This window comes from Vogesella oryzae, assembly GCF_902829295.1.
GTDB lineage: Bacteria > Pseudomonadota > Gammaproteobacteria > Burkholderiales > Chromobacteriaceae > Vogesella > Vogesella oryzae.
Genome location: NZ_CADEPL010000010.1, coordinates 1 through 53370 on the forward strand (window position 1 = coordinate 1; position 53370 = coordinate 53370).

General features: G+C 57.1%; 66 protein-coding genes, 11 tRNA genes and 1 pseudogene (1 of these 78 only partly in view). 60 read left to right on the forward strand and 18 right to left on the reverse strand.

The window, feature by feature from the left end; genetic code table 11:
- Both HU218_RS16750 and HU218_RS03570 read right to left on the reverse strand, forming a co-directional pair.
- Positions 1–480, reverse strand: a 480-nt coding sequence (locus tag HU218_RS16750; RefSeq protein ID WP_217450705.1) for a hypothetical protein, incomplete at its 3' end; no start/stop codon positions are given.
- Between the two features lie 30 nt (positions 481–510).
- Positions 511–975: a Dps family protein gene (locus HU218_RS03570; protein WP_174873583.1), complete on the reverse strand. Its 465-nt coding sequence runs from the start codon at positions 973–975 to the stop codon at positions 511–513.
- A gap of 70 nt (positions 976–1045) precedes the next feature.
- Between HU218_RS03570 and HU218_RS03575 the strand changes: the two genes are divergently transcribed.
- Entirely contained in the window at positions 1046–1366 is a 321-nt protein-coding gene (locus tag HU218_RS03575) for a DUF167 domain-containing protein (RefSeq protein WP_174873584.1), read from the forward strand.
- On the opposite strand, the gene HU218_RS03580 is transcribed toward HU218_RS03575, so the two are convergent.
- The gene (locus tag HU218_RS03580; protein WP_174873585.1) at positions 1344–1793 is read right to left on the reverse strand and encodes an FxsA family protein; all 450 of its coding nucleotides are present in this window, start codon (positions 1791–1793) and stop codon (positions 1344–1346) included. The two genes, HU218_RS03575 and HU218_RS03580, sit on opposite strands and share 23 nt — an antisense overlap.
- Positions 1794–1808: 15 nt before the next feature.
- On the opposite strand from HU218_RS03580, the gene cutA reads away from it, so the two are divergent.
- The 5 genes from cutA to HU218_RS03605 all read left to right on the forward strand — a co-directional run bounded on the left by cutA (position 1809) and on the right by HU218_RS03605 (position 4457).
- On the forward strand, positions 1809–2141 hold the full coding sequence (gene cutA / locus HU218_RS03585; protein WP_174873586.1) for a divalent-cation tolerance protein CutA: 333 nt from the start codon (positions 1809–1811) through the stop codon (positions 2139–2141).
- 95 nt (positions 2142–2236) lie between these two features.
- Positions 2237–2312: transfer RNA gene (locus HU218_RS03590), tRNA-Lys, on the forward strand.
- Between the two features lie 16 nt (positions 2313–2328).
- Positions 2329–2404 (forward strand) — tRNA-Lys (locus tag HU218_RS03595).
- 16 nt (positions 2405–2420) lie between these two features.
- Positions 2421–2496 (forward strand) — tRNA-Lys (locus tag HU218_RS03600).
- 206 nt (positions 2497–2702) lie between these two features.
- On the forward strand, positions 2703–4457 hold the full coding sequence (locus HU218_RS03605) for a PglL family O-oligosaccharyltransferase (protein ID WP_246210714.1): 1755 nt from the start codon (positions 2703–2705) through the stop codon (positions 4455–4457).
- A gap of 73 nt (positions 4458–4530) precedes the next feature.
- Here the strand turns inward: HU218_RS03605 and rpoH are convergent, their stop codons facing one another.
- The 4 genes from rpoH to ftsY form a co-directional block, all read right to left on the reverse strand.
- Positions 4531–5391 (reverse strand): RNA polymerase sigma factor RpoH, encoded by an 861-nt coding sequence (gene rpoH, locus HU218_RS03610; protein WP_174873587.1) that lies wholly within the window; start codon positions 5389–5391, stop codon positions 4531–4533.
- A 110-nt stretch (positions 5392–5501) separates the two neighbouring features.
- A complete protein-coding gene (gene ftsX / locus HU218_RS03615; RefSeq protein ID WP_174873588.1) occupies positions 5502–6413 on the reverse strand; it encodes a permease-like cell division protein FtsX in 912 nt (303 codons plus the stop codon).
- Positions 6410–7063 carry a cell division ATP-binding protein FtsE gene (gene ftsE, locus HU218_RS03620; RefSeq protein ID WP_174873589.1) on the reverse strand — a complete coding sequence of 218 codons (654 nt, stop codon included), beginning with the start codon at positions 7061–7063 and terminating at the stop codon, positions 6410–6412. Before ftsE ends, ftsX begins: the two co-directional genes overlap by 4 nt.
- 34 nt (positions 7064–7097) lie before the next feature.
- Complete coding sequence (gene ftsY, locus HU218_RS03625) at positions 7098–8120, reverse strand: signal recognition particle-docking protein FtsY (RefSeq protein WP_174873590.1); 1023 nt, start codon at positions 8118–8120, stop codon at positions 7098–7100.
- Positions 8121–8297: 177 nt separating this feature from the next.
- On the opposite strand from ftsY, the gene rsmD reads away from it, so the two are divergent.
- The 52 genes and pseudogenes from rsmD (at position 8298) to HU218_RS03885 (ending at position 43500) form a co-directional block, all read left to right on the forward strand.
- Positions 8298–8849: a 16S rRNA (guanine(966)-N(2))-methyltransferase RsmD gene (gene rsmD / locus HU218_RS03630; protein WP_174873591.1), complete on the forward strand. Its 552-nt coding sequence runs from the start codon at positions 8298–8300 to the stop codon at positions 8847–8849.
- A 77-nt stretch (positions 8850–8926) separates the two neighbouring features.
- The gene (locus HU218_RS03635; protein ID WP_174873592.1) at positions 8927–9178 is read left to right on the forward strand and encodes a YfhL family 4Fe-4S dicluster ferredoxin; all 252 of its coding nucleotides are present in this window, start codon (positions 8927–8929) and stop codon (positions 9176–9178) included.
- A gap of 130 nt (positions 9179–9308) precedes the next feature.
- Positions 9309–9393, forward strand: a tRNA-Tyr gene (locus HU218_RS03640).
- 46 nt (positions 9394–9439) lie between these two features.
- Positions 9440–9513, forward strand: a tRNA-Gly gene (locus HU218_RS03645).
- 15 nt (positions 9514–9528) lie between these two features.
- Positions 9529–9603 (forward strand) — tRNA-Thr (locus HU218_RS03650).
- A gap of 42 nt (positions 9604–9645) precedes the next feature.
- A pseudogene (locus HU218_RS03655) lies at positions 9646–9789 on the forward strand (GTP-binding protein); the annotation flags it as partial.
- Positions 9790–9873: 84 nt separating this feature from the next.
- Positions 9874–11064 (forward strand): elongation factor Tu, encoded by a 1191-nt coding sequence (tuf, locus tag HU218_RS03660; RefSeq protein ID WP_174873593.1) that lies wholly within the window; start codon positions 9874–9876, stop codon positions 11062–11064.
- 10 nt (positions 11065–11074) lie between these two features.
- Positions 11075–11150, forward strand: a tRNA-Trp gene (locus HU218_RS03665).
- 64 nt (positions 11151–11214) lie between these two features.
- Positions 11215–11568, forward strand: a complete 354-nt coding sequence (gene secE, locus HU218_RS03670; RefSeq protein ID WP_174873594.1) for a preprotein translocase subunit SecE — start codon at positions 11215–11217, stop codon at positions 11566–11568.
- Positions 11569–11570: 2 nt separating this feature from the next.
- Positions 11571–12104, forward strand: a complete 534-nt coding sequence (gene nusG, locus HU218_RS03675) for a transcription termination/antitermination protein NusG (protein WP_174873595.1) — start codon at positions 11571–11573, stop codon at positions 12102–12104.
- 89 nt (positions 12105–12193) lie between these two features.
- Positions 12194–12625, forward strand: coding sequence for a 50S ribosomal protein L11 (gene rplK / locus HU218_RS03680; RefSeq protein WP_174873596.1), 432 nt, complete (start codon positions 12194–12196; stop codon positions 12623–12625).
- 1 nt (position 12626) lies between these two features.
- Positions 12627–13322 carry a 50S ribosomal protein L1 gene (gene rplA, locus HU218_RS03685; protein WP_174873597.1) on the forward strand — a complete coding sequence of 232 codons (696 nt, stop codon included), beginning with the start codon at positions 12627–12629 and terminating at the stop codon, positions 13320–13322.
- 17 nt (positions 13323–13339) lie between these two features.
- Positions 13340–13414, forward strand: a tRNA-Thr gene (locus HU218_RS03690).
- Positions 13415–13539: 125 nt separating this feature from the next.
- Positions 13540–13614: transfer RNA gene (locus HU218_RS03695), tRNA-Thr, on the forward strand.
- An 82-nt stretch (positions 13615–13696) separates the two neighbouring features.
- Positions 13697–14194 (forward strand): 50S ribosomal protein L10, encoded by a 498-nt coding sequence (gene rplJ, locus HU218_RS03700; RefSeq protein WP_174873598.1) that lies wholly within the window; start codon positions 13697–13699, stop codon positions 14192–14194.
- A gap of 36 nt (positions 14195–14230) precedes the next feature.
- Complete coding sequence (gene rplL / locus HU218_RS03705) at positions 14231–14602, forward strand: 50S ribosomal protein L7/L12 (protein ID WP_174873599.1); 372 nt, start codon at positions 14231–14233, stop codon at positions 14600–14602.
- Between the two features lie 150 nt (positions 14603–14752).
- Positions 14753–18928 (forward strand): DNA-directed RNA polymerase subunit beta, encoded by a 4176-nt coding sequence (gene rpoB / locus HU218_RS03710; protein WP_174873600.1) that lies wholly within the window; start codon positions 14753–14755, stop codon positions 18926–18928.
- A gap of 59 nt (positions 18929–18987) precedes the next feature.
- Positions 18988–23178: a DNA-directed RNA polymerase subunit beta' gene (gene rpoC, locus HU218_RS03715; RefSeq protein WP_174873601.1), complete on the forward strand. Its 4191-nt coding sequence runs from the start codon at positions 18988–18990 to the stop codon at positions 23176–23178.
- A gap of 151 nt (positions 23179–23329) precedes the next feature.
- Positions 23330–23701 (forward strand): 30S ribosomal protein S12, encoded by a 372-nt coding sequence (gene rpsL / locus HU218_RS03720; RefSeq protein WP_174873602.1) that lies wholly within the window; start codon positions 23330–23332, stop codon positions 23699–23701.
- Between the two features lie 101 nt (positions 23702–23802).
- Positions 23803–24273, forward strand: coding sequence for a 30S ribosomal protein S7 (gene rpsG, locus HU218_RS03725; RefSeq protein ID WP_174873603.1), 471 nt, complete (start codon positions 23803–23805; stop codon positions 24271–24273).
- Between the two features lie 27 nt (positions 24274–24300).
- On the forward strand, positions 24301–26400 hold the full coding sequence (gene fusA / locus HU218_RS03730) for an elongation factor G (RefSeq protein WP_174873604.1): 2100 nt from the start codon (positions 24301–24303) through the stop codon (positions 26398–26400).
- Positions 26401–26472: 72 nt separating this feature from the next.
- Complete coding sequence (gene tuf / locus HU218_RS03735; protein ID WP_174873593.1) at positions 26473–27663, forward strand: elongation factor Tu; 1191 nt, start codon at positions 26473–26475, stop codon at positions 27661–27663.
- A gap of 20 nt (positions 27664–27683) precedes the next feature.
- On the forward strand, positions 27684–27995 hold the full coding sequence (gene rpsJ / locus HU218_RS03740) for a 30S ribosomal protein S10 (RefSeq protein ID WP_017507377.1): 312 nt from the start codon (positions 27684–27686) through the stop codon (positions 27993–27995).
- Between the two features lie 143 nt (positions 27996–28138).
- Entirely contained in the window at positions 28139–28783 is a 645-nt protein-coding gene (gene rplC / locus HU218_RS03745; protein ID WP_174873605.1) for a 50S ribosomal protein L3, read from the forward strand.
- Positions 28783–29403 (forward strand): 50S ribosomal protein L4, encoded by a 621-nt coding sequence (rplD, locus tag HU218_RS03750; RefSeq protein WP_174873606.1) that lies wholly within the window; start codon positions 28783–28785, stop codon positions 29401–29403. Before rplC ends, rplD begins: the two co-directional genes overlap by 1 nt.
- Positions 29400–29708, forward strand: coding sequence for a 50S ribosomal protein L23 (gene rplW, locus HU218_RS03755; RefSeq protein WP_174873607.1), 309 nt, complete (start codon positions 29400–29402; stop codon positions 29706–29708). Before rplD ends, rplW begins: the two co-directional genes overlap by 4 nt.
- 11 nt (positions 29709–29719) lie before the next feature.
- Positions 29720–30547, forward strand: coding sequence for a 50S ribosomal protein L2 (gene rplB, locus HU218_RS03760; protein ID WP_174873608.1), 828 nt, complete (start codon positions 29720–29722; stop codon positions 30545–30547).
- A gap of 13 nt (positions 30548–30560) precedes the next feature.
- On the forward strand, positions 30561–30839 hold the full coding sequence (rpsS, locus tag HU218_RS03765; RefSeq protein ID WP_017507372.1) for a 30S ribosomal protein S19: 279 nt from the start codon (positions 30561–30563) through the stop codon (positions 30837–30839).
- A gap of 9 nt (positions 30840–30848) precedes the next feature.
- Entirely contained in the window at positions 30849–31178 is a 330-nt protein-coding gene (rplV, locus tag HU218_RS03770; RefSeq protein ID WP_017507371.1) for a 50S ribosomal protein L22, read from the forward strand.
- A 10-nt stretch (positions 31179–31188) separates the two neighbouring features.
- A complete protein-coding gene (gene rpsC / locus HU218_RS03775) occupies positions 31189–31893 on the forward strand; it encodes a 30S ribosomal protein S3 (RefSeq protein WP_174873609.1) in 705 nt (234 codons plus the stop codon).
- The gene (rplP, locus tag HU218_RS03780) at positions 31877–32293 is read left to right on the forward strand and encodes a 50S ribosomal protein L16 (RefSeq protein WP_088965559.1); all 417 of its coding nucleotides are present in this window, start codon (positions 31877–31879) and stop codon (positions 32291–32293) included. The genes rpsC and rplP overlap by 17 nt, the downstream gene beginning before the upstream one ends.
- A complete protein-coding gene (gene rpmC / locus HU218_RS03785; RefSeq protein WP_174873610.1) occupies positions 32293–32481 on the forward strand; it encodes a 50S ribosomal protein L29 in 189 nt (62 codons plus the stop codon). The genes rplP and rpmC overlap by 1 nt, the downstream gene beginning before the upstream one ends.
- Position 32482: 1 nt before the next feature.
- Positions 32483–32746 carry a 30S ribosomal protein S17 gene (rpsQ, locus tag HU218_RS03790; protein ID WP_174873611.1) on the forward strand — a complete coding sequence of 88 codons (264 nt, stop codon included), beginning with the start codon at positions 32483–32485 and terminating at the stop codon, positions 32744–32746.
- Positions 32747–32918: 172 nt separating this feature from the next.
- Positions 32919–33287, forward strand: coding sequence for a 50S ribosomal protein L14 (rplN, locus tag HU218_RS03795; RefSeq protein ID WP_174873612.1), 369 nt, complete (start codon positions 32919–32921; stop codon positions 33285–33287).
- 11 nt (positions 33288–33298) lie between these two features.
- Positions 33299–33613, forward strand: coding sequence for a 50S ribosomal protein L24 (rplX, locus tag HU218_RS03800; protein ID WP_174873613.1), 315 nt, complete (start codon positions 33299–33301; stop codon positions 33611–33613).
- A gap of 9 nt (positions 33614–33622) precedes the next feature.
- Entirely contained in the window at positions 33623–34162 is a 540-nt protein-coding gene (rplE, locus tag HU218_RS03805; RefSeq protein WP_174873614.1) for a 50S ribosomal protein L5, read from the forward strand.
- Positions 34163–34166: 4 nt separating this feature from the next.
- Positions 34167–34472, forward strand: coding sequence for a 30S ribosomal protein S14 (rpsN, locus tag HU218_RS03810; RefSeq protein ID WP_088965553.1), 306 nt, complete (start codon positions 34167–34169; stop codon positions 34470–34472).
- 13 nt (positions 34473–34485) lie between these two features.
- Positions 34486–34881 carry a 30S ribosomal protein S8 gene (rpsH, locus tag HU218_RS03815; protein ID WP_174873615.1) on the forward strand — a complete coding sequence of 132 codons (396 nt, stop codon included), beginning with the start codon at positions 34486–34488 and terminating at the stop codon, positions 34879–34881.
- A gap of 13 nt (positions 34882–34894) precedes the next feature.
- Positions 34895–35428, forward strand: a complete 534-nt coding sequence (rplF, locus tag HU218_RS03820; RefSeq protein WP_174873616.1) for a 50S ribosomal protein L6 — start codon at positions 34895–34897, stop codon at positions 35426–35428.
- A 13-nt stretch (positions 35429–35441) separates the two neighbouring features.
- Entirely contained in the window at positions 35442–35795 is a 354-nt protein-coding gene (gene rplR / locus HU218_RS03825; protein WP_174873617.1) for a 50S ribosomal protein L18, read from the forward strand.
- Positions 35796–35807: 12 nt separating this feature from the next.
- On the forward strand, positions 35808–36326 hold the full coding sequence (gene rpsE, locus HU218_RS03830; RefSeq protein ID WP_174873618.1) for a 30S ribosomal protein S5: 519 nt from the start codon (positions 35808–35810) through the stop codon (positions 36324–36326).
- Positions 36319–36504: a 50S ribosomal protein L30 gene (rpmD, locus tag HU218_RS03835; RefSeq protein ID WP_174873619.1), complete on the forward strand. Its 186-nt coding sequence runs from the start codon at positions 36319–36321 to the stop codon at positions 36502–36504. The genes rpsE and rpmD overlap by 8 nt, the downstream gene beginning before the upstream one ends.
- A 3-nt stretch (positions 36505–36507) precedes the next feature.
- Positions 36508–36942 carry a 50S ribosomal protein L15 gene (gene rplO, locus HU218_RS03840; RefSeq protein WP_174873620.1) on the forward strand — a complete coding sequence of 145 codons (435 nt, stop codon included), beginning with the start codon at positions 36508–36510 and terminating at the stop codon, positions 36940–36942.
- Between the two features lie 10 nt (positions 36943–36952).
- Positions 36953–38269: a preprotein translocase subunit SecY gene (gene secY / locus HU218_RS03845; RefSeq protein ID WP_174873621.1), complete on the forward strand. Its 1317-nt coding sequence runs from the start codon at positions 36953–36955 to the stop codon at positions 38267–38269.
- A gap of 20 nt (positions 38270–38289) precedes the next feature.
- Entirely contained in the window at positions 38290–38508 is a 219-nt protein-coding gene (infA, locus tag HU218_RS03850) for a translation initiation factor IF-1 (RefSeq protein ID WP_144372263.1), read from the forward strand.
- Between the two features lie 34 nt (positions 38509–38542).
- The gene (gene rpmJ / locus HU218_RS03855; protein WP_011137711.1) at positions 38543–38656 is read left to right on the forward strand and encodes a 50S ribosomal protein L36; all 114 of its coding nucleotides are present in this window, start codon (positions 38543–38545) and stop codon (positions 38654–38656) included.
- A 69-nt stretch (positions 38657–38725) separates the two neighbouring features.
- Complete coding sequence (gene rpsM, locus HU218_RS03860; RefSeq protein ID WP_088965544.1) at positions 38726–39088, forward strand: 30S ribosomal protein S13; 363 nt, start codon at positions 38726–38728, stop codon at positions 39086–39088.
- 17 nt (positions 39089–39105) lie between these two features.
- The gene (gene rpsK / locus HU218_RS03865; protein WP_174873622.1) at positions 39106–39501 is read left to right on the forward strand and encodes a 30S ribosomal protein S11; all 396 of its coding nucleotides are present in this window, start codon (positions 39106–39108) and stop codon (positions 39499–39501) included.
- A 17-nt stretch (positions 39502–39518) separates the two neighbouring features.
- Positions 39519–40139 (forward strand): 30S ribosomal protein S4, encoded by a 621-nt coding sequence (gene rpsD, locus HU218_RS03870; protein ID WP_174873623.1) that lies wholly within the window; start codon positions 39519–39521, stop codon positions 40137–40139.
- Between the two features lie 23 nt (positions 40140–40162).
- Entirely contained in the window at positions 40163–41146 is a 984-nt protein-coding gene (locus HU218_RS03875; RefSeq protein ID WP_174873624.1) for a DNA-directed RNA polymerase subunit alpha, read from the forward strand.
- Positions 41147–41168: 22 nt separating this feature from the next.
- Positions 41169–41561 carry a 50S ribosomal protein L17 gene (rplQ, locus tag HU218_RS03880; protein WP_174873625.1) on the forward strand — a complete coding sequence of 131 codons (393 nt, stop codon included), beginning with the start codon at positions 41169–41171 and terminating at the stop codon, positions 41559–41561.
- 298 nt (positions 41562–41859) lie between these two features.
- Positions 41860–43500 (forward strand): methyl-accepting chemotaxis protein, encoded by a 1641-nt coding sequence (locus tag HU218_RS03885; protein WP_174873626.1) that lies wholly within the window; start codon positions 41860–41862, stop codon positions 43498–43500.
- 56 nt (positions 43501–43556) lie between these two features.
- On the opposite strand, the gene lnt is transcribed toward HU218_RS03885, so the two are convergent.
- From lnt to HU218_RS03925, 8 genes are all read right to left on the reverse strand, one after another.
- Positions 43557–45068, reverse strand: a complete 1512-nt coding sequence (gene lnt / locus HU218_RS03890) for an apolipoprotein N-acyltransferase (RefSeq protein WP_174873627.1) — start codon at positions 45066–45068, stop codon at positions 43557–43559.
- Between the two features lie 2 nt (positions 45069–45070).
- Positions 45071–45910, reverse strand: coding sequence for a CorC family transporter (locus tag HU218_RS03895; RefSeq protein WP_174873628.1), 840 nt, complete (start codon positions 45908–45910; stop codon positions 45071–45073).
- Between the two features lie 12 nt (positions 45911–45922).
- Entirely contained in the window at positions 45923–46432 is a 510-nt protein-coding gene (ybeY, locus tag HU218_RS03900) for an rRNA maturation RNase YbeY (protein ID WP_174873629.1), read from the reverse strand.
- On the reverse strand, positions 46413–47381 hold the full coding sequence (locus HU218_RS03905; RefSeq protein WP_174873630.1) for a PhoH family protein: 969 nt from the start codon (positions 47379–47381) through the stop codon (positions 46413–46415). The genes ybeY and HU218_RS03905 overlap by 20 nt, the downstream gene beginning before the upstream one ends.
- The gene (locus tag HU218_RS03910; RefSeq protein ID WP_174873631.1) at positions 47378–47737 is read right to left on the reverse strand and encodes a hypothetical protein; all 360 of its coding nucleotides are present in this window, start codon (positions 47735–47737) and stop codon (positions 47378–47380) included. The genes HU218_RS03905 and HU218_RS03910 overlap by 4 nt, the downstream gene beginning before the upstream one ends.
- A complete protein-coding gene (locus HU218_RS03915) occupies positions 47737–48030 on the reverse strand; it encodes a YciI family protein (RefSeq protein WP_174873632.1) in 294 nt (97 codons plus the stop codon). The genes HU218_RS03910 and HU218_RS03915 overlap by 1 nt, the downstream gene beginning before the upstream one ends.
- Before the next feature lie 21 nt (positions 48031–48051).
- Positions 48052–49386 carry a tRNA (N6-isopentenyl adenosine(37)-C2)-methylthiotransferase MiaB gene (gene miaB / locus HU218_RS03920; RefSeq protein ID WP_174873633.1) on the reverse strand — a complete coding sequence of 445 codons (1335 nt, stop codon included), beginning with the start codon at positions 49384–49386 and terminating at the stop codon, positions 48052–48054.
- A 134-nt stretch (positions 49387–49520) separates the two neighbouring features.
- Complete coding sequence (locus HU218_RS03925) at positions 49521–50708, reverse strand: cation:proton antiporter domain-containing protein (protein ID WP_174873634.1); 1188 nt, start codon at positions 50706–50708, stop codon at positions 49521–49523.
- Positions 50709–50819: 111 nt separating this feature from the next.
- On the opposite strand from HU218_RS03925, the gene HU218_RS03930 reads away from it, so the two are divergent.
- Positions 50820–51140 (forward strand): hypothetical protein, encoded by a 321-nt coding sequence (locus HU218_RS03930; RefSeq protein WP_174873635.1) that lies wholly within the window; start codon positions 50820–50822, stop codon positions 51138–51140.
- A gap of 79 nt (positions 51141–51219) precedes the next feature.
- Here HU218_RS03930 and HU218_RS03935 read toward each other — a convergent pair.
- The 3 genes from HU218_RS03935 to HU218_RS03945 all read right to left on the reverse strand — a co-directional run bounded on the left by HU218_RS03935 (position 51220) and on the right by HU218_RS03945 (position 52663).
- Positions 51220–51296, reverse strand: a tRNA-Met gene (locus tag HU218_RS03935).
- A gap of 40 nt (positions 51297–51336) precedes the next feature.
- A tRNA-Met gene (locus HU218_RS03940) sits at positions 51337–51413 on the reverse strand.
- A gap of 95 nt (positions 51414–51508) precedes the next feature.
- Positions 51509–52663 (reverse strand): class I SAM-dependent methyltransferase, encoded by a 1155-nt coding sequence (locus HU218_RS03945; RefSeq protein WP_174873636.1) that lies wholly within the window; start codon positions 52661–52663, stop codon positions 51509–51511.
- A gap of 120 nt (positions 52664–52783) precedes the next feature.
- On the opposite strand from HU218_RS03945, the gene HU218_RS03950 reads away from it, so the two are divergent.
- Positions 52784–53370 carry the 5' portion of a pteridine reductase gene (locus tag HU218_RS03950; protein WP_174873637.1) on the forward strand. The gene runs 166 nt beyond the window's last position, so only the first 587 of its 753 coding nucleotides appear in the window; it begins with the start codon at positions 52784–52786; the stop codon falls past the right edge of the window.

Here is a 53370-nt window from a genome sequence, read left to right on the forward strand (position 1 = left end):
CGCGGACGGGGGGTTGGGTGTGGGGGGGGGGGCGCGGGGGATGGGTATGCGGGCGCGGTCCGCGGGGGGGGGGGGGGGGGGGGCGGGGGGGGGGGGGGGGGGGGTGGGGGGGGGGGGGGGGGGGGGGGGGGGGGGTGGGGGGGGGGGGGGGGGGGGGGGGGGGGGGGGGGGGGGGGGGGGGGGGGCTTGCAGGCGCTGGCGGTCTGGGACCGGCGGCTGCTCGCTGTGCAGGCTGCCCTGGCTGTCGTGTTGCGCCAATACCCTGGCGCGCTGCGGTGTCGTGCCGGCAGGCGTGGTCAGCAGGGTGACTTGCAGCGAGGAAATCGGCAGTTTGGTATCTGGCGAGCCGCCGCCCGGCAGCCAGCCACTGAGGGCCAGCAGTAATAACAGATGCAAGGCCAGCGATACCATGATCGCGACCTTGAACAGGGATGGGTCCACCGTGGCGGGCGGCGGGCCGAAACGGTTTGGAGCGGGCATGCCAGCAGTGTAGCACGCCCGCGAAGATGCTTAATTTTCCAGCAGGCTGCGCAGCATCCAGGCGGTCTTTTCATGGACTTGCAGGCGCTGGGTCAGCAGGTCTGCCGTGGGCTCGTCACTGGCGGCATCGGCCAGCGGAAAGAGCGAGCGTGCGGTACGGCAGACGGTTTCGTGGCCCTGTACCAGCTCGCGGATCATGTCCTGTGCCTTGGGGACGCCCTGGCTTTCGGCGATGGAGGTCAGGCGGGCGTAGTCGCCATAGCTGCCTGGCGCAATGTGATCCAGCGCCCGGATGCGCTCCGCAATCTGGTTCACCGCCAGTGCCAGTTCGTTGTACTGGGTTTCGAACATCAGATGCAGGGTCTGGAACATCGGGCCGGTGACGTTCCAGTGGAAGAAATGGGTCTTCAGGTACAGCGTGTAGCTATCGGCCAGCAGCCGGGATAAACCTTCAGCAATGCGGGCGCGGTCCTGGGCGGAAATGCCGATATCCATATTGATGCTCCTGTCTGGTCATTACTGCTTTACGTTTTACAATTACCCTTTTGCGGACAAAAAGGCACTGATGAAACCCTGGCTGACTGAAAACCCGGATGGTGTGCGTTTAACCTTGCACGTTCAGCCCGGTGCCCGTAAGAGCGAGATTGCGGGCGAGCACGGCGAGGCGCTCAAGATCAGGTTGGCCGCACCGCCGGTGGAGGGCAAGGCCAACGCGGCGTTGGTGCTGTGGCTTGCCGACTATCTGGGGGTGCCACGCCGCAGCGTCAGCCTGCTGTCGGGCGAACGCAACCGGCACAAGATCGTGGCAATTGCCGGCTTGGATGCCGCTGCGCTGCTGTCCCGGCTGTTACCGGCGGAAGGTTCTAACGCAGATGGCGATCGTTAGGGGTACGCGGATCAACCCGCTCGTATTCGCCTTCGATGATGTCATCAGCCTGCTCATTGCCTGGCCGTGCGCCATTATTGAAGCCGCCGCCCAGATTGATATCGGCGATTTTGGGGCTGGGCCACGGCAGTAGTAGCAGCAAAGCGAAAACGTCGCTGATCAGGCCGGGAATGGCCAACAGCAAGCCGGCAAACATCAACCGCACTGGCCAGAGCAGTGAAAACAATCCCACTTTGCCTTCGCGCAAGGTAGTAACAGCGGTCAACAGGCCGCCCAGCTTGCTGCTGCGCATCAACAGGGTGCCGAGGAAGAAGCTGGTGATAATCCACAGCAAAGTCCAGCTGCCGCCAATTTTGTCGGCCAGCAGAAAGAGCGAGTACATTTCGAGAAACGGGTACAGCAGCAATAAAATCAATAATCCACGCATGAAACGGATATCCGCATGAAAGTGTTACTGGTTGTGTGCAATGTGCCGGATGCCATGGTGGCAGACCGGTTGGCCGAAACGCTGGTTGCCGAGCGGCTGGCGGCCTGTGTCAACATTCTGCCAGAGTGCGACTCGGTTTACCGTTGGCAAGGGCAGCTGGAGCGGGCACGGGAAATCCCGTTGCTGATCAAAACTGCCGATACTGTATATGCTGCCCTGGAACAAAGAATCCAAGAGCTGCACCCGTATGATGTGCCGGAAATCATAGCCTTGCCACTGGCGGCAGGGTCGATGGCCTATCAGCAATGGGTTATGGCCGAGGTGACCACAGATTGTGGGGCAAGCTAAGCAGGCAAACGTTCCGGATCAGCGTTTTTCTGCATTGTTTTGTGAAAATGCTTGACGGAATAAAACAAGCTCCGTATAGTTGCGAACTCTCTCGGGGGTCGTTAGCTCAGCTGGTAGAGCAGCGGACTTTTAATCCGTTGGTCGCAGGTTCGAATCCCGCACGACCCACCACCCAGAGAAATGCGTAGGGTCGTTAGCTCAGCTGGTAGAGCAGCGGACTTTTAATCCGTTGGTCGCAGGTTCGAATCCCGCACGACCCACCACGCAGCCCTTCAGGTAGGGTCGTTAGCTCAGTTGGTAGAGCAGCGGACTTTTAATCCGTTTGTCGCAGGTTCGAGCCCCGCACGACCCACCACCGTATTATTCAGAAAGCCCGATCCCTGAGATCGGGCTTTCTGTTTTTAGTTATTCCCGATGCCGCTTTACGCTTGATGGAGCGCAGGACTCGTGCCGCGCCGGCAAATGCTGCGGCAGGTCCGTAATAGCGTTACAAACGCATTTTTACAGTGTCACGGCGCTAGGCTAGACTTGCCGTTTTCCTTGTCTGCGCGCATGTCATCCATGATGTTTGCCCTCCGTCGCCAGCCGCTGGCGGCCTTGCTGTTGGCCGCTGTCGCCTCGCTGCCTTTTTTGTCCCGCTTTCATTTTCTGCCGCTGCCGCAATGGTGGGGTGAGATCACGGTTGTTTTCCTGACGATTTTTGCGTGCTTTTGCATGCCACGACAGGCGGCTGCCGAATTGCCGCGCACCACGCTGTGGATGCTGCTGTTGGCCGCAGTCTGGGCGCTGCAACCGCTGCTGGTGTCTTTATTATTCCCGGGACTGAACGCCGCGACAGCGTTGGCATTTGTGGCACTGGCACTGCTTGGCTGGATGACCGCCCAGTGGCGTGCGGCAGAGGGTAACGATGCGGTGATTGCCTTGCTGTGCAAGTCATTGTTACTTGGCGCGCTGGCGCAATCGTTGATCGGACTGGCGCAGCTAACAGGTTTGGCGCAGCTAATGGGGGGTGTGTTTTTCTATGATAGCGCGCACCCGACAACCAATATTTTCGGTCATATCGGGCAGCGCAATCAGTACGCGCATTACCTGACCTGGGGGGTGATTGCGGCCTGTTGGCTCGGTGCCAGTGAACGTTGGCCGCGCCGCTGGTTGGCCGCTGCGGTGTTGTGGCTGGCATTGTCGATTGCGTTTGCCGGCTCGCGTACCGTGCTGTTGTATACCGTGGCACTGGCGCTGCTCGCCCCGTGGTGGCATTGGCGGGTGCGGAGTCAGGAATCCCGTTGTATGTGGTGGGCGCTATGGTTGGCTATTGGCGCCATTATTGCCATGCAGTTTGCCGTGCCGCTTGCCGAGCGCTTGCTGGCTCCGTTACTGCATGGGCAGGTAATTGCCAGTGGTGTCGAACGTCTTAGCAGCAATGCGGATAGTATGGGGGCGCGGCGGATTGCCGAGTGGGGCAAGGCCTGGCTGGTGTTCAAGGATGCGCCGGCTTACGGCGTGGGCTGGAATCAGTACGCGGCACAGAGTGTCCGCTTGCAGATGCTGCCGCAGTTTACCAATGCCGGGGTAAACAGCGGATTGTTTGCCAATGCGCATAATCTGGTGTTCCAGTTGCTGGCCGAGATGGGGCTGGTCGGTACCGTGGTGGCACTGGCGGGTTTTGTCTGGGCCGTGTGGCCGTTTCTGTCACGGCGGGTAGAGGCTGCGCAGCTGGTGCCGGTGGCGGTGATGAGCGTCACCCTGATTCACAGCATGCTGGAGTATCCGTTGTGGTACCTGTATTTCCCGGCGGTGTTGGTGATGATGGCGACGTTGGTGCCGGCTCCGGCGCGCCCGGCTCCGGCGAAGCTGGCAACGTTTGCACGCGTGCTGGCCGTGGTCATGCTTGCATTGGCGGCGTATGGCAGCTGGCGCTATGTGGAAATGCAGGGGCTGTACTACCCGAATAGCCAGAAGAAGCAACATCGGCTGGAGGAAATCATCAGAACCGAACCGATGTTTGCCGCGCACGCACTTGGCCTGCTGGATGACGTTATCGAGCCAACTGCGGATGCCACGCCCAATCAGCGTAAATGGCTGGATCTGATGGCGGCATACCGCCCATATCCGGACGTGTTGCTACGCAAGGCAAAAATGGAGGCGCTGGGCGGCGAAGAGGCCAAGGCCGTCGCAACCTTGCGTGCAGCGCTCGGTTCATTCCCTACTTATGCGCCGGACTTTCTGGATGACCTGGATGAGGATGAGCCTAAGTTTGCAGAATTAAGGCAAATTACCCAGCAGGCGATTGCGGCTTTGCCGGCAAAATATCGCTGATATTCATGCCTCCGACACTGTCGGAATAGTAAAAAAGCCACCGTGAGGTGGCTTTTTTAGTTAGGCAACAAGATCAGGCGTCGATGACATCACCGCTGCTCAGCGCGGTTTTCATCTTGCCAAGTGCCTTGGCTTCGATCTGGCGGATACGCTCGGCTGAGACGCCAAATTCTGCGGCCAACTCGTGCAGGGTGGCGCCGCTGTCGTCTGCCAGCCAGCGCGCTTCAATAATGCGACGGCTACGCGGGTCAAGTGTTGCCAGTGCCTGTTCCAGGCCCTCGCTTTGCAGCAGGTCGATGGAGCGACGCTCCAGAGCGCGGGTTGGCTCGTCATGCGAGTCGGCCAACCAGTCAATGGGGGCAAAGCCCTCGTCATCGCCATCATCCGCCAGCAGTGCGATATCCTGGCCGCCCATGCGGGTTTCCATCTCGCGCACTTCTTCCGGTTTGACACCCAGCTCTTGTGCGATGGCTTGCGCCTCTTTTTCCGAGAGGGCGGACAGGCTTTGCCGCATGCTGCGCAGGTTGAAAAACAGCTTGCGCTGGGGCTTGGTGGTAGCAATGCGTACCAGGCGCCAGTTGCGCAGGATGAACTCGTGGATCTCGGCCTTGATCCAGTGCACGGCGAAGGAGAACAGGCGTACGCCGCGGTTGGGTTCGAAGCGCTTTACCGCCTTCATCAGGCCGATATTGCCTTCCTGGATCAAATCGGCTTGCGGCAATCCGTAGCCGGAATAGCCGCGGGCAATGGAAACCACCACGCGCAGATGCGATAGCACCAGCCGCTTGGCCGCATCCAGGTCACCTTGCTGGTGCTGGCGGGTGGCAAGCTCGAACTCTTCTTCCGGTGTCAGCATCGGAATGCTGTTAACGGTCTGGATATATTGTTCCAGACTACCGTTGGAGGAGAGTACAGGCAGGGCGATTGCGGTCATAAATGGCTTGTCCTCAAGAAAACCTGAACTGATGTTAGCACTCAGCTTATGAGAGTGCCAGACAACTAGCGGTTCCCCGGTGATGGAATTTTTTTATTGCATTGATAGTGTCAGTGTGCCCGAACCTTGCGCAGGTGGTGGTCGGCAGCAAGCCTTGCGCCAAACCAGCACAGCAGGATACTGGCCCCGGTTAGTGCGGCCAACTCCACAAGGTTAAGGCCGGCAAGGCTGATGTTCTCGCCATAAAGGTGGGAGAACTCATTCAATGCTGGTGCGGCCTGGCTCACGAACAGGCTGGAGAGCCCCCAGCACAGCAGCGCGCTCAGTAACCCCACCCAGAATGCGTGGTACAGAAACGGACGACGGATAAAGCTGTCGGTAGCGCCGATCAGCTTGGCGACTTCGATTTCTTCCTGTCGAGCCAGAATCTGCATGCGGATGGTGTTGTGGGTAATCAATACCAGTGCGATGCCAAAGCTGGCGCCAAGCAGCCAGGCCAGTTTTACTGCAATGTCCAGTAGTCCGTGCAGACGGCGTGCCCAGGCGGCATCAAATTGCGACTGTTCTACCATCGGCAGGCCGGACAACTCCTTTTGCAGCATATCCAGTTCGTCGGGCGTGGTGCCGGCTTTGGGGGTGACGACAAAGGCGTCAGGAAGCGGATTGCTGTCCAGTCCTTCGCGAATGCCGGACAGGCCGCTGCGTTGCTCCAGATCGCGTAGCGCCTGGTCGCGGCCGATAAAGCGGAAGCTGGCAACACGCGGATGTGCAGAAAGGCTGGATTGCACTGCGGCAAGATCAGCCTGCTCGGCGGAAAGCTCCATGAACAGGGTGATTTGCGGTGCGGCAGTCAGCTTGCCGACCCAGTGTTGCAGGCTGCCTGCCGTCAGAAACAGCGTTACCGGCAGCGACATGGCGATGGCCAGCATCAGCAGATTAAGCAGATTGCCTACCGGCTGGCGCAGCATCTTGCGCAGGGCTTGTCTGGCATCCAGCCAGTGCAGGTAGAAGAAATGCTTCATGACGCGAATTGTCCTTCCCGCAAACGGATGATCCGACGGCCATAGTCTTCCATCAGGGTTTCATCATGGGCGGAGATGAGTACGGTAACGCCGACCTGGTGAAAGGACTTGAACAGTTCCATGATGTCGAGGGCGTAAGCGCGATCCAGGTTGGCAGAAGGTTCGTCAGCGAGCAGGATGCTGGGGCGATGCACCACGGCACGTGCGATGCACAGGCGCTGTTGTTCGCCACCGGACAGGCGAACCGGCATTACTTTCTCCTTGCCGGCGAGGCCAACCTTGTCCAGTGCCGCCCGCACGCGGCGAGCGGCATCGCGGCGATCAAAGCCGATGATATTCAGTGGCAACATTACATTGTCGAACACGCTGCGGTCGAACAGGATCTTGTGATCCTGGAACACGATGCCGATGTGTTGGCGGACATAAGGCAACTGGCTGGCGCGTAGACGGCTGAGGTTCTGGTTGTTGACCAGCACGCTGCCGCTGGTGGCCCGCTCGATGCCGGAGATCAGCTTGAGCAGCGTACTTTTGCCGGCGCCGGAGTGGCCGGCAAGAAATACCATTTCGCCACTATCGATAGTGAATGACAGGTTGCGCAGCGCCTCGTGGCCGCCGGGGTAGCGCTTGGTCACCTGATCAAACTGGATCATGTCGCATCCTTATTGGTACGGGTTGGCCGCAGGCTTAATCGAACAACGCATCAATATAATCGCTGCTATCAAACGGCCGCAGATCGTCGATGCTTTCGCCAACGCCGATGAAGCGTAGCGGGACAGGGCGCTGCTTGGCAATGGCGGCAATGACGCCACCTTTGGCGGTGCCATCCAGCTTGGTCAGCACCAGGCCGGTAAGTCCCAGGGCATCGTCAAAAGCCATGACCTGATTAACCGCGTTCTGGCCTATATTGGCATCCAGCACCAGCATTACTTCATGCGGCCCATCCGGAATGGCTTTCTGGATGACCCGCTTTACCTTCTTGATTTCCTCCATCAGGTGCAGCTGGGTGGGGAGACGGCCGGCCGTGTCGGCCAGTACGATGTCGATGCCACGGGCGGTCGCCGCCTGGATGGCGTCGTAACACACGGCAGCGGCATCGCCGCTTTGCTGGGCGATAACGGTGACGTTATTGCGCTCGCCCCAGGCCATCAGCTGCTCGCGTGCTGCCGCGCGGAAGGTATCGCCTGCCGCCAATAAAACGCTCTTGCCCTGACTCTGGAAGTATTTGGCCAATTTACCGATTGAGGTGGTCTTGCCGGCACCGTTGACGCCAACCATCATGATGACAAACGGTTTTTTGGTCGATACGTCCAATGGTTGCTGCAGCGGCCCGATCAACTCGGATAGCGAATCTTTCAGGGCACCTTTGAGTTCGCTGGCATCGCTCAGGCCCTTCAGGGTAACGCGTTCGCGCACATCCTTGAGCAGGTGCACTGTGGCATCTACCCCCATGTCTGCTGTCAGCAGCACGGTTTCCAACTCTTCGTACAGATCCTCGTCGATCTTGCCGCCGCCGAACAGGCCCGCCAGTTGCTTGCCAAGTTTGTCACGAGTCTTGGACAGGCCGGCTTTCAGACGTTCGGTCCAGCTGGGCTTGGCGACCGGGGTGCTGGTTTCGATGGGCGTCTCGATCACGGTAGCGGGCGCTTCACTCGCCTCGGAGGAGGGTTGCGCGGTAGTGTCAGTCTTTTTCTTGAAGAAGCTAAACATGCTTTGAGAATAAGGCGGCTAGAGAAAATGGGATTGTAACGTCAAATCGGGTAAGGCGAGTGTTGGCTGCAGCTATTCCTTATATATGCAATCGCAAGGGCGGATGCAGAAGCATGCAATAACAGACGACGCTGCCTGACTAAGGTAGAATCCCGCCCTTGAAATTCAGGAGGATACATGACGCAGCAGCGCAACAAGGTTCGCATCATCGGGGGGCAGTTTCGCCGGCGTCTGTTGGACGTGCCTGAAGCCGATGGCTTGCGGCCAACCCCTGACCGGGTGCGGGAAACGTTGTTCAACTGGCTGGGCCAGGAGTTGATTGGGCTGCGTTGTTTGGATCTGTTTGCAGGTAGTGGCGCGCTGGGTTTCGAGGCGGCGTCGCGTGGGGCCAAGGAAGTCGTGCTGGTCGAGAAGGTACGAAACGTCGCCAGTACCCTGCGCCGTAATGCCCAGCTGCTGGGGGCGGCACAACTCAAAGTCCTGAATCAGGATGCAATGGCTTATCTGCGGGCCAGCGATGGTCTGTTTGACGTGATTTTCGTTGATCCGCCCTATGCCAGTACTTTGCTGGAGCAAGTGTTGCCGCTGTTGGCCGCAAGGTTGGCCGCAGATGGGCGGATTTATGTTGAAACGGCAGTGGCGCGCGAATTTGCCGGTTGGAACGTGCTGCGGACGATTCGTGCCGGCCAGGTGCATGGATATCTGCTCGCGCTGGCCGCAGGTATATAAGGATATAACGGCCGGAACTTGCCTGTACGCCGGTCGGGTGACAGAATTCACTGTGTGGAATACTTGAGGAAATTACTATGGCTTTGATGATTACTGACGAATGCATTAACTGCGACGTCTGTGAACCGGAATGCCCCAATAATGCGATTTCGCAGGGCGAAGAAATTTACGTGATTGATCCGGATCTGTGCACCCAGTGCGTTGGCCACTACGATGAGCCGCAGTGCCAGCAGGTATGTCCGGTGGATTGCATTCCGCTCGATCCGTCACATGAAGAGACAGAAGAACAGCTGCAGCAAAAATATCTGCGCATCAGCGGCAAAGCATGATTTGCTTAAGTGCATGATTTGCAACACGGCCCTGATTAACTCAGGGCCTTTTGCTGGCGGAATGCAAAAAAAAGCCTGTTTGGGTGTTGACGACCTGTAAGGGTGTCTATACTATTCGGGCTTCTTTAGCGGCGGGATTCCCGAGCGGTCAAAGGGATCAGACTGTAAATCTGACGGCTCTGCCTTCGAAGGTTCGAATCCTTCTCCCGCCACCAGTTGCTTCAATCTTGGCGGCATTGTGAATCGTCGTCCGGATCGTGGGCGGGTGTAGCTCAATGGTAGAGCAGAAGCCTTCCAAGCTTACGACGAGGGTTCGATTCCCTTCACCCGCTCCAAGATAGATTAGTTTGGCCCATGTAGCTCAGGGGTAGAGCACTCCCTTGGTAAGGGAGAGGTCGGCAGTTCAATTCTGCCCATGGGCACCAAGTTTTACTTAGACTTTAACTCGCATTCAGGGAATTTTTGCCATGGCAAAGGAAAAGTTCGAGCGGACCAAACCGCACGTAAACGTCGGCACCATCGGTCACGTTGACCATGGTAAAACCACTCTGACCGCTGCTATCACCACCATTCTGTCCAAGAAGTTCGGTGGCGAAGCTAAAGACTACTCCCNAAGGGAGAGGTCGGCAGTTCAATTCTGCCCATGGGCACCAAGTTTTACTTAGACTTTAACTCGCATTCAGGGAATTTTTGCCATGGCAAAGGAAAAGTTCGAGCGGACCAAACCGCACGTAAACGTCGGCACCATCGGTCACGTTGACCATGGTAAAACCACTCTGACCGCTGCTATCACCACCATTCTGTCCAAGAAGTTCGGTGGCGAAGCTAAAGACTACTCCCAGATCGACAGCGCGCCGGAAGAAAAGGCCCGTGGTATTACCATTAATACCGCACACGTAGAATACGAAACCGAAGCCCGTCACTACGCACACGTAGACTGCCCGGGTCACGCTGACTACGTTAAGAACATGATTACCGGTGCTGCCCAGATGGACGGCGCGATCCTGGTATGTTCCGCTGCTGACGGTCCGATGCCGCAGACTCGCGAACACATCCTGCTGTCCCGTCAGGTTGGCGTTCCGTACATCATCGTGTTCCTGAACAAGGCCGATCTGGTGGACGACGCTGAGCTGCTGGAACTGGTTGAAATGGAAGTGCGCGATCTGCTGTCTTCCTACGACTTCCCGGGCGATGACACTCCGATCGTTACTGGTTCCGCTCGTCTGGCGCTGGAAGGCGATCAGTCCGAATACGGCGAGCCGGCGATCTTCCGTCTGGCCGACGCGCTGGATTCCTACATCCCGACTCCGGAGCGTGCGATTGACAAGCCGTTCCTGCTGCCGATCGAAGACGTATTCTCGATCTCCGGCCGCGGTACTGTTGTTACCGGTCGTGTTGAGCGCGGTATCGTTAAAGTTGGTGAAGAACTGGAAATCGTTGGTCTGAAAGCAACCGCCAAGACCACCTGCACCGGCGTGGAAATGTTCCGCAAGCTGCTGGATCAGGGTCAGGCTGGCGACAACGTGGGCGTGCTGCTGCGTGGTACCAAGCGTGAAGACGTTGAGCGTGGTCAGGTTCTGGCCAAGCCGGGTTCCATCACCCCGCACACCAAGTTCCAGGCTTCCGTATACGTACTGAGCAAGGATGAAGGCGGTCGTCACACTCCGTTCTTCGCTAACTACCGTCCGCAGTTCTACTTCCGTACTACCGACGTGACTGGTGCAATCGCGCTGGCCGAAGGCGTGGAAATGGTAATGCCGGGTGACAACGTAGAAATCACCGTAGAACTGATCGCTCCGATCGCTATGGAAGATGGTCTGCGTTTCGCAATCCGTGAAGGTGGCCGCACTGTTGGCGCCGGCGTGGTTGCTAAGATCATCGCTTAAGTAAGGTTTTAGGCCAGTAGCTCAATTGGTAGAGTATCGGTCTCCAAAACCGAGGGTTGGGGGTTCGAGACCCTCCTGGCCTGCCAAATAAGACTAACCGGCGTTATCGCCGGTTAGTCTTTTCACGTATCTGCAACACGAGAATGTCGAATGGAATCGCAAGATAAAATCAAGCTTGGCCTTGCCATCCTGTTGGTTGTGGCGGGAGTGGTCGGTTTTTATCTGCTGGCGGCAGACCAGGTTGTGCTGCGCGTAGTAGTGTTCGTGATTTCGCTGTTGGCAGCGGCTGCGGTTATTTCACAGTCGATGCTGGGCAAGAATTTTGTATCTTACGCGCAGGAGTCTATTGCCGAGGCGCGTAAGGTGGTTTGGCCGCAGCGCAAAGAGGCTACCCAGCTGACCATGCTGGTCTTTGCCTTCGTATTTGTGTTGGCGCTGTTTATGTGGCTGGTTGACTCCTCGTTGTCCTGGCTTTTTTATGACGTCTTACTTCGTCGGGGTTGATTATGGCTAAGCGTTGGTATGTGGTGCATGCATACTCAGGTTTTGAGAAGAGCGTGCAGAAAGCCCTGAAAGAACGTATTGAGCGTGATGGCATGCAGGATCTGTTTGGGCAGGTGCTGGTGCCGGTGGAGGAGGTGGTCGACATCAAGAATGGTCGTCGCTCCATTTCCGAGCGCAAATTTTTCCCAGGTTATGTATTGGTCGAGATGGAAATGACCGATGACACATGGCACCTGGTAAAAAGCACGCCGAAAGTTACCGGTTTTGTTGGTGGTACCGCCAACCGTCCTGCGCCGATCTCTGTTAAAGAGGTCGAGGCGATCATGCAGCAGATGCAGGAGGGTGTTGAAAAGCCGAAGCCAAAGGTGTTGTTCGAGGTTGGTGAGAAGGTTCGCGTCAATGAGGGGCCGTTTACCGATTTCAATGGTACCGTGGATGAAGTGAATTACGAGCGCAACAAGCTGCGTGTGTCCGTGCAGATTTTTGGTCGCGACACGCCGGTTGAGCTCGAGTTTTCGCAAGTCGAAAAGCTGTAAGCTTGTTTTTTTTCGAGGCTCGGGATATAATCTTGGGCTTCATTGGGGAGCGCCGTTGGCGCGTTATACCCGTTTATTAGGAGTTCATCGTGGCAAAGAAGATTGTAGGCTACATCAAGCTGCAAGTGGCCGCAGGTAAGGCAAACCCATCGCCGCCGATCGGTCCGGCGCTGGGTCAGCGCGGTCTGAATATTATGGAATTCTGCAAGGCGTTTAACGCCCAAACCCAGGGTATGGAACCTGGTATGCCGATTCCGGTGGTAATTACCGCTTACGCCGATAAGTCCTTTACTTTCACTATGAAGACGCCGCCGGCGACCTTCCTGCTGAAAAAGGCTGCTGGCATTAAGTCCGGTTCTGCAAAGGCACACGTTGATAAGGTGGGTAAGGTAACCCGCGCTCAACTGGAAGAAATTGCCAAGACCAAATCTCCTGACCTGACCGCTGCTGACCTGGATGCTGCCGTGCGCACCATCGCTGGTTCCGCTCGTTCCATGGGTCTTGAAGTGGAGGGTCTGTAATATGGCTAAGGTTTCCAAGCGTCTGCAGGCTCTGAATGCACAGGTAGATCGCAACAAGCTGTACGCGGTTGAAGAGGCTATCGCGCTGGTAAAGGGTGCTGCCACTGCCAAGTTCAACGAGTCCATCGATGTGGCCGTGAACCTGGGTGTTGATCCGCGTAAATCCGACCAAGTGGTTCGTGGTTCCGTGGTTCTGCCGCGTGGTACCGGCAAGTCCGTGCGTGTTGCCGTGTTTGCGCAGGGTGCTAACGCTGAAGCTGCCAAGGCAGCTGGTGCCGAGGTCGTTGGTTTCGACGATCTGGCCGAGCAGGTTAAGGCCGGCAATCTGGACTTCGACGTTGTTATCGCTTCTCCGGATGCGATGCGCGTAGTTGGTCAGCTGGGTCAGATTCTGGGCCCGCGTGGCCTGATGCCGAACCCGAAAGTTGGTACCGTAACGCCGAACGTCGCCGAGGCAGTGAAGAATGCCAAGGCTGGTCAGGTTCAGTACCGTACCGACAAGACCGGTATCATTCACGCAACCATCGGCCGCGCTTCTTTCGAAGTTGAAGCCCTGCGTGAAAACTTTGCCGCACTGGTTGATGCCCTGGTAAAAGCCAAGCCGGCTGCTGCCAAAGGCCAATACCTGAAGAAAATCGCCGTATCCAGCACCATGGGTGTTGGTGTACGCGTAGACGTGGCAAGCGCTCAGGCTTAATTCTGAGTGTTGTCCGGGCCCATGTAGCTCAGGGGTAGAGCACTCCCTTGGTAAGGGAGAGGTCGGCAGTTCAATTCTGCCCATGGGCACCAAAGGCTTTGGGCTGGCGTGCTTCGGCACGCCAGGTTGTCAAAGACCGTAGGTGTCAATGACTTAATGCTCCTTGTGAGTAGCCTACGCAGACGGTGTGCCCTTAAGAAGACTGTATCAACGATACGCTCATGTAGCTCAGGGGTAGAGCACTCCCTTGGTAAGGGAGAGGTCGGCGGTTCAATTCCGCCCATGAGCACCATCTGTTTGTATATCTCCTGATTAGGTCGCCGCTGCAAACAGGGGCAGGATTTCCTGCTTCATTTCAGTCTAGGAGGTGGACCTTGAGTCTCAATATCGAAGATAAAAAGGCGGTCGTCGCTGAAGTATCTGCCCAACTGGCAGAAGCTCAGACGCTTGTTGTCGCTGAATATCGGGGCATCGAGGTTAGCAGCATGACCAAACTGCGTGCCAAGGCACGTGAGAATGGTGTTTACCTGCGCGTTCTGAAGAACACGCTGGTGCGTCGTGCGGTTGCTGGTACCCAGTTTGAAGGTCTGGCCGATCAAATGGTTGGCCCGCTGGTATACGGTATTTCCGTTGACGCAGTTGCTGCTGCCAAGGTGCTGCATCAATTTGCCAAAGAAGACAACAAGATTGTCATCAAGGCAGGTTCCTACAACGGCAAAGTGCTGAACGCTGCCGAAGTAACCGAACTGGCTTCCATCCCGAGCCGCGAAGAGCTGCTGTCCAAGCTGCTGTTCGTTATGCAGGCTCCGGTATCCGGTTTTGCCCGTGCTCTGGCCGCTCTGGCAGAGAAAAAGCAAGCCGAAGCCGCTTAATCAATTCGACATATTCCCCATTCAGGAGTTATACAAATGGCTATCACCAAAGAAGATATCCTCGAAGCAGTTGCTGGTCTGACCGTTATGGAACTGAACGACCTGGTTAAGGCGTTTGAAGAGAAGTTCGGCGTATCCGCTGCTGCTGTTGCAGTTGCTGGCCCGGCTGCTGGCGGCGCTGCTGCCGCTGAAGAGAAGACCGAATTCGACGTAATTCTGTCTGCTGCTGGCGACAACAAAGTAAACGTAATTAAAGTGGTACGTGCTATCACCGGTCTGGGCCTGAAAGAAGCTAAAGACCTGGTAGACGGCGCTCCGAAAGCTGTTAAAGAAGGCGTTTCCAAAGCTGAAGCTGAAGACGTTGCCAAGCAGCTGACCGAAGCCGGTGCCAAGGCTGAAGTAAAATAATCTTCCTTAGGGAAGATTAGTAAGGCTGGCGGAGAAATCCGCCAGCCTTGTTGCGCTTGTAATGCTTTGCGAGTGGTTAAAGGTCAGCAATCAATTTGAATGTGGCTGCTGACGTTTGGTTACTTGCGCCACCCCCCCGATGGAGACTCTATGAGTTATTCGTTTACTGAGAAGAAGCGTATTCGTAAAAGCTTTGCGAAGCGTAACACTGTTCTCGACGTCCCATTCCTGCTGGCGACCCAGATCGATTCGTACACCGAGTTTCTCCAGCTGGGTGTGCCTTTCGATCAGCGCAAGGATGCAGGCCTGCAGGCCGCATTCAAGTCGATCTTCCCGATCGTTAGCCACAATGGCTTTGCGCGTCTGGATTTCGTTCACTACGTATTGGGCGAGCCGCCGTTCGACGTACAGGAATGCCAACTGCGCGGCATTACCTTTGCTGCGCCACTGCGTGCACGTATCCGCCTGACCATCCTGGACAAGGAATCGTCCAAGCCGGTGGTGAAGGAAGTTCGCGAAAATGAAGTGTACATGGGCGAAATCCCGCTGATGACCTCGAACGGTTCGTTCATCATCAACGGTACCGAACGTGTCATCGTTTCCCAGCTGCACCGTTCCCCGGGCGTGTTCTTCGAGCACGACCGCGGCAAGACGCATTCTTCCGGTAAACTGCTGTTCTCCGCCCGCGTGATTCCTTACCGCGGCTCCTGGCTGGACTTCGAGTTCGATGCCAAGGATCAGCTGTTCTTCCGTATCGACCGCCGTCGCAAGATGCCGGTATCCATCCTGCTGAAAGCACTGGGCTACAGCAACGAACGCATCCTGTCCGAGTTCTACAATACCGACACCTTCTTCCTGACGGGTGAAGGCGTGTTCATGAAGGTCGTGGCTGACCGTCTGAAGGGCGAAGTTGCCAAGTCCGACATCGTGGACAAGGATGGCAAGCTGATCGTTGCCAAAGACAAGCGCATTACCGCCAAGCACATTCGCGACATCACTACGGCCAACCTGGATCGTATCGAGGTACCGTTCGACGTGCTGGTCGGCAAAGTGCTGGCCAAGAACGTGGTAGCGCCGGAAACCGGCGAAGTGATTGCCCGTGCCAACGAGGAAATCACCGACGAGCTGCTGGCCAAGATGGACATCCAGGACGTGGCAGAAGTCGAGGTGTTGTACACCAACGATCTGGACCACGGTGCCTACATTGCGCAGACCCTGCGTGGTGACGATACCGCCGACCAGTTGGCCGCACGTGTTGCCATCTACCGCATGATGCGTCCGGGTGAGCCGCCGACCGAAGATGCTGTCGAGCAACTGTTCCAGCGTCTGTTCTTCAATGCGGATAGCTACGACCTGTCCCGCGTTGGCCGCATGAAGTTCAACACCCGTACCTTCCAGTACAAATTCGATGACAAGTCTCCGGACTGGTTCCGCACTCTGATCGGCGAGAAATTTGCCGGTCGTCGCGATTCCATCGATGGCGTACTGTCGACCGAAGACATCGTTTCCGTGATCGCCATCCTGTGCGAACTGCGTAACGGTCGCGGTGAAGTGGACGATATCGATCACCTGGGTAACCGTCGCGTACGCTCCGTGGGTGAACTGGCCGAGAACCAGTTCCGCGCCGGTCTGGTACGTGTCGAGCGTGCAGTGAAGGAACGCCTGAACCAGGCCGAGTCCGAGAACCTGATGCCGCACGACCTGATCAATGCCAAGCCGGTATCCGCTGCGATCAAGGAGTTCTTCGGCTCCAGCCAGCTGTCCCAGTTTATGGACCAGACCAACCCGCTGTCGGAAGTAACCCACAAGCGTCGTGTGTCGGCCCTGGGTCCTGGCGGTCTGACCCGTGAGCGCGCCGGCTTCGAAGTGCGCGACGTGCATCCGACCCACTACGGTCGCGTTTGCCCGATCGAAACGCCGGAAGGTCCGAACATTGGTCTGATCAACTCGCTGGCGGTATTTGCCCGTACCAACGAGTTCGGTTTCCTGGAAACACCGTACCGCAAGGTAATCGACGGCAAGGTAACCAACGAAATCGAGTATCTGTCTGCGATCGAAGAAGGCCGTTACGTCATCGCTCAGGCCAACGCCGAGCTGGACGAAGCCGGTACCCTGATCGACGAACTGGTGACCTGCCGTGAAAAAGGCGAAACCATTCTGGCGACCCCGGACCGCGTGCAGTACATGGACGTGGCTACCGGTCAGGTGGTGTCTGTAGCTGCCTCGCTGATTCCGTTCCTCGAGCATGACGATGCGAACCGTGCCTTGATGGGCGCCAACATGCAGCGGCAGGCCGTACCTTGCCTGCGTCCGGAAAAACCGATGGTGGGTACCGGTATCGAGCGCGCTGTGGCCGTCGACTCCGGTACGACCGTGATTGCCCGTCGTGGCGGCGTGGTGGACTACGTTGATGCCAACCGTGTAGTGGTTCGCGTTAACGACGAAGAAGCCATGGCTGGTGAAGTCGGTGTGGATATCTACAACTTCACCAAGTTCACCCGTTCCAACCAGAACACCAACATCAACCAGCGTCCGATCGTACGCGTTGGCGACCTGATCGCCCGCGGCGACGTGGTGGCCGATGGTGCTTCCACCGATATCGGCGAACTGGCGCTGGGTCAGAACATGACCATCGCCTTCATGCCGTGGAACGGCTACAACTTCGAAGACTCGATCCTGATCTCCGAAAAAGTGGTAGCTGATGACCGCTATACTTCGATCCACATCGAAGAACTGTCGGTAGTGGCACGTGACACCAAGCTGGGGCCGGAAGAAATCACCCGCGACATCCCGAACCTGTCCGAGCGTATGGCAGGCCGTCTGGATGACTCCGGTATCGTTTACATCGGTGCCGAAGTGAACGCCGGTGACGTGCTGGTAGGCAAGGTGACGCCGAAGGGCGAAACCCAGCTGACACCGGAAGAGAAGCTGCTGCGTGCGATCTTCGGTGAGAAGGCGTCCGACGTGAAGGACACCTCGCTGCGCGTGCCGACTGGCATGACCGGTACCGTGATCGACGTACAAGTATTTACCCGCGAAGGTATCGAGCGCGACAAGCGTGCGCAGTCCATCATTGATGCCGAACTGAAGCGCTATCGCCTGGACCTGAACGACCAGCTGCGTATTTTCGACAACGATGCTTTCAGCCGTATCGAGCGCCTGATTAGCGGCAAGCCGGCCAACGGTGGTCCGAAGCGTCTGGCCAAGGGCACCCTGATCGACGCCGAGTATCTGGAAAGCCTGTCGTCCAAGCACGAATGGTTCGACATCCGCATGGCCGATGAAGACATCGCCAAGCAGCTGGAACTGATCAAGGAAAGCCTGGCGCAGAAGCGCGAAGAATTCGATCTCAAGTTCGAAGACAAGAAGCGCAAGCTGACCCAGGGTGACGAGCTGCAGGCCGGCGTACAGAAGATGGTCAAGGTGTACATCGCCGTGAAGCGTCGTCTGCAAGCCGGTGACAAGATGGCCGGTCGCCACGGTAACAAGGGTGTGGTATCGCGCATCCTGCCGGTGGAAGACATGCCGTACATGGCCGATGGCCGTCCGGTTGACATCGTACTGAACCCGCTGGGCGTGCCGTCGCGTATGAACATCGGTCAGATTCTGGAAGTGCATCTGGGCTGGGCTGCCAAGGGTATCGGCGAACGTATCGATCGCATGCTCAAACAGCAGCAAGGCGTGGAGCAGGTTCGCAGCTATCTGCAGAGCATCTACAACGAGACCGGCAAGCAAGAGCCGATCGCCGAGATGACAGAGACCGAGATCAAGCTGCTGGCCGAGAATCTGCGCAAGGGTATGACATTCGCGACGCCGGTATTCGATGGCGCGAAGGAAACCGAGATCCGTCAGATGCTGGATCTGGCTTACCCGGATGCCGACCCGCATACCGAACAGCTGGAATTCAACGCCAGCAAGACCCAGATGACCCTGTTCGACGGCCGCTCCGGCGAAGCCTTCGACCGTAAGGTTACTGTGGGTGTGATGCACTACCTGAAGCTGCATCACCTGGTTGATGACAAGATGCACGCCCGTTCCACCGGTCCGTACTCGCTGGTTACCCAGCAGCCGCTGGGTGGTAAGGCGCAGTTCGGTGGCCAGCGTTTCGGTGAGATGGAAGTGTGGGCACTGGAAGCTTACGGTGCCGCCTACACCCTGCAGGAAATGCTGACCGTGAAGTCGGACGATGTGACCGGCCGTACCAAGATCTACGAAAACATCGTCAAGGGCGAACACAAGATCGATGCTGGCATGCCGGAATCCTTCAACGTGCTGGTGAAGGAAATCCGCTCGCTGGGTCTGGATATCGACCTGGAACGTTATTAATTAGGTAGGGATGCTTGCGGCCAACGTTGGCCGCAAGCGTCTGCCTGAATGGAGACGCAATGAAAGCTCTGCTCGATCTCTTTAAGCAAGTTACGCAAGAAGAAGAGTTTGATGCGATTAAGATCGGCATCGCCTCCCCGGATACGATCCGTTCCTGGTCGTTCGGTGAAGTAAAAAAACCTGAAACCATCAACTACCGTACCTTTAAACCGGAACGCGACGGCCTGTTCTGCGCCCGCATTTTCGGCCCGGTGAAGGATTACGAATGCCTGTGCGGTAAGTACAAGCGCCTGAAACATCGCGGTGTGATCTGCGAGAAGTGCGGCGTGGAAGTTACCCTGTCCAAAGTGCGCCGCGAGCGCATGGGCCACATCGAGCTGGCCAGCCCGACTGCGCACATCTGGTTCCTGAAGTCGCTGCCATCCCGTCTGGGTATGGTGCTGGACATGACGCTGCGCGACATCGAGCGCGTGCTGTACTTCGAAGCATTCGTGGTGACCGAGCCGGGGCTGACCAGCCTGCAGCGCGGCCAGCTGCTGAGCGAAGAAGACTACCTCGACAAGCTGGATCAGCATGGCGAAGAGTTCGAAGCCCTGATGGGGGCCGAAGCCGTGCGCGAACTGCTGAAGAAGCTGGATCTGGCCGGTGAAATCGAGACCCTGCGTCGCGAACTGGAAGCCACCAGCTCCGATACCAAGATCAAGAAGATCGCCAAGCGCCTGAAGGTGCTGGAGGCATTCCAGCGCTCCGGTATGAAGCCGGAATGGATGATCATGGAAGTGCTGCCGGTGCTGCCGCCGGAACTGCGTCCGCTGGTGCCGCTGGATGGTGGTCGTTTTGCGACCTCCGACCTGAACGACCTGTACCGCCGCGTCATCAACCGTAACAACCGTCTGAAGCGTCTGCTGGAGCTGCGCGCACCGGACATCATCGTGCGCAACGAGAAGCGCATGCTGCAAGAATCGGTTGATTCGCTGCTGGATAACGGTCGTCGCGGCAAGGCCATGACCGGCGCCAACAAGCGCCCGCTGAAGTCGCTGGCCGACATGATCAAGGGTAAGGGCGGTCGTTTCCGTCAGAACCTGCTGGGTAAGCGTGTTGACTACTCCGGTCGTTCCGTGATTACCGTGGGCCCGACCCTGCGTCTGCATCAGTGCGGTCTGCCGAAGAAGATGGCGCTGGAACTGTTCAAGCCGTTCATCTTCCACAAGCTGGAAGTGCTGGGCCTGGCATCCACCATCAAGGCGGCCAAGAAACTGGTTGAACAGGAAGTGCCGGAAGTTTGGGACATCCTGGAAGACGTAATTCGCGAACACCCGGTACTGCTGAACCGTGCGCCGACGCTGCACCGTCTGGGTATCCAGGCATTCGAACCGCTACTGATCGAAGGCAAGGCCATCCAGCTGCATCCGCTGGTCTGCGCGGCATTCAACGCCGACTTCGACGGTGACCAGATGGCCGTTCACGTGCCGCTGTCGCTGGAAGCGCAGATGGAAGCCCGCACCCTGATGCTGGCGACCAACAACGTGTTGTCGCCAGCCAACGGCGAGCCGATCATCGTGCCGTCGCAGGATATCGTGCTGGGTCTGTACTACATGACCCGCGACAAGATCAACGGCAAGGGCGAAGGCATGTTCTTTGCCGACACCGCCGAAGTACATCGTGCCTACGAGACCCGTCAGGTTGAGCTGGCCACGCGCATCACTGTCCGCCTGAAAGAATGGGTGCGTGATGAGCAGGGCGAATTCCAGCCGGTGATCAAGCGTTACGAGACCACGGTTGGCCGCGCCATCCTGTCGGAGATCCTGCCTAAGGGTCTGCCGTTCGAGCACATCAACAAGGCGCTGAAGAAGAAAGAAATTTCGAAGCTGATCAACGCTTCCTTCCGTCGTTGCGGCATCCGCGACACGGTGATCTTCGCCGACCAGCTGATGTACACCGGTTTTGCCTACTCGACCCGCGGTGGTATTTCCATCTGCGTGGACGATATGCAGATTCCGGCCAAGAAGTTCGACCTGCTGGGCGATGCCCAGAAGGAAGTGAAAGAGATCGAAGAACAGTACCGCCAGGGTCTGGTGACCCAGGGTGAACGCTACAACAAGGTAGTGGATATCTGGGGCCGTACTGGTGACAAGATCGCCAAGGCGATGATGGACGAGTTGTCCAAGCAGAAAACCATCGATCGCGAAGGTAACGAAGTCGATCAGGAATCGTTCAACTCGATTTACATGATGGCCGACTCCGGTGCCCGTGGCTCCGCGGCACAGATCAAGCAGCTGGCTGGTATGCGTGGCCTGATGGCCAAGCCGGATGGTTCCATTATTGAAACCCCGATTACCGCCAACTTCCGCGAAGGTCTGACCGTTCTGCAGTACTTTATCTCCACCCACGGTGCACGTAAGGGTCTGGCGGATACGGCACTGAAGACGGCGAATTCCGGTTACCTGACGCGTCGTCTGGTGGACGTGACCCAGGATCTGGTGGTTATCGAAGACGATTGCGGTACCAGCAACGGCTTTGCCATGAAGGCGGTGGTACAGGGCGGCGATGTGATCGAACCGCTGCGCGACCGTATCCTTGGCCGCGTAACGGCGACCGATCTGGTGGATCCGTCCACCAGCGAAACCGTGATCGAAGCCGGCACCTTGCTGGACGAAAGTCTGGTTGATCAGATCGACAATCTGGGTATCGATGAAGTCAAGGTACGTACTGCCATTACCTGCGAAACCCGCTATGGCCTGTGTGCCCAGTGTTACGGCCGTGACCTGGCGCGCGGCAAGCGCGTGAACGCCGGTGAAGCGGTCGGCGTTATCGCTGCGCAGTCGATTGGTGAGCCGGGTACCCAGCTGACCATGCGTACCTTCCACATCGGTGGTGCGGCATCGCGAAATGCAGCTGCCAGCCAGGTTGAAGGTAAGTCCAACGGTACCGTACGCTTCTCCAGCCAGATGCGTTATGTGGCTAACACCAAAGGCGAGCTGATCGTGATCAGCCGTTCCGGTGAAGTGGTGATCCACGATGATGCCGGCCGTGAGCGCGAGCGTCACAAGGTGCCGTACGGTGCCACCCTGATGGTGACCGACGGTCTGTCCATCAAGGCCGGTGCCGTTCTGGCGACATGGGACCCGCATACTCGCCCGATCATTACCGAGTACGCTGGCCGCGTGAAGTTCGAAAACGTGGAAGAGGGTGCAACCGTTGCCAAGCAGACCGACGAAGTAACTGGTCTGTCCACGCTGGTAGTTATCGACAACAAACGTCGCGCTTCGGCACAGTCCAAGATGCTGCGTCCGTTGGTGAAACTGCTGGACGACAATGGTAACGAAGTGAAGCTGGCAGGTTCCGATGCTTCCGTGTCCATTACCTTCCAGGTAGGCGCGATCATTACCGTGCGCGATGGTCAGGAAGTCGGTAAGGGTGAAGTTCTGGCACGTATTCCGCAGGAATCGTCCAAGACCCGCGATATTACCGGTGGTCTGCCGCGTGTAGCCGAGCTGTTCGAAGCCCGCTCGCCGAAAGATGCCGGTATGCTGGCCGAAGTCACCGGTACCGTATCGTTCGGTAAGGACACCAAGGGCAAGCAGCGTCTGATCATTACCGATCTTGACGGTAACGGCTACGAAAGCCTGATCCCGAAAGACAAGCACGTGCTGGTGCACGATGGTCAGGTGGTAAACCGTGGCGAACTGATTGTTGACGGTGCAGTTGATCCGCACGACATCCTGCGTCTGCAGGGTATCGAAGCGTTGGCGCGCTACATCAGCCAGGAAGTACAGGAAGTTTACCGTCTGCAGGGTGTGAAGATTAACGACAAGCACATCGAGGTTATTGTTCGCCAGATGCTGCGTCGTGTGATCATCATCGACTCCGGTGATACCGACTTCATCCAGGGTGAACAGGTTGAACGCGCGGAAGTGCTGGAAACCAATGACCGCATGGCTGAAGAAGGCAAGCTGCCGGCGCAGTATGAAAACGTGCTGCTGGGTATTACCAAGGCTTCGCTGTCCACCGACTCGTTCATCTCCGCGGCTTCCTTCCAGGAAACTACCCGCGTACTGACCGAAGCGGCAATCATGGGCAAGAAGGACGATCTGCGTGGTCTGAAAGAGAACGTGATCGTTGGCCGTCTGATCCCTGCTGGTACCGGCCTGGCCTACCATCGTAACCGTCGCCGCCTCGGCGGCAGCGAGACCGGGCTGGAGTTCGGTAGCCTGGAAGCACCGGTAGAAGCTGGCGACGCAACCCTGTAATTTGCGTTAGCTACAAAAAACGCTGTCCTATCAACGGTTAACGTTGCTGGGGCAGCGTTTTTTCATTGACGCTTGCTATTGACCAAAATATAATCGCGGACTCTCTTGGTGGTATGGTGCCGCCAAGAGTATCAACTAGGAACTGATAGTAATGCCAACCATTAACCAACTCGTTCGCAAGGGCCGCACTGCGGTGACCACGAAGAGCAAGGTGCCTGCACTGGAAGCCTGCCCGCAGAAGCGTGGCGTGTGCACCCGTGTTTACACCACTACACCGAAGAAGCCGAACTCCGCACTGCGTAAAGTGTGCAAGGTTCGCCTGACCAACGGTTTCGAAGTGATTTCCTACATCGGTGGTGAAGGCCACAACCTGCAGGAACACTCCGTAGTGCTGATTCGTGGCGGTCGTGTAAAAGACTTGCCAGGTGTGCGTTACCACACCGTTCGCGGTTCTCTGGATACTGCTGGCGTGAAAGATCGTAAGCAGGCTCGTTCCAAGTACGGCGCCAAGCGTCCTAAGTAATTTACTAGGACTGCACAGCGGCCTTGTGCCGTTGAGTAAGTGACTGCCACAACTGGGTGGTCGCGAGCAAATCGCTCAACTGAATATTTAAAGGAAATACTATGCCACGCCGCAGAGAAGTGCCCAAGCGCGACATCCTGCCGGATCCGAAGTTTGGTAGCCAGGATCTGACCAAGTTTATGAACGTTGTAATGATCGACGGTAAGAAGTCTGTTGCCGAACGCATCATTTACGGCGCTCTCGAGCAAATCGAGAAAAAAACTGGCAAGAACGCTATTGAAGTGTTCAACACCGCCATCTCCAATGCCAAGCCGATCGTTGAAGTGAAGAGCCGCCGTGTAGGTGGTGCTAACTATCAAGTTCCTGTTGAAGTACGCCCGTCCCGTCGACTGGCTCTGGCAATGCGTTGGCTGCGTGATGCTGCCCGTAAGCGTGGTGAGAAGTCCATGGACCTGCGTCTGGCAGGCGAACTGATCGACGCAGCCGAAGGCCGCGGCGGTGCGATGAAGAAGCGTGACGAAGTGCATCGTATGGCAGAAGCCAACAAGGCCTTCTCTCACTTCCGCTTCTAATCACCATCCTGCGAAAGGATTCTGGCCATGGCTAGAAAGACCCCAATTGAGCGCTACCGTAATATCGGTATTTCGGCTCACATTGATGCTGGTAAAACCACGACTACCGAACGTATTTTGTTCTACACCGGTGTAAACCATAAAATTGGTGAAGTGCATGATGGCGCCGCCACCATGGACTGGATGGAGCAAGAGCAGGAACGCGGTATTACTATTACCTCCGCTGCGACCACTACCTTCTGGAAAGGTATGGGCATGCAGTTCCCGGAGCACCGCTTTAACATCATCGACACCCCGGGTCACGTGGACTTCACTATTGAAGTGGAGCGTTCCATGCGCGTACTGGACGGTGCGGTAATGGTGTACTGCGCGGTGGGTGGTGTACAGCCGCAGTCTGAGACCGTATGGCGTCAGGCTAACAAGTACAAGGTTCCGCGTATCGCTTTCGTGAACAAGATGGACCGTCAAGGTGCCAACTTCTTCCGTGCGGTAGAACAGGTGAAGACTCGCCTGCGTGGTAACCCGGTACCTATCGTGGTGCCTATCGGTGCTGAAGATGGTTTCTCTGGCGTGGTTGATCTGCTGAAGATGAAGGCCATCATCTGGGATGAAGCATCCCAGGGCATGAAGTTCGAATACGGCGAAATTCCGGCTGACCTGGTTTCCGTTGCTGAAGAGTGGCGTGAAAAGATGGTTGAAGCTGCCGCTGAAGTCGACGAAGACACGATGAACAAATACCTCGAGGGCGAAACCCTGTCCGAGGAAGAAATCATCCGTGGTCTGCGTGAACGTACTCTGCGTTGCGAAATCCAGCCGATGCTGTGTGGCTCCGCGTTCAAGAACAAGGGTGTTCAGCGCATGCTGGATGCCGTGATTGAACTGCTGCCGTCGCCGCTGGATGTTCCGCCGGTACCGGGCGAGCTGGAAGACGGCTCTCCGACCACTCGCGAAGCTTCCGATGAGGCCCCGTTCTCGGCACTGGCGTTCAAACTGATGAACGACCCGTACGTTGGCCAGCTGACCTTCTTCCGCGTGTACTCCGGTGTGGTTAACTCCGGCGATACCGTGCTGAACTCGGTTAAAGGCAAGAAAGAGCGTATCGGCCGTATCGTGCAGATGCACGCTAACGACCGTCAGGAAATCACCGAAGTACGTGCCGGCGACATCGCAGCAGGTATTGGTCTGAAGGAAGTGACGACCGGTGAAACCCTGTGTGCCGTTGATGCTCCGCTGATTCTCGAGCGCATGGAATTCCCGGATCCGGTGATTCACGTTGCTGTTGAGCCGAAGACCAAGGCTGACCAGGAAAAGATGGGTGTTGCCCTGAACCGCCTGGCCAAGGAAGATCCGTCCTTCCGCGTGCGTACCGACGAAGAATCCGGTCAGACCATTATTTCCGGTATGGGTGAACTGCACCTGGAAATTCTGGTTGACCGCATGAAGCGTGAATTCGGTGTTGAGGCCAACGTAGGCGCCCCGCAGGTTGCCTACCGCGAAACCATCACCAAGACCGTTACCGACGTGCAGGGTAAGCATGCCAAGCAGTCCGGCGGTAAGGGTCAGTACGGTGATTGTACGATTACTCTGGAACCGTCCGGTGAAGGCAAGGGCTACCAGTTCTTCGACGAGATCAAGGGTGGTGTGATTCCGCGTGAATTCATTCCTTCCGTTGACAAGGGTATTCGCAACTCGCTGAACAACGGTATCCTGGCAGGCTTCCCGGTAGTTGACGTGACTGTACGTCTGACTTTCGGTTCCTACCACGATGTTGACTCTTCGCAGATCGCATTTGAATTGGCCGGTTCCATTGCTTTCAAAGAAGCCATGCGCCGTGCCGGTCCGTGCATTCTCGAGCCGATGATGGCCGTAGAAGTCGAAACTCCGGAAGAGTACATGGGCGATGTTATGGGCGACCTGAACCGTCGTCGTGGCATTGTTCTGGGTATGGATGACGACGGTCTGGGTGGCAAGAAGATCAAGGCTGAAGTGCCGCTGGCAGAAATGTTCGGCTACTCCACCGATCTGCGTTCCGCTACTCAGGGTCGTGCGACCTACTCCATGGAGTTCAAGCACTACTCCGAGGCTCCGAAGCACGTCGCTGACGCAGTGATGACTGCTCGTAAGTAATTGGCGCAATGAAGGTTGGCCGCTTCGGCCAACCTTCTAACTGTTTGTTCTTTAATTAAGGATTTTTGCAAAATGGCAAAAGAAAAGTTTGAGCGGACCAAACCGCACGTAAACGTCGGCACCATCGGTCACGTTGACCATGGTAAAACCACTCTGACCGCTGCTATCACCACCATTCTGTCCAAGAAGTTCGGTGGCGAAGCTAAAGACTACTCCCAGATCGACAGCGCGCCGGAAGAAAAGGCTCGTGGTATTACCATTAATACCGCACACGTAGAATACGAAACCGAAGCCCGCCACTACGCACACGTAGACTGCCCGGGTCACGCTGACTACGTTAAGAACATGATTACCGGTGCTGCCCAGATGGACGGCGCGATCCTGGTATGTTCCGCTGCTGACGGTCCGATGCCGCAGACTCGCGAACACATCCTGCTGTCCCGTCAGGTTGGCGTTCCGTACATCATCGTGTTCCTGAACAAGGCCGATCTGGTGGACGACGCTGAGCTGCTGGAACTGGTTGAAATGGAAGTGCGCGATCTGCTGTCTTCCTACGACTTCCCGGGCGATGACACTCCGATCGTTACTGGTTCCGCTCGTCTGGCGCTGGAAGGCGATCAGTCCGAATACGGCGAGCCGGCGATCTTCCGTCTGGCCGACGCGCTGGATTCCTACATCCCGACTCCGGAGCGTGCGATTGACAAGCCGTTCCTGCTGCCGATCGAAGACGTATTCTCGATCTCCGGCCGCGGTACTGTTGTTACCGGTCGTGTTGAGCGCGGTATCGTTAAAGTTGGTGAAGAACTGGAAATCGTTGGTCTGAAAGCAACCGCCAAGACCACCTGCACCGGCGTGGAAATGTTCCGCAAGCTGCTGGATCAGGGTCAGGCTGGCGACAACGTGGGCGTGCTGCTGCGTGGTACCAAGCGTGAAGACGTTGAACGTGGTCAGGTTCTGGCCAAGCCGGGTTCCATTACCCCGCACACCAAGTTCCAGGCTTCCGTATACGTACTGAGCAAGGATGAAGGTGGTCGTCACACTCCGTTCTTCGCTAACTACCGTCCACAGTTCTACTTCCGTACTACCGACGTGACTGGTGCGATCGCACTGGCCGAAGGCGTGGAAATGGTAATGCCGGGTGACAACGTAGAAATCACCGTAGAACTGATCGCTCCGATCGCTATGGAAGATGGTCTGCGTTTCGCAATCCGTGAAGGTGGCCGCACTGTTGGCGCCGGCGTTGTTGCCAAGATCATCGCCTAATCGGACGCGGAGACTACATTATGCAAAGCCAGAAAATCCGCATCCGCCTGAAGGCCTTCGATTACAACCTGATCGATCGCTCTGCTCAGGAAATCGTTGAAACCGCTAAGCGCACTGGTGCTGTTGTTAAGGGCCCGGTTCCGCTGCCGACCAAAATCGAGCGTTTCAACGTGCTGCGTTCCCCGCACGTGAACAAAACTTCCCGTGATCAGCTGGAAATCCGCACCCATCTGCGTCTGATGGATATTGTCGATCCTACCGACAAGACCGTTGATGCGCTGATGAAGCTGGATCTGCCGGCTGGCGTGGATGTGGAAATCAAGCTGCAATAATTACGGAAATCGATGTTTGTGAGCTAAGTGCTTGCAAGCATTGATTTTTCTGTGATACAGTCGCGGACTCATCATTTTGATGAGTCCGCTTTTCTTTTGAGCAAGCCGGTCAATCGTAATCGGCGCCTGTAAAGGAAATAAACATGACTTTAGGTCTGGTCGGTCGCAAAGTCGGCATGACCCGCATTTTTACCGAAGACGGTGCTACCGTTCCGGTAACTGTGCTGGATATGTCCGCTAACCGCGTATCGCAAATTAAAACTGCTGACACTGATGGCTATGTAGCTGTTCAGGTTGCAGCTGGTTCCCGCAAAGCCAATCGTGTAAACAAGGCTGAAGCTGGTCATTTTGCCAAAGCTGGTATCGAAGCTGCTCGCACTATGCGTGAGTTCGCTCTGACTGCCGAGCAACTGGCTACCCTGAATGTGGGTGACAAGCTGTCGGTTGAAGTTTTCCAAGTTGGTCAGCTGGTAGACGTAACCGGTACCTCCAAAGGTAAAGGTTTCTCTGGTGCCATCAAGCGCCACAACTTCTCGTCTAACCGCGCATCCCACGGTAACTCCGTTTCCCACAATTCGCCGGGTTCGATCGGTATGGCGCAAGATCCGGGTCGCGTTTTCCCGGGTAAGCGCATGGCTGGTCAATACGGTAACGTGAAGAGCACTGTTCAGTGCCTGGAAGTGGTTCGTATCGATGCGGAACGTCAACTGATTCTGGTAAAAGGCGCTGTGCCGGGTGCCAAGAACGGTGACGTGGTAGTGCGTCCTAGCGTGAAGGCAGGTGCATAATGGAATTGAAAGTAATCAATGCTCAAGGGCAGCAGGTTGAAGCCCTGCAGGCTTCTGAAGCACTGTTTGCACGTGACTACAATGAAGCACTGGTTCATCAGGTTGTAACTGCCTTCCTGGCCAATGCCCGTAGCGCTAACCGTGCACAGCTGACTCGTGCTGAAGTTAAGCATTCCACCAAAAAGCCTTTCCGTCAGAAAGGTACTGGCCGCGCTCGTGCTGGTATGACTTCCTCCCCGCTATGGCGTGGTGGTGGTCGCACCTTCCCGAACAAGCCGGACGAAAACTTCACCCAGAAAGTTAACCGTAAGCAATACCGCGCCGGTATGGCTTCGATCCTGTCGCAGCTGGTGCGCGACGAGCGTCTGATCGTGGTTGACGAACTGACTGTTGCCTCGCCGAAAACCAAAGAGTTTGCGGCCAAGGTTAAGTCGCTGGGTCTGGATCGTGCTCTGATTATCACCAAAGAGCTCGACGAAAACCTCTATCTCTCTTCCCGTAACCTGCCGAACGTGCTGGTCATTGAAGCCCAACAAGCTGATCCGTTCAGCCTGGTTCGCTTCAACAAAGTGGTTATCACCCGTGATGCCGTGAAGCAACTCGAGGAGCAATGGGTATGAACCAGGAACGTTTGCTGCAAGTAATTCTGGCGCCGATCGTATCCGAGAAGAGCACTCTGCTGGCTGAGAAAAACCAGCAAGTTGCTTTCCGTGTTGCTACCGATGCGACCAAGCCGGAAATCAAGGCTGCTGTTGAACTGCTGTTCAACGTTAAGGTTGAAGGTGTTTCCACTCTCAACGTTAAAGGCAAAACCAAGCGCTTCGGCCGTTTTGTTGGCCGCCGTAAGGACTGGAAAAAGGCTTATGTAAGCCTGGTTCCGGGTCAAGAGATTGACCTGACTGCCACCCCGGCCTCTGCGGAGTAAGGAGATAGAGCATGGCTCTCGTAAAAGTTAAGCCCACATCTGCTGGCCGCCGCGCTGTAGTGAAGGTTGTAAGCCCGGATCTGCACAAAGGTGCGCCGTACGCAGCACTGGTAGAGAAGAAAAACTCTACCGCTGGCCGTAACAACAACGGTCACATCACTACCCGTCATAAGGGTGGTGGTCACAAGAAGCACTATCGTATCGTTGACTTCCGTCGCAATAAGGATGCAATTCCTGCGACTGTTGAGCGTATCGAATACGACCCGAACCGTACCGCTCACATTGCCCTGCTGTGCTACGCAGACGGCGAGCGCCGCTACATCATCGCTCCGCGCGGTGTTAAGGCTGGTGCCGAGTTGATGTCCGGTGCAGAAGCCCCGATCAAGGCTGGTAACGCCCTGCCGATCCGCAATATCCCGGTTGGTACCACTATCCACTGCATCGAACTGCAGCCGGGTAAAGGTGCTCAGCTGGCTCGCTCTGCTGGTTCTTCCGCCATGCTGCTGGCTCGCGAAGGCGTTTACGCCCAGCTGCGCCTGCGCTCCGGCGAGATCCGTAAGGTGCACGTTGACTGCCGCGCCACTGTTGGCGAGGTGGGTAACGAAGAGCATAGCCTGCGTAAGATCGGTAAAGCTGGTGCAAACCGCTGGCGCGGTATTCGTCCGACCGTTCGTGGTACTGCCATGAACCCGGTGGATCACCCGCACGGTGGTGGTGAAGGCCGCACTGGCGAAGGTCGCGTGCCTGTTAGCCCGTGGGGTACCCCGACTAAGGGCTTCCGTACCCGTCGCAACAAGCGTACTGACAATATGATCGTACGCCGTCGCTTTCACAAATAAAGGGTAAAGAGTTATGGCACGTTCGCTTAAAAAAGGCCCGTTTGTTGATCTCCACCTGCTGAAGAAAGTGGATGCGGTGCGTGCAACAAACGACAAGCGCCCGATCAAGACCTGGTCTCGCCGCTCCACCATCCTGCCGGATTTCATTGGTCTGACTATCGCTGTTCATAACGGCCGTACTCACGTTCCTGTGTACGTTTCCGAGAACATGGTTGGTCACAAGCTTGGTGAATTCTCGCTGACTCGTACCTTCAAAGGCCATGCGGCTGATAAGAAGGCCAAGAAGAAATAAGGTGATGCGATGAAAGTTTCTGCACAACTGAACAATGCACGCCTTTCGGCACAAAAATGCCGCTTGGTTGCAGATCTGATCCGCGGTCAGTCCGTTGGTCAGGCACTGAACATTCTGACCTTCAGCCCCAAGAAGGGTGCTGCACTGATCAAGAAAGTATTGGAATCCGCAATTGCCAACGCTGAGCACAACGAAGGCGCGGACATCGATACACTGAAAGTGACCAGCATCTACGTGGACAAGGGTCCGAGCCTGAAGCGTTTCACCGCTCGTGCTAAAGGTCGCGGTAACCGCATCGAAAAGCAGACCTGCCACATCACGCTGAGCGTGGGCAACTAAGGGGCAAGCTATGGGTCAGAAGATTCATCCGACGGGTTTCCGTCTTGCAGTAACCAAAAACTGGGCTTCCAAGTGGTTCGCAAACTCGCAGGATTTTGCCGGCCAACTGAAGCAAGATATCGAAGTGCGCGAGTTTCTGAAGAAGAAGCTGTCTCACGCTGCCGTTGGCCGCGTGGTGATTGAGCGTCCGGCTAAATCTGCCCGTATCACCATTCACAGTGCCCGTCCGGGTGTTGTGATCGGTAAAAAGGGCGAGGATATCGAAGTTCTGAAGAAAGAACTGCAAGCTCGTATGGGCGTGCCGGTTCATGTGAACATCGAAGAAATCCGCAAGCCGGAAGTTGATGCGCAAATCATCGCCGACGGCATCGCTTCCCAGCTGGAGAAGCGTGTGATGTTCCGTCGCGCCATGAAGCGTTCCATGCAGAACGCCATGCGTATGGGCGCCCAAGGTATCAAGATCATGAGTTCCGGTCGTCTGAACGGTATCGATATCGCTCGTAGCGAATGGTACCGCGAAGGTCGCGTACCGCTGCACACTCTGCGTGCAGATGTTGACTACGCTACTTCCGAAGCTCACACCACCTACGGTGTGATCGGTATCAAGGTATGGGTGTACAAGGGTGATGTGAAGCCTGGCCAGGTTCAGGCTCAGCCGGTTGCACCTGAGAAGAAACCGCGTAAGGCAGGAGCTCGAAATGCTGCAGCCAACTAGACTCAAGTACCGCAAACAGCACAAAGGCCGTAACACCGGTCTGGCTACTCGTGGCAACAAGGTAAGCTTCGGCGATTTCGGTCTGAAGGCCGTTGGCCGTGGTCGTCTGACTGCTCGTCAGATTGAAGCTGCCCGTCGTGCAATGACTCGTCACATCAAACGTGGCGGCCGTATCTGGATCCGAGTATTCCCGGACAAACCGATCACTTCCAAGCCTGCTGAAGTACGTATGGGTGGGGGTAAAGGTTCTCCGGAGTTCTACGTAGCCGAAATCCAGCCGGGCAAGATGTTGTACGAAATGGATGGCGTGGCTGAAGAGCTTGCTCGTGAAGCCTTCCGTCTGGCTGCAGCCAAGCTGCCGATTCCGACGGTGTTTGTGACTAAACAGGTGGGTCAGTAATGAAAGCGACTGAACTGAAAGCCAAGAGCGTTGATGAGCTGAAGGCCGAGCTGCTCGGTCTGCTGAAGGCTCAATTCGCGCTGCGCATGCAGCATGCAACTCAGCAACTGGCTAAGACCAGCGAGCTGAAGCGTGTGCGTCGTGATATCGCGCGTGTTCGCACCGTTCTGAAAGAGAAGGCTGCATAAGATGAGCGAAACTAAAGTTGTTCGTACGCTGACTGGCAAAGTTGTCAGCGACAAGATGGACAAAACCGTAACCGTTCTGGTCGAGCGCAAAGTTAAGCACCCGATCTACGGCAAGGTTATCCGTCGCTCCAAGAAGTTCCATGCCCATGACGAAAACAATGAGTACAACGTTGGTGATGTAGTAGTAATCAGCGAGACTCGTCCGGTTTCTAAAACCAAGGCTTGGGCAGTAACTGCACTTGTCGAGAAAGCTCGTCAAGTGTAAGGCTTGCAGAGGGGTTCGCCCCTCTGTATAATGGTTGTTTTCGAGGGTTCCCTCGAAATCATCCCTGACGGGGTCCAAGACTGGCCGCTAGACACGCCGCAAATTATTGCGGCGTTTCCTTCATCTTTGGGAGGGAAAGAGGCGGAATTAAGTTGGATAGAAAGGTAATCACATGATTCAAATGCAGTCCATTTTGGATGTTGCAGACAATACTGGTGCGCGTTCTGTAATGTGCATCAAGGTATTGGGCGGCTCCAAGCGTCGCTATGCCGGCGTGGGTGACATCATCAAGGTGAGCATCAAGGATGCAGCACCGCGTGGTCGTGTCAAAAAAGGTGATGTGTACAACGCCGTAGTTGTGCGCACTGCCAAGGGTGTTCGTCGTCCGGACGGCTCCCTGATCAAATTTGACAACAACGCCGCAGTTCTGCTCAACAACAAGCTTGAGCCGATCGGTACACGTATCTTCGGGCCCGTTACGCGTGAACTGCGTACCGAGCGCTTCATGAAGATCGTATCGCTCGCTCCTGAAGTGCTGTAAGGAGAGAACCAGTGCGTAAGATTCGTAAAGGCGACGAAGTAGTAGTAATCGCCGGTAAAGACAAAGGCAAGCGTGGCGCAGTTCTGCGCGTCCTGGAAGGCAAGCTGGTAGTTGAAGGCGTGAATATCGCCAAGAAGCACCAGAAGCCGAACCCGGTGCGTGGTATCGCTGGTGGCATCGTAGAGAAGACCATGCCGTTGGACGTGTCCAACGTGGCGATCTTCAATGCCGCGACCCAAAAAGCTGATCGCGTTGGTTTCAAGGTGCTGGAAGATGGCAAAAAAGTGCGCATCTTCAAGTCCACCGGCGAAATCGTCGGCGCGTAAGGAGCAAAAATGGCACGTTTGTATGATTTCTACAAAAGCACCGTTGTTCCTGAGCTGATCAAGCAGTTCGGCTATAAGTCCGTAATGGAAGTGCCGCGCATTGAAAAGATCACTCTGAACATGGGTGTTGGTGAGGCTGTTGCCGACAAGAAAGTAATGGACCACGCCGCTGGTGATCTGGAAAAGATCGCCGGTCAAAAGCCGGTCGTGACCACTGCTCGCAAGTCCATCGCTGGCTTCAAGATCCGTGATCACTACCCGGTTGGCTGCAAAGTTACCCTGCGTCGTGAACGTATGTATGAATTCCTGGATCGCCTGGTTACTATCGCGCTGCCGCGCGTTCGTGACTTCCGTGGTGTGTCCGGCAAGTCTTTTGACGGCCGCGGCAACTACAACATGGGCGTCAAGGAACAGATCATCTTCCCGGAAATCGAGTACGACAAGATCGATGCTCTGCGTGGTATGAACATTACCATTACCACCACCGCGAAGACTGACGAAGAAGCCCGCGCTCTGCTGGCTGCGTTCAAATTCCCGTTTAAGGGCTAAGCACATGGCAACTCTTGCACTGATCAATCGCGAAGAGAAGCGCGCGAAGCTCGTGGCTAAGTACGCTGCCAAGCGTGAAGAACTTCTCGCCATCATCAACAATTCGAATTTGTCCGACGAAGAACGCTTTGCTGCTCGCCTGAAGCTGCAGCAACTGCCGCGCAATGCTAGCCCGGTACGTCAGCGTCGTCGTTGCGCCCTGACCGGTCGTCCGCGTGGCGTGTTCCGCAAATTCGGTCTGGCTCGTAACAAGCTCCGTGAAATCGCTATGAAAGGCGAAATCCCGGGCGTAGTTAAAGCCAGCTGGTAATAGGAGATACAGAATGAGCATGCAAGATCCTATCTCCGATATGCTGACTCGCATCCGCAACGGCCAGCGCGCCAACAAAGTTTCCGTCGCTATGCCGTCGTCGAAGCTGAAAGTGGCTATCGCTCAGGTCCTGAAGGATGAAGGCTACATCGAGAGCTTTGCCGTTACTGGCGAAGAAAAGAAGCCGGTTCTTGAAGTTGAGCTGAAGTACTACGTTGGCCGCCCGGTTATCGAGCGTATCGAACGTGTATCCCGTCCTGGCCTGCGCGTTTACAAGGGTTCCACTGAGATCCCGAAAGTAATGAACGGTCTGGGTGTGGCTATCGTTTCGACCTCCAGCGGTGTTATGACTGATCGCAAAGCGCGTGCAGCCGGTATCGGCGGCGAGCTGCTGTGCGTAGTGGCTTAATCGGAGGGTTGATATGTCTCGCGTAGCTAAAAACCCCGTAGTCATTCCGGCAGGCGTTGAGGTTAAGTTTGGCGCTGCTGAGGTTACCGTTAAAGGTGCCCTCGGTTCGCTGACTACCGCTCTGTCCAGCGAAGTAGAAGTCAAGCTGGTGGATAACCAGCTGGAATTTGCTGCCAAGAACGACAGCAAGTTCGCCCGTTCCATGTCCGGTACGCTGCGTGCGCTGCTGAACAACATGGTTACCGGTGTTAGCAAAGGCTTCGAAAAGAAACTGCAACTGGTTGGCGTTGGTTACCGTGCTCAGGCACAGGGTGATGCGCTGAACCTGTCGCTTGGCTTCTCTCATCCGGTCGTGCATCAAATGCCGGCTGGCGTGAAGTGTGAAACTCCGACTCAGACCGAGATCCTGATCAAAGGTGCTGACAAGCAGCAAGTTGGCCAGGTCGCAGCTGAAATCCGCGCTTATCGTTCCCCTGAGCCGTATAAAGGCAAGGGCGTTCGTTACGCTGATGAGGTTGTGGTTCTGAAAGAGACCAAGAAGAAGTAATTGAGGCACTGAAATGGACAAGAAACAGACTCGACTCCGTCGTGCACGCAAAACCCGTGCTCGTATTGCGGAGCTCAAGATGGCTCGTCTGTGCGTTCACCGCACTAATGGCCACATTTACGCTCAGGTCATCGATGAAACTGGCAGCCGCGTTCTGGCAAGTGCTTCCAGCCTGGAGGCCGGCCTGCGCTCCCAAGTAACCAACGGTGGCAACACCGCCGCTGCAGTTGTTGTTGGCAAGGCTATCGCCGAAAAAGCCAAGGCTGCCGGTGTTAGCCAGGTTGCCTTTGACCGTTCCGGCTTCAAATACCATGGTCGTATCAAGGCCTTGGCTGACGCAGCCCGTGAACACGGTCTTGTATTCTAATCGGAGTTAAGAATGGCTAAGCACGAGATCGAAGATCGTGGCGATGGTCTGATCGAGAAAATGATCGGCGTTAACCGTGTCACCAAAGTGGTGAAGGGTGGTCGCATCATGGCCTTCTCGGCTCTGACTGTTGTCGGTGATGGCGATGGTGGAATCGGCATGGGTAAGGGCCGTTCCAAGGAAGTGCCGGCTGCCGTACAAAAAGGTATGGAGCAGGCCCGCCGTAACATGTTCAAAGTACCGCTGAAGAACGGCACTCTGCATCACGCAGTGGTTGGTACCCATGGTGCGACTACTGTGTTCATGCAGCCTGCTAAGGACGGTGCCGGTGTTAAAGCCGGTGGTCCGATGCGCGCCGTATTCGAAGCACTGGGCGTTCACAATGTATCTGCCAAAATCCATGGTTCCACTAACCCGTACAACGTGGTTCGTGCAACTCTGGACGGCCTGAGCAAGATCTGCACTCCGTCGCAGATCGCTGCTAAGCGTGGTCTGACCGTAGAGCAGATCCTGGGGGCAGATCATGAGTGATACCAAAACCATCAAAGTAACGCTGGTCAAGAGTCTGATCGGTCGTATTGAGTCCCATCGCGCCTGCGCGCGCGGTCTGGGTCTGAAGAAGATCAACCAGACTGTCGAAGTGATCGACACTCCGGCTAACCGTGGCATGATCAACAAGATCAGCTACCTGGTTAAATTCGAGGGCTGAGAAATGTTGCTGAATACCATTAAGCCTGGTGCCGGCTCCAAGCATGCCAAGCGCCGTGTAGGCCGTGGCATTGGTAGTGGCCTGGGTAAAACTTGTGGCCGCGGTCACAAAGGTCAGAAGAGCCGTGCCGGTGGTTTCCACAAGGTCGGTTTCGAGGGTGGCCAAATGCCGCTGCAGCGTCGACTGCCGAAGCGTGGCTTCAAGTCGCTGACTGCTGGCAATGTTGCCGAGGTTCGCTTGTCCGAACTGGCACTGCTGCCGGTGGTTGAAGTGGATCTGCTGACTTTGAAACAGGCTGGCCTGGTTCCTGCTCAATCGCTGGGTGCCAAGCTGATTCTGTCCGGTGGTGTTGATCGCGCCTTCACTCTGCGTGGCGTTACTGCTACTGCGGGTGCCAAGGCTGCTATCGAAGCCGCTGGTGGTAGCTTCGTAGAATAAGGCTCAGTCCGTGGCGAATACTTCTCTAGTAGGAAACAGCGACAAGTTCGGTGATTTGAAGCATCGGATCTTGTTTCTGCTCGGTGCATTGATCGTTTATCGTATTGGTGCGCATGTTCCGGTTCCCGGTATTGATCCGGCAGCACTAGCGAAGTTGTTCCAGACGTCACAAACGGGGCTGCTCGACATGTTTAACATGTTCTCGGGCGGCGCCCTTCAGCGGTTTACGGTATTTGCCTTGGGCATCATGCCGTATATCTCTGCCTCCATCGTTCTTCAACTCGCTTCCGAGATCGTTCCGACTCTGAAGCAGTTGAAGAAGGAGGGTGATGCTGGGCGTCGTAAAATCACCCAGTACACACGCTATGCCACCTTGGCTCTGGCTTCTTTCCAGAGCTTCGGTATAGCTGTGATGTTGTTCAAGCAGCCCAATCTCGTTGTTGTTCCGCAGTTCGAGTTCTACGTAACAACAGTGGTTAGTCTGGTTACCGGTACCATGTTTCTGATGTGGTTGGGTGAGCAGATTACCGAGCGCGGTCTGGGTAATGGCATCTCGTTGATTATCTGTGCAGGTATTGCTGCCGGTGTTCCGGCTGCAATTGGTAAAACCTTGACTCTTACCAGTCAGGGTTCTTTGTCGATCCTGCTGGTGATCCTGCTGTTTGTTGCAGTGATCGCTGTGACCTATCTCGTGGTGTTTGTTGAGCGCGGGCAACGCAAGGTTCTGGTGAACTATGCGAAACGTCAGGTTGGTAACCGTGTCATGCAGGGCCAGAGTACGCACATGCCGCTCAAGCTCAACATGGCGGGTGTTATCCCTCCGATTTTTGCATCCAGCATCATCCTGTTTCCTGCAACCGTGCTGGGCTGGTTTGGTAATACCGAGGGTCTGGGGTTCCTGAAGTCTGTCGCTGACAAGCTTCATCCTGGTCAACCGGTTTATGTGTTGCTGTACGCTGCGGCAATCATTTTCTTCTGTTACTTCTATACCGCTTTGGTTTTCAATCCCAAAGAAACGGCAGATAACCTGAAGAAAAGCGGGGCGTTTATTCCCGGTATTCGTCCTGGCGAACAGACTTCGCGTTACATCGAGAAGATCATCCTTCGCCTCACGCTGATTGGTGCGATCTACATCACACTCGTTTGCTTGATGCCAGAGTTCCTGATTCTGAACTGGAATGTGCCATTTTATTTTGGCGGGACCTCGCTGTTGATCATGGTTGTCGTGACTATGGACTTCATGGCGCAAGTACAGTCGTATGTTCTTTCCCACCAGTACGAAGGCCTGTTGAAGAAAGCGAACTTCAAGAGTGGCGTAAGTCGCTAAGGTAAACGGTAACTGAGCAAATGGCGAAAGAAGATACCATCCAGATGCAGGGCGAAGTTCTGGAAACGTTGCCCAATGCAACTTTCCGGGTCAAGCTCGAGAATGGACACGTTGTGCTCGGGCACATTTCTGGAAAGATGCGGATGCATTACATCCGTATCCTTCCTGGCGATAAAGTTACTGTGGAGATGACTCCATACGACCTGTCGCGTGCCCGTATCGTGTTCCGTGCGAAGTAATCGCACTCGCTCTTTCAGATAGAAAGGAACTGAAATGCGTGTACAACCTTCGGTAAAGAAAATTTGCCGTAACTGCAAAATCATTCGTCGCAACCGTGTTGTACGAGTGATCTGCACTGATCCGCGTCACAAGCAAAAACAAGGCTAACATTTGTTAGCTTGGCTTTTGTTGTGCTAGAATCGCAACCTTTTCAAGCTTAACGCTTAAGGAAAGAGAATGGCCCGTATTGCAGGGGTAAACATCCCCAATCATGCGCATGCCGTTATCGGCCTGCAGGCAATCTATGGCATCGGCCAGACCCGCGCCAAGCACATCTGTGCTGCTACCGGTATCAACCCGGCGAGCAAGGTTAAAGATCTGACTGAAGCCGAGATGGAAGCTCTGCGTGTTGAAGTGGCTAAGTTCACTGTTGAAGGTGACCTGCGCCGCGAAATCACGATGAGCATCAAACGACTGATGGACATGGGCTGCTATCGCGGTTTCCGTCATCGTCGTGGTCTGCCGTGCCGTGGTCAGCGCACCCGTACCAATGCACGTACCCGCAAAGGCCCGCGTAAGGCTATTGCTGGTAAGAAGTAATTCAAGGAACTTAGATAATGGCTAAAGCAAACACAGCTGGTCGTGTACGCAAAAAAGTACGCAAGTCTGTTAGCGATGGCATCGTGCACGTTCACGCTTCCTTCAATAACACCATTATTACCATCACCGATCGTCAAGGGAATGCTTTGTCTTGGGCTACCTCCGGCGGTGCTGGCTTCAAAGGCTCGCGTAAAAGTACACCCTTTGCTGCTCAAGTAGCTGCAGAGAGCGCTGGTAAAGTTGCCCAAGAATACGGTGTAAAAAACCTGGAAGTACGTATCAAGGGTCCGGGCCCTGGCCGCGAATCCTCCGTACGCGCACTCAATGCGCTGGGTTTTAAAGTGACCAGCATCTCCGACGTGACGCCAGTTCCGCACAACGGCTGCCGTCCTCCCAAGAAACGTCGTATCTAATCTGGAGAGTCTGAGAAATGGCACGTTACACTGGCCCTAAATGTAAACTGGCTCGTCGCGAAGGGACTGATCTCTTCCTGAAGAGCGCTCGCCGCGCGCTGGACTCCAAGTGCAAACTGGATACCGCTCCGGGCCAGCATGGCGCAAAGAATACCCGCCTGTCCGGCTTTGGTATTCAGCTGCGTGAAAAGCAAAAAGTACGCCGTATGTACGGTATTATGGAACGTCAGTTCCGTAAGTACTTTGCTGAAGCTGCTCGTCGTCAAGGCTCCACTGGTGAAAACCTGCTGCAGATCCTGGAATCCCGTCTCGATAACGTTGTTTATCGTATGGGTTTCGGTTCTACCCGCGCAGAAGCTCGTCAGCTGGTAAGCCACAAGGCGATCACTGTAAATGGCGTTGTAGTGAACATCCCGTCCTACCAGGTTAAGTCTGGCGACGTTGTTGCTGTTCGTGAGAAGGCCAAGAAGCAGGTTCGTATTCAAGAAGGTCTGGCTCTGGCCGAACAGATCGGCTTCCCGGCTTGGGTTGCAGTTGACTCCAAGAAAATGGAAGGCGTATTCAAGACTGTTCCGGAGCGTTCCGAGTTGTCTAGCGATATCAACGAACAACTCGTTGTGGAATTCTACTCCAAGTAATCGCTAGCTCTTAAGGAATGACTATGCAAAACAGCGCTTCGGAATTTCTGAAACCGCGTCTGATCGATGTGCAGCCGGTATCGGCTACACATGCACGTGTGTCGATGGAGCCGTTTGAGCGTGGCTATGCCCATACTCTGGGTAATGCACTGCGCCGCATTCTGCTCTCTTCGATGCCGGGCTACGCCCCGACCGAAGTAACCATCGCTGGCGTTTTGCATGAGTATTCCGCTCTTGACGGTGTGCGGGAGGATGTTGTCGACATCCTCCTGAACCTGAAGGGCGTAGTGCTTAAACTGCATGGTCGTGACAGCCTGATCCTGTCCTTGAAAAAGGATGGTGAAGGCGCTGTTCTGGCTGGTGACATCGAGCTGCCGCATGATGTTGAAGTGATCAATCCTGATCACGTCATCGGTCATCTGGCTGCTGGTGGCAAGATCGACATGGAAATCAAGGTAGAGAAAGGTCGCGGCTATCAGCCGGTAGCGGCCCGTATCAACCATGATGATAACCGTGCGATTGGTACCATCCAGCTTGATGCCTCCTTCTCCCCGGTGCGTCGTGTCAGCTTCAATGTTGAAAGCGCCCGTGTAGAGCAGCGTACCGACCTGGATCGTCTGGTTCTCGATATCGAGACCAATGGCGTGATTGAACCGGAAGAAGCGGTGCGTTTGGCCGCCCGTATTCTGGTTGATCAGCTGTCGATCTTTGCAGACCTGCAAGGCACCGCAGTTGAGGAAGTCGTTGAAAAGGCGCCGCCGATCGATCCGATCCTGCTGCGTCCGGTAGACGATCTCGAACTTACGGTACGTTCCGCCAACTGTCTGAAGGCCGAGAACATTTACTACATCGGTGATCTGATCCAGCGTACTGAAACCGAGCTGCTGAAGACTCCGAACCTTGGTCGTAAGTCGTTGAATGAGATCAAGGAAGTTCTCGCTTCTAAAGGCCTGACCTTGGGCATGAAACTCGAAAACTGGCCTCCGGCTGGTCTCGAAAAGCCCTAAGTCGGGATAAAAGGACACTACAATGCGTCATCGTAATAGCAATCGTAAACTGAACCGTACCAGTAGCCACCGTCTGGCCATGCTTCGTAACATGGCTAACTCGCTGCTGCGTCACGAAGCAATCGTGACTACTCTGCCGAAGGCCAAAGAGCTGCGTCGTGTTGCTGAGCCGCTGATTACCCTGGGTAAAAAGCCGTCTTTGGCAAACCGTCGTCTGGCATTTGACCGCACTCGCGACCGTGAAATCGTTGTGAAACTGTTCGACGTTCTGGGCCCGCGTTTCGCAGCCCGCAACGGCGGCTATGTTCGCATCCTGAAGTACGGTTTCCGTCAGGGCGACAATGCTCCGATGGCATTGGTTGAATTGGTTGACCGTGCCGAAGGTGAAGTAGTTGCAGAAGAAGCTGCTGAGTAATATCAACAGGTTCTTGAAAAAAGCCAGCGCTTGCGCTGGCTTTTTTTATGGTCGACGTTTGAAATCTACAGTTAACGGCTGCAGAAATTCGTTGTAGTTTGATTGAATCCACAACTGTAGGTAGTGAAATTCACTAGCCGAAGGCTGTATCTTGGGTGTTGTTAATTATTCCGCATTGAAAGTTGTCGCTTTATTTTGTCCGACAAGATGACAGACAATCTATTAAGCCCTAAATTGGCTTCTACAGAATTGTTCCAAAGTGAACAAAATATAGAAAAAGATGCACGGGAGATTGTCAATGAAGCAAAGTAATGGTTGGACTTTAAAGCGACGCTTACAGTTACAGGTGCTGTTGGTCGCAGTTATTCTATGCGTACTCGGCGCCTTGTCGTTGCAGCACGAGCGCAAGGTCATGCTTGAGGACCGGGAAGTCAAAGTACGTAATCTGGTTGAGATCGCGCTATCGGTAATCAAAAGCTATGAGGAGCGTGCTGCGAACGGTCAGCTTAACGAGGCTGAAGCCAAGAAGCAGGCTGCAGCAATTCTTAATTCTGCTCGCTATGATGGCACGGAATACTTCTTCGCCTTTGATCCGGCATGGAACTGGGTGGTACATGGTGCCAAACCGGCGATGGTTGGCAACAATCTGGAGACCGTCAAGGATCCAACTGGGGAGCCGCTAAAGCCGCTGTTTCAGGCTGCTTTGACCACCGGTGGTGGCAAGGGGGTGGCCAGATATGTATGGGACAAACCTGGTTTCAGCAGTCCACAACCAAAGATGTCTTATCTTGCCACTTCTGCCAAATGGGGCTGGGTAGTCGGTACCGGTATCTATCTGGATGATGTTCAGGCAGCCTTCCTGGATGAAGCGTTGTTACTGGCGGTTGAGGTGTTGGCCGCAATTGCGGTGGTGATTGCTGTCGGGATGTGGGTGCGTCGCAGTGTAATGCGGCAACTCGGGGCCGAGCCGGCCGTTACCCGGGATGTTGTGCACCGTATAGCGGATGGAGATCTGCACGTGCCGATACCGCTGGTTGCTGGAGATAGCGAAAGTCTGCTGGCAGCGGTTGATGATATGCAGCAGCATCTGCGCGAGCTGGTAGGGGGTATTGCCAACAGTAGCCGTACCTTATCGGGGATGGCGGGCGAAATTTCAGGGAGCGCAGGTGCCGTCGCATCCAGCTCTGAAGAACAAAGCCACGCCGCGACCTCAATGGCCGCCTCGATCGAGCAGATGACCGCCAGCATCAAACAGATTGCCACCCTCGCTGATCACGCACGCGAAGTGTCGGCCGACTCCGGTCAGCTTTCCAATCAGGGTGGTGAAGTCATTGCCAGTGCCGTGGTCGAGATGCAGCGCATCAACGAGGCGGTGGATCATGCTGCGCTGACGATCGGTGATCTGGTCAGCAAGACCCAGATGATCTCCAGCATCATGCAAGTGATCAAAGACATTGCCGACCAGACCAATCTGCTGGCCCTCAATGCTGCCATCGAGGCGGCGCGCGCCGGCGAGGCTGGCCGTGGTTTTGCCGTGGTTGCCGATGAGGTACGCAAGCTGTCAGAGCGGACGGCTGGTGCGACGCAGGAAATTGCCGGCATGATTCGTGATATCCAGGATGGTTCCGAGGAATCGCGCAGCAATATGGAAGAAGCCGTGAGCCGGGTGAAGTCGGGTCTGGCACTGGCAGAGCAGGGTGGCGAGGCAATCCGGCACATCCGCGATAGCGCCAACGGTGTGGTTGGCGTGGTGAATGAGATCTCGCAGGCGCTGGCCGAGCAGGGTAATGCCAGCGAGGAAATCACGCGTAATGTTGAAAACATTGCGCTGGCTGCGGCCAACAATGCCGAGGCATCTGGCAAGGCATCCAGTGCCATCGGAGAGTTGAATGGTCTGACCGAGCGGCTGCGCGGCATGGTGTCGCGTTTCCAGGTATAGCCTTTAGCTGGCGGAAAAAGCCCGGCATACGCCGGGCTTTTTGTTTTCACCCTTTATTAGTCTGCAATGGCCGGCTGCATTGCGCGGCGTTGCCATAGTCCCAGACCGGCTGCCAGCAGCAGTAATGCGCCGCATGCCAGCAGAACCGGCAAATTACCGTAGTACATATAGGGCGTAAGACCACGGCGGCCCTGTACGCTGGCGGTCAGCGTCTGCCGGGTATCCGGCGCGGCAATGGCTGCCACTTCGCCGCGATGATCAATGACGGCCGTCATGCCGGTATTGGTACTGCGCAGCATCGGCCGGCCGGTTTCCAGGGCCCGCGCCTGCGAGAGTTGCAAATGCTGGCTCATGGCGTTGCTCTTGCCGAACCAGGCAAGGTTGCTGACGTTGGCAAGGATGGAGGCGTTGGCTGCCGGTCCGATCAACTCCTCGCCGAACCCGTCTTCGTAGCACACATTGAAGGCAACCTGCTGGCCGGCAATGGCCAGTGGCGCCTGCTGGCTGCCGCCGGCGGTAAAGCCGGACAAGGGCATGTGCATGAACTGGTAAATCCAGCTGGTCAGCATCGGTAACGGGATGAATTCGCCAAACGGAACCAGATGGTTTTTGGCGTAGTACGGTTGACCCGGTTGATTAAGAGCTACCACCGCATTGAGATAGCCGCGTCCATCGGGGGTACGTCGCGGCAGGCCGCTTACCAGCGTGCTGTTCTTCAGACCGGCGACGGCATTGATCATGGTGAGGTAGCCGGAAGGCATGTCTTCCAGGAATACCGGCAGCGCCGTTTCCGGCAGCAGCAAGAGTTGCGCCGGCGGGGCCTGTACCAGCATGCGGTAATAGGTCGCCAGCGTCATCTCGTAGGTAGCCGGGTCCCATTTCAACGATTGCGGGATGTTGCCCTGCAAGAGCGCCACCTGGATCGGCGCACCACTGTCGTGCGTCCATTGCTGTTGCTTGAGCTGATGACCCCCACCCCACAACGCGACCAAGAGCAATGTGGTAACCAGTTGGCCGCGTTGTGGCAGCTGCCATAGCAGCTGCAGCAGCGCTGCGCTCATGGCGACGGCAAAGGTTACCAGATGGATGCCGCCAACCGGTGCGTAACCAGCCAACGGACTCTCGGTGATCTGGCTGTAACCGGCGGCCCCCCACGGAAAGCCGGTCAACATCCAGCTGCGCAGCCATTCGCCTAGCGTCCATGCAGCGGGAAACAGCATTGCGCGTACCAGCGGGTGACGGTGTACGCGGATGGTAAGGTGGCAAGCCAGTGCCGGGTACAGCGCCAGATAGGCGGGAAGCAGGGCGGTCAGGGCGCCGGCCAGTGGTGACGGCATGCCGGCGATATCGTGCAGGCTGATGTAAATCCAGTAGAACTGGCTGCAGTAAGCGCTAAGCCCCCATAGCCAGGCGGTGGCAAAGGCGCGTTGCGGCCAACGTTGTACCAGCCACAGCAACGTTACCAGGCACAGCGGCATCAGCAAGAACAGGCGGTATGGTGCATAGGCCAGCACCGTGGCGGCGCCGCTGAGCAGGGTCAGCAGCAGCCAGGCAAATTGCTGCAGCATGCTCAGTCCTGGGGTTGGCCGCGGCGCTCGACCAGCAGCGCCTGCAAGCGACGGCTGGCGGCGCGGATGACGGTAAAATGCCAGTCTTCCAGCTGCAGCCCTTCGCCGCGGACCGGGACATACCCCAGGTTGGCGGTGACCAGCCCGCCGATGGTATCGACTTCGTCGTTGGGCAGGGCGCACTCGAAGAAGTCGTTGAAGTCCTCCACCGAAGTGGTGGCCAGCACGCGGAAACGGCCGCCGCGCACCGGTACGATGTCTTCTTCCGACTCGATCAGGTCATGCTCGTCGTCGATATCACCGACGATCTCTTCCAGTACATCCTCGATGGTCACCAGGCCGGAGACGCCGCCGTACTCGTCGACGGCAATCGCCATGTGGGTCTTGGTGGCGCGGAACTCGCGCAGCAGGCTGTCGACACGCTTGCTCTCCGGCACGAATACCACCGGACGCAGCATGGCCTTGAGGTTGAAGTCCTGCGGCGCGAGGAAGTAGCGCAGCAGATCCTTGCTCAGCAGGATGCCCTGAACATCGTCCTTGTCGTCGCCGATGACCGGGAAGCGCGAGTGGCCGAGCTCGATGACCCGCGGTAGCAGGCTTTCCATCGGGTCATCCAGGCTGATGACATCCATCTGGCTGCGTTGCACCATGATTTCGCGCACCGTGCGCTCGGAAAACGACAGCACGCCTTCAATCATGGCCAGTGCTTCGGCATCCAGCAGATTGCGCTCGAACGCGGCATGCAGCTGCGCTTTCAGTTCTTCACGGTCTTCCGGCTCGTGGGAAAAGCGGCTGACAAGGCGCTCGAACCAATTGGGGGACGGTTTACTGGGTTCTTCCATAATGGCGATGGTTCAGACTTTCTCGGCAGCGTAAGGGTCGGCATAGCCTAACTTGGCGAGGATGACGGTTTCAAGCGCTTCCATCGCCTCGGCTTCATCATCGGCTTCGTGATCGAAGCCTTGCAGGTGCAACATGCCATGCACGGTCAGGTGCGCATAGTGTGCTTCCAGTGCTTTGCCCTGTTCGGCGGCTTCGCGGGCCACCACCGGCGCGCAGAACACCAGATCACCAAACAGCGGCATGCCTGCCACGGTATCGCCTTCGTTCAGCGCGAAACTCAGCACATTGGTGGCGTAATCCTTGCTGCGGTAATCGCGGTTCAGGGCGCGACCTTCGGCTTCGTCCACGACCACTAGCGAGATCTGTGCCTGTTTCACGCCACTTTGCAGCGCGGCCTGGCACCAGCGGCGCCACAGTTTGCCTTCCGGCAGCGGCTGCTCGCTTTCCAGGCGGTCTTCCAGCGTCAGTTCAAGCCGTGCGGCCAACCTTTGCAGTAGTTTGTTACGTTTGGCTTGTTTCATTGTCCTGCTTGCTTTGATAGCGGTCGTAGGCATCGACGATCTTCTGCACCAGCGGGTGGCGCACCACGTCTTCGCTATTGAAATGATGGAAATGGATGCCGCGCACGTCCTTGAGGATGCGTTCGACCTCCACCAGCCCGCTTTTCTGGTTGCGGGCCAGGTCGATCTGGGTGATGTCGCCGGTGATTACGGCCTTGGAGCCGAAGCCGATGCGGGTCAGGAACATCTTCATCTGTTCCGGCGTGGTGTTCTGCGCCTCGTCCAGGATGATGAAGGCGTTGTTCAGCGTGCGGCCACGCATATAGGCCAGCGGCGCGATCTCGATCAGGTTCTTTTCGAACAGCCGCGCCACCTTGTCGAAACCCATCAGGTCGTACAGCGCGTCATACAGCGGACGCAGATACGGGTCGACCTTTTGCGCCAGGTCGCCAGGCAGGAAGCCCAGCTTTTCACCGGCCTCCACCGCCGGGCGCACCAGCACGATGCGCTTCACCGCCTCGCGCTCCATGGCGTCGACGGCGCAGGCGACGGCCAGATAGGTCTTGCCGGTGCCGGCCGGACCGATGCCGAAGGTGATGTCGTGGGCGAAAATCTGCTTGATGTAGCCGCTCTGGCGCGGTGTGCGGCCTTTCAGGTCGCGGCGACGCGTCGCCAGCGGCGGCATGTCGTCATCCTGCGGGTTGCCCTGGCGGGCCTCGACCAGCCCCAGCTGGATATCGCGCACGTTCAGCTCGCGCTTTTCCGCCAGGCCGTAGAAGCGTTGCAGCAGCAAGAGTGCCTGGGTAGCCTGCACGCCCTTGAAGCTGAACTGTTCGGCACGGCGCTGGATGCTGACATCCAGCCCGGTTTCAATCTGTTTGAGGTTTTCGTCCAGTGGTCCGCACAGGCGGGCCAGACGTTCATTGTCCACCGGAGTGAACTGGTAACTGCAGCTTTGTAGGTCGCTCATGGCGTTTTGGGTCGGGCTTCCGGGCAGTGTTGCTGTTGCTGCCATTGTCGTAGGCGGGACTGGTATTGTTCAAGCGCCGCGATTTCCTGCTCCGGACGGCGCAGCTGTCCCAGCGGCACCGGGATCGACAGGCCGATGCTGCCATGGCTGCCGATGGCACTGCCCAGACCGATGTTCATCTGCACGTCAGGGTTGGCCGCATGCAGCTGGCGCAGCCGGGCTTCCGTACGCACCAGCTGGCGCGCCAGCGCCGGGCAGTCCAGCGTCGCCGGATCGCTGGCGATGAAACCATCGTCGTCAGCGGCACTGGCGCAGCCACCCAGCAGGAGCAGTAACAGCGGCAAAATGCGGCGCATCAGTTGGGCTCCAGCAGTTGGGCAAGTTCCGGTGCGCTCATGCTGGGCGCGAACTCGGTGATGCTGTACTCGGCTACGCCGGCCTGCCGGAACGGATCCTGCGCCAGCAGGGCATCCAGCTGCTCGCGCGGCATGCGTCGCGCCAGGATCACGCCACCGGTGCGCGGCAATTTACGACCGGAAGCCAGCAGCAGGCCGTCGCGGTAGGCGGCTTGCAGCCAAGCAATGTGTGCCGGTACCAGCTCGTCGATCCGGTTCAACGGCGCGGTGTAGCTCAGCGAAACAACATACATGCTCGGCTCCCGGTGGCAGGATTAGACCGTCTCGGTGGTCAGCACCTCGCCGCCCAGCGAATGCGGGAAGGCTTCGGTGATGACAACTTCGATCATCTGGTTGATCAGACGCGGGTTGCCGTAGAAGTTCACCACGCGGTTGTTGGCGGTGCGGGCGGCCAGCATATTGGGGTCTTTCTTGGAGATCGCCTCTACCAGCACGCGCTGCACGCTGCCGACCATGCTCTTGTTGATCTCGAAGCCGCGGGCCTCGATCACCTCGTTCAGCACCTCCAGACGACGTACCTTTTCCTTGTGCGGGGTGTCGTCCGGCAGGTTGGCCGCCGGGGTGCCAGGACGCGGGCTGTAGATGAACACGAAGCTGAAGTCGAACTCCATGTCCTTCACCAGCTTCAGCGTCTGCTCGAAGTCGGCCTCGGTCTCGCCGGGGAAGCCGACGATGAAGTCGGACGACAGGCACAGGTCCGGACGCAGCGCGCGCAGCTTGCGGATGATGGACTTGTACTCCAGCGCGGTGTAGCCGCGCTTCATCGCGGTCAGCACGCGGTCACAGCCGCTTTGTACCGGCAGGTGCAGGTGGGAGACCAGCTTGGGCAGCTTGCCGTAGCAGTCGATGATGCGCTGGCTGAACTCGCGCGGATGGCTGGTGGTGAAGCGCAGTCGCTCCACGCCCGGAATCTCGTGCACGTACTCCAGCAGCATGGCGAAATCGGCGATCTCGCCATCGGCCATGGCGCCGCGGTAGGCGTTGACGTTCTGTCCCAGCAGGGTGATTTCCTTCACGCCCTGCGCGGTCAGGCCGGCAATCTCGGTCAGCACGTCCTCGAACGGGCGCGACACTTCCTCGCCGCGGGTGTAGGGCACCACGCAGAACGAACAGTATTTGGAACAGCCTTCCATGATGGATACGAAAGCCGCACCGCCTTCCACCTTGGCCGGCGGAATGTGGTCGAACTTCTCGATCTCCGGGAAGGAGATGTCCACCTGGGCGGCGCCGCTGGTCTGGCGGCTCTTGATCAGGTCCGGCAGGCGGTGCAGCGTTTGCGGGCCGAACACCACGTCCACATACGGTGCGCGCTTGACGATGGTGTCGCCTTCCTGCGAGGCCACGCAGCCGCCGACGCCAATGATCAGGTCCGGGTTGGCTTCCTTCAGCGGCTTGATGCGACCGAGGTCGGAGAACACTTTCTCCTGCGCTTTTTCGCGCACGCTACAGGTGTTGAACAGGATAACGTCGGCTTCTTCCGGGTTATCTGTCTTGATCATGCCTTCGCTGCTACCCAGCACGTCCACCATCTTGTCCGAGTCGTACTCGTTCATCTGGCAGCCGAATGTCTTGATGTAAACCTTTTTCATGCCTGCTTCTGTCTGCAAATAAACCGGGCAGGGTGGGCCTGCCGCAAAAAAGAAAGGCCAGCGTTGGCCGCGCAGTTCTCCGTTGGGAAAATGGGCTTTTTCGCTGGCGAATTAATAGCTTGCGCGCGAGTTTATCACACCGCCACGCCAGCTGCAGTGCCGCCACGGCGCAAAGCCAGCTTGAACACGAACGGGTTGAGCAGAATCGACAGGATGGCGCCGGCCATGATCAGCGCGTGACCGCGGCTGGACAGCAGCTCCAGTTGCAGGCCAAGACCCGCCAGGATGAAGGAAAACTCGCCGATCTGCGCCAGGCTGGCGGCAATCAGCCAGCGGTCGCCATGTGGCTGGCGCAGCCCGGCCATCAGCCACCATGCGGCCAACCCTTTGCCGACAATGATGATGGCCAGGGTGGCCAGCACTGCCGGCAGATCGTGCAGCAATACCCGCGGGTCGAACAGCATGCCGGCGGCAACGAAAAACAGTACCGCGAACGCGTCGCGCAGCGGCATTGCCTCCTCGGCGGCGCGGTGGCTGAATGGCGAGCCGGCCAGTACGGTACCGGCAAAGAAGGCGCCCAGTGCGAACGACACCTCGAACAGCGCGGTGGCGCCATAGGCCACCCCCAGCGCGGTAGCCAGTACCCCGAGACGGAACATCTCGCGGCTGCCGGTATGGACGATCTTTTCCAGCATCAGCGGTATCAGTTTCTGCCCGACCAGCATCATCACCGCTACGAAGGCGGCCACCTTGCCAAGCGTCAGCAGGATGGCCTGCAGCGACCCGCCCAGGTTGGCCGCATCGTTGCCGGCAATGGCCGGAATCAGCACCAGCGCCAGGATGGTGGCGATGTCTTCGGTGACCAGCCAGCCCACCGCAACCTTGCCAGCCGGTGTTTCCAGTCTGCCGTGTTCTTCCAGCGATTTGAGCAGCACCACGGTACTGGCCACCGACAAGGCCATGCCGAATAGCAGGCCTTCCGCCAGCGGCCAGCCCAATGCGGCGGACAGGCCCCAGCCCAGTGCGGTGGCGACGGCGATCTGCGCGATCGCGCCTGGCAAGGCGATACGTTTCACCGCCAGCAGGTCGGCGATGGAAAAGTGCAGGCCGACACCGAACATCAACAGGATCACGCCCAGCTCCGCCAGTTCGGCCGCCAGCTGACCATCGGCGACATAGCCCGGGGTGAACGGGCCGATGAGGATGCCGGCCGCCAGATAGCCCAGCAGCGGCGGCAGGCGCAGTTTCAGTGCCACCGCGCCCAGTGCAAAGGCGGCGACCAGTGCGGCGACAAGGGTGGTGATGAGGGGTGTTGCGTGCATGGGGCCTCCCTGGTGTTGTTTAGTAAAATACGAGGGCAACCGGCGGAGAGAGTTCCTGCACCCTGCTTAGGGGAGTGCCTAGAATGACTAATCGAGAATGGAGATTTGCAAATGTGGCAGCGAAACTTTTCCGATGAAGAACTGGAGCGGATTATCGAGGAGGCCATGTTGTATATGTGCGCCTGTCCCGGGCAGGTGGCCGGCGAAATCCGGCGCCTGCGTGAGCTTATTGCCTACCAGCAGTCTTGCGAGCAGCAGCCGGACAATGTCAGTGCCGTACATCAGTGCATTGCCCGCCATGCCGTCGAGGCGCATGCGCAGATGGAGGCGTGCCTGAGCGAAGTGCTGACGCTGGAAAGATGGGACCGGCAAACCTTGCGTATGCCGGAAGGGTTGCGTGTGCGGCGGGATGCGCTGTTGCGCGGGGAGTAAGGCTGTACGGGCGGGCCGGACTACATGGCGGCTCGCGTGGAATGCAAAAAAGCCAGCTCGGAGAGCTGGCTTTTTTAACTGGTGGCGAATCAGGGACTCGAACCCCGGACCTGCGGATTATGATTCCGTCGCTCTAACCAACTGAGCTAATTCGCCGGCTGAAATGCTGTGCACGCACAGAACTTCAAGTAACTTGTGGTGGCGAATCAGGGACTCGAACCCCGGACCTGCGGATTATGATTCCGTCGCTCTAACCAACTGAGCTAATTCGCCACATTTCGATGCGTTGGCATCGAGGTTGCGAACTATACGCAGCGATTTTTGCAGTGTCAACTTTTTCTGCAAACGGGCTGGCAATGGTCTAGCGCTTACAGCGTGTAGCAGCGGTCGCCCTGGCTGAAACCCCGCCAGTCGATGGCCACCTGTTTGCCAAAGCCGATCACCTTGAAGGTTTCGCCCATCTCCTGCGGTGACAGCAGGCGTTGTGCCGCCTTGGCCACCGGCAGGTAGTCCTTGACGTTGGCCGCATCCAGAAAGGACAGCAGTTCGGTGATGCCGGCGTTGATCAGGAATTGCGCCTGGCTGGTGTAGCCGATCAGGTCCAGTCCGGTATCGATGCCGGACTGCGCTACTGCGCTGAAATCCACATGGGTGGTGAGGTCCATCAGCCCCGGCAGGTAGAACGGGTCCTGCACCGTGTGGTGGCGGTAGTGGCCGAGCAGGGTGCCCATGCTGCGTTCCGGGTGGTAGTACTCGCCGGCGCTGTGGCCGTAGTCGATCATCAGGATGGCGCCGCGCGCCAGCACGCCGGCCAGGGTGCGGATAAAGGCGCGGTTGGCGAGGCTGATCTCACTGTCGTAATCCGGAATCTGCGGCAGTAGGCGGTCGGCCAGTGCCGCCAGTTGCGGGTCGGCAAAGTCACGGTCGTCAAAACACAGCGCGCCATCGCGAACGGTGACGCCGCGCTGCTGTACTTGCTTGTCGGCGTTGCGGCGCACCAGCTCCACTGGCATGGCATCCAGCACCTCGTTGCCCAGCAGAATGCCGTCGACGCTGTCCGGCAATGTCGGCAGCCAGCGCACCTTGGCGGCCAACGCCGGCGGCAGGCTGGCGATGGTGGCGCGCTGGCGCTCGATCAGGTCCGGCGACAGGTCGACGATGCTGTAGCTGGCCGGCTCGCAACCCAGCTCGTGCAAGGCCAATAACAGGTCGGCGGCCAGGCGGCCGCTGCCGGCGCCGAACTCCACGATGTGACCGGCGGTCTGCGGCAGCAGCTCGGCCAGCTGGCGCGCCAGCGTCTGTGCGAACAGCGGCGTCAGTTCCGGTGCGGTGACAAAGTCGCCGCCCTCGCCGAACTTGCGGCTGCCGGCGGTGTAGTAGCCCAGCCCCGGTGCGTACAGCGCCAGGTCCATGTAGCGCGAAAACGGCATCCAGCCGTCACGGTCGGCGATTTCGGCGGCGATGGTACGGGCGAGGGTCTGGCTGACGGCCAGCGCGTCGGCAGAAGCTTCGGGCAAGGACATGGTGTAAAAACTCGCTGTGCGGAACGCGCGGCCATTACGTGGCGCGGGTTCGCGTTTAAAATGGCAGGAATTGTCGCTAATCGGCGCGTTGTCGCCAAGCAAATACCAACGGGAGAGCGCATGCAAGCGGATGTTCACGACAAGGTGGTGCTGATTACCGGGGCGGCCCGGCGTGTCGGGGCGGGTATTGCGCGCCATCTGCATGCCCGCGGTGCGCGGCTGGTGCTGCATTATCGTGGCTCGCGCCAGGCGGCGGGAACGTTGGCCGCAGAATTGAACGCCGTGCGCGCGGGGTCGGTGCGGCTGCTGCAGGCCGACCTGCTGGACAGCGCCGCACTGCCGAAGCTGGTGGACGAGGCACATGCCGCTTTTGGCCGCCTGGATGGCCTGGTCAACAACGCATCCAGCTTCTACCCGACCGAAATCGGCGCCATCCGCGAACAGGACTGGTTCGACCTGATGGGCAGCAATCTCAAGGCGCCGCTGTTTCTGGCGCAGGCGGCGGCCAGCTATCTGGCGGCGACGCGCGGTGCCATCGTCGGTATCGTCGACATCCATGCCGAGCGACCGATGAAGCGGCATCTGGTGTACAGCCTGGCCAAGGCCGGCCATGCGCAGCTGATCCGCAGCCTGGCGGTGGAGCTGGCACCCTTGGTGCGCGTCAATGGTGTATCGCCCGGGGTGAACCTGTGGCCGGAAGACGAGGT

Bases quoted from the DNA above. Each gene is read 5' to 3' on its own strand.
- HU218_RS03570 (WP_174873583.1), bottom strand. From the start codon at position 975: ATGGATATCGGCATTTCCGCCCAGGACCGCGCCCGCATTGCTGAAGGT.
- HU218_RS03575 (WP_174873584.1), top strand. From the start codon at position 1,046: ATGAAACCCTGGCTGACTGAAAACCCGGATGGTGTGCGTTTAACCTTG.
- HU218_RS03580 (WP_174873585.1), bottom strand. From the start codon at position 1,793: ATGCGTGGATTATTGATTTTATTGCTGCTGTACCCGTTTCTCGAAATG.
- cutA (WP_174873586.1), top strand. From the start codon at position 1,809: ATGAAAGTGTTACTGGTTGTGTGCAATGTGCCGGATGCCATGGTGGCA.
- HU218_RS03605 (WP_246210714.1), top strand. From the start codon at position 2,703: ATGATGTTTGCCCTCCGTCGCCAGCCGCTGGCGGCCTTGCTGTTGGCC.
- rpoH (WP_174873587.1), bottom strand. From the start codon at position 5,391: ATGACCGCAATCGCCCTGCCTGTACTCTCCTCCAACGGTAGTCTGGAA.
- ftsX (WP_174873588.1), bottom strand. From the start codon at position 6,413: ATGAAGCATTTCTTCTACCTGCACTGGCTGGATGCCAGACAAGCCCTG.
- ftsE (WP_174873589.1), bottom strand. From the start codon at position 7,063: ATGATCCAGTTTGATCAGGTGACCAAGCGCTACCCCGGCGGCCACGAG.
- ftsY (WP_174873590.1), bottom strand. From the start codon at position 8,120: ATGTTTAGCTTCTTCAAGAAAAAGACTGACACTACCGCGCAACCCTCC.
- rsmD (WP_174873591.1), top strand. From the start codon at position 8,298: ATGACGCAGCAGCGCAACAAGGTTCGCATCATCGGGGGGCAGTTTCGC.
- HU218_RS03635 (WP_174873592.1), top strand. From the start codon at position 8,927: ATGGCTTTGATGATTACTGACGAATGCATTAACTGCGACGTCTGTGAA.
- tuf (WP_174873593.1), top strand. From the start codon at position 9,874: ATGGCAAAGGAAAAGTTCGAGCGGACCAAACCGCACGTAAACGTCGGC.
- secE (WP_174873594.1), top strand. From the start codon at position 11,215: ATGGAATCGCAAGATAAAATCAAGCTTGGCCTTGCCATCCTGTTGGTT.
- nusG (WP_174873595.1), top strand. From the start codon at position 11,571: ATGGCTAAGCGTTGGTATGTGGTGCATGCATACTCAGGTTTTGAGAAG.
- rplA (WP_174873597.1), top strand. From the start codon at position 12,627: ATGGCTAAGGTTTCCAAGCGTCTGCAGGCTCTGAATGCACAGGTAGAT.
- rplL (WP_174873599.1), top strand. From the start codon at position 14,231: ATGGCTATCACCAAAGAAGATATCCTCGAAGCAGTTGCTGGTCTGACC.
- rpoB (WP_174873600.1), top strand. From the start codon at position 14,753: ATGAGTTATTCGTTTACTGAGAAGAAGCGTATTCGTAAAAGCTTTGCG.
- rpoC (WP_174873601.1), top strand. From the start codon at position 18,988: ATGAAAGCTCTGCTCGATCTCTTTAAGCAAGTTACGCAAGAAGAAGAG.
- rpsL (WP_174873602.1), top strand. From the start codon at position 23,330: ATGCCAACCATTAACCAACTCGTTCGCAAGGGCCGCACTGCGGTGACC.
- rpsG (WP_174873603.1), top strand. From the start codon at position 23,803: ATGCCACGCCGCAGAGAAGTGCCCAAGCGCGACATCCTGCCGGATCCG.
- fusA (WP_174873604.1), top strand. From the start codon at position 24,301: ATGGCTAGAAAGACCCCAATTGAGCGCTACCGTAATATCGGTATTTCG.
- tuf (WP_174873593.1), top strand. From the start codon at position 26,473: ATGGCAAAAGAAAAGTTTGAGCGGACCAAACCGCACGTAAACGTCGGC.
- rpsJ (WP_017507377.1), top strand. From the start codon at position 27,684: ATGCAAAGCCAGAAAATCCGCATCCGCCTGAAGGCCTTCGATTACAAC.
- rplC (WP_174873605.1), top strand. From the start codon at position 28,139: ATGACTTTAGGTCTGGTCGGTCGCAAAGTCGGCATGACCCGCATTTTT.
- rplD (WP_174873606.1), top strand. From the start codon at position 28,783: ATGGAATTGAAAGTAATCAATGCTCAAGGGCAGCAGGTTGAAGCCCTG.
- rplW (WP_174873607.1), top strand. From the start codon at position 29,400: ATGAACCAGGAACGTTTGCTGCAAGTAATTCTGGCGCCGATCGTATCC.
- rplB (WP_174873608.1), top strand. From the start codon at position 29,720: ATGGCTCTCGTAAAAGTTAAGCCCACATCTGCTGGCCGCCGCGCTGTA.
- rpsS (WP_017507372.1), top strand. From the start codon at position 30,561: ATGGCACGTTCGCTTAAAAAAGGCCCGTTTGTTGATCTCCACCTGCTG.
- rplV (WP_017507371.1), top strand. From the start codon at position 30,849: ATGAAAGTTTCTGCACAACTGAACAATGCACGCCTTTCGGCACAAAAA.
- rpsC (WP_174873609.1), top strand. From the start codon at position 31,189: ATGGGTCAGAAGATTCATCCGACGGGTTTCCGTCTTGCAGTAACCAAA.
- rplP (WP_088965559.1), top strand. From the start codon at position 31,877: ATGCTGCAGCCAACTAGACTCAAGTACCGCAAACAGCACAAAGGCCGT.
- rpmC (WP_174873610.1), top strand. From the start codon at position 32,293: ATGAAAGCGACTGAACTGAAAGCCAAGAGCGTTGATGAGCTGAAGGCC.
- rpsQ (WP_174873611.1), top strand. From the start codon at position 32,483: ATGAGCGAAACTAAAGTTGTTCGTACGCTGACTGGCAAAGTTGTCAGC.
- rplN (WP_174873612.1), top strand. From the start codon at position 32,919: ATGATTCAAATGCAGTCCATTTTGGATGTTGCAGACAATACTGGTGCG.
- rplE (WP_174873614.1), top strand. From the start codon at position 33,623: ATGGCACGTTTGTATGATTTCTACAAAAGCACCGTTGTTCCTGAGCTG.
- rpsN (WP_088965553.1), top strand. From the start codon at position 34,167: ATGGCAACTCTTGCACTGATCAATCGCGAAGAGAAGCGCGCGAAGCTC.
- rpsH (WP_174873615.1), top strand. From the start codon at position 34,486: ATGAGCATGCAAGATCCTATCTCCGATATGCTGACTCGCATCCGCAAC.
- rplF (WP_174873616.1), top strand. From the start codon at position 34,895: ATGTCTCGCGTAGCTAAAAACCCCGTAGTCATTCCGGCAGGCGTTGAG.
- rplR (WP_174873617.1), top strand. From the start codon at position 35,442: ATGGACAAGAAACAGACTCGACTCCGTCGTGCACGCAAAACCCGTGCT.
- rpsE (WP_174873618.1), top strand. From the start codon at position 35,808: ATGGCTAAGCACGAGATCGAAGATCGTGGCGATGGTCTGATCGAGAAA.
- rpmD (WP_174873619.1), top strand. From the start codon at position 36,319: ATGAGTGATACCAAAACCATCAAAGTAACGCTGGTCAAGAGTCTGATC.
- rplO (WP_174873620.1), top strand. From the start codon at position 36,508: ATGTTGCTGAATACCATTAAGCCTGGTGCCGGCTCCAAGCATGCCAAG.
- infA (WP_144372263.1), top strand. From the start codon at position 38,290: ATGGCGAAAGAAGATACCATCCAGATGCAGGGCGAAGTTCTGGAAACG.
- rpmJ (WP_011137711.1), top strand. From the start codon at position 38,543: ATGCGTGTACAACCTTCGGTAAAGAAAATTTGCCGTAACTGCAAAATC.
- rpsM (WP_088965544.1), top strand. From the start codon at position 38,726: ATGGCCCGTATTGCAGGGGTAAACATCCCCAATCATGCGCATGCCGTT.
- rpsK (WP_174873622.1), top strand. From the start codon at position 39,106: ATGGCTAAAGCAAACACAGCTGGTCGTGTACGCAAAAAAGTACGCAAG.
- rpsD (WP_174873623.1), top strand. From the start codon at position 39,519: ATGGCACGTTACACTGGCCCTAAATGTAAACTGGCTCGTCGCGAAGGG.
- HU218_RS03875 (WP_174873624.1), top strand. From the start codon at position 40,163: ATGCAAAACAGCGCTTCGGAATTTCTGAAACCGCGTCTGATCGATGTG.
- rplQ (WP_174873625.1), top strand. From the start codon at position 41,169: ATGCGTCATCGTAATAGCAATCGTAAACTGAACCGTACCAGTAGCCAC.
- HU218_RS03885 (WP_174873626.1), top strand. From the start codon at position 41,860: ATGAAGCAAAGTAATGGTTGGACTTTAAAGCGACGCTTACAGTTACAG.
- lnt (WP_174873627.1), bottom strand. From the start codon at position 45,068: ATGCTGCAGCAATTTGCCTGGCTGCTGCTGACCCTGCTCAGCGGCGCC.
- HU218_RS03895 (WP_174873628.1), bottom strand. From the start codon at position 45,910: ATGGAAGAACCCAGTAAACCGTCCCCCAATTGGTTCGAGCGCCTTGTC.
- ybeY (WP_174873629.1), bottom strand. From the start codon at position 46,432: ATGAAACAAGCCAAACGTAACAAACTACTGCAAAGGTTGGCCGCACGG.
- HU218_RS03905 (WP_174873630.1), bottom strand. From the start codon at position 47,381: ATGAGCGACCTACAAAGCTGCAGTTACCAGTTCACTCCGGTGGACAAT.
- HU218_RS03910 (WP_174873631.1), bottom strand. From the start codon at position 47,737: ATGCGCCGCATTTTGCCGCTGTTACTGCTCCTGCTGGGTGGCTGCGCC.
- HU218_RS03915 (WP_174873632.1), bottom strand. From the start codon at position 48,030: ATGTATGTTGTTTCGCTGAGCTACACCGCGCCGTTGAACCGGATCGAC.
- miaB (WP_174873633.1), bottom strand. From the start codon at position 49,386: ATGAAAAAGGTTTACATCAAGACATTCGGCTGCCAGATGAACGAGTAC.
- HU218_RS03925 (WP_174873634.1), bottom strand. From the start codon at position 50,708: ATGCACGCAACACCCCTCATCACCACCCTTGTCGCCGCACTGGTCGCC.
- HU218_RS03930 (WP_174873635.1), top strand. From the start codon at position 50,820: ATGTGGCAGCGAAACTTTTCCGATGAAGAACTGGAGCGGATTATCGAG.
- HU218_RS03945 (WP_174873636.1), bottom strand. From the start codon at position 52,663: ATGTCCTTGCCCGAAGCTTCTGCCGACGCGCTGGCCGTCAGCCAGACC.